This is a genomic window from Rhodococcus sp. NPDC078407 (assembly GCF_044542515.1).
Lineage (GTDB): Bacteria > Actinomycetota > Actinomycetes > Mycobacteriales > Mycobacteriaceae > Rhodococcoides.
In genome coordinates this window covers 112,680-168,683 of the sequence record NZ_JBITUQ010000008.1, presented here as the reverse complement: position 1 = coordinate 168,683, position 56,004 = coordinate 112,680, and the positions used below count along the sequence as shown (strand labels likewise).

Sequence of the window (56,004 nt, the reverse complement as noted above, 5' to 3'; positions counted from 1 at the left end):
GATTGGGTGTACGAGCATCTCGCCGGCCAGTTGCTGCTGTCGATCCTGGTGATGGCAGTCCTCGCGATAATCCTGGCCCTGTGTTCGGAGGCCGACGCGTTCGTCGCCGCAAGCATGTCGATGCTGCCGCTGCTGCCACGTCTGGTCTTCCTCGTGGTCGGACCGGCCGTCGACCTGAAGCTGATGGCGATGCAGGCGGGCAGCTTCGGACGTGGATTCGTCGCCCGCTTCGCGCCGCTGACCTTCGTCGTCGCAATCGTGTGCGGCTCGGTCTGCGGCTACCTCGTGCTGGGTGCGCGATGAAGCGGGAAGTGCAGAACCTGCTGCTGCTGCTCGTCGGCGGGGCGATGGTGAAGATCTCCGCGGACGGCAGCTTTGTGCGATACGTCAAACCCTCCCTCTACCCGTTTCTGCTCGCCGCCGGAGTGTTGATCGTGGCGCTCGCCGTCGCGTCGATCGTCGCCGACATTCGGCGCGGCGGGCCCGACGCCGGCGACGGACACGGTCACGACGCGCGACCGTACTGGTTGCTGCTGGTGCCGGTCGCCGTCATTCTGTTCATCGCACCTCCCGCGCTGGGAGTCTCGTCCGTCGGCGACCGATCGGTCACCTCCGCGGCCGATCGGCAGCAGACCGCATTTCCACCCCTGCCGAGCGAGCCGGTACCCGAGGTCCCGCTGCTCGATGTCGTCCAACGCGCGGTCAGGGATTCCGAACGGAGCCTCGACGGCCGGGAGATTTCTGTCACCGGATTCGCTGTGGCCACAGCGAACGGCGGTTCGCCGCGCGTCGACGGTACGACCGACGGCCTCGACCTCGCCCGCATTCTGATCATCTGCTGCGCGGCCGACGCCAGATCCATCCGAATCCATCTCGACGCAGGTAGCGCCACTCTCGACGATATTGCGGACGGCACCTGGCTACGGATTTCGGGGACCGTCGACGCTACGACCGCGACGGCGGACACCCGATTCACGCCCACGATGACGGTGTCGACGGTGGAACGCATCGAAGCACCGGAGAACACCTACGCGTACTGAGCCCTCCGCACTCGTGGCCACCGCCCAGCGGAATTGGTACATTCGTACAAGTCACTTCCGACAATCGGACGAGGGGCACCGTACCCGCTGGACAAGACGGTGTCAGAGGAGTGATTTCACATGGCATGGCTCATTCTCGTCGTCTCCGGCGTTCTGGAAGCGATCTGGGCAACCGCGCTCGGTAAGTCCGAGGGTTTCACCAAACTCGGACCGTCCGTCGTGTTCGGCGTCGCGGTGGTGCTCAGCATGATCGGTCTCGCGGTCGCGATGCGGTCGTTGCCCACCGGTACCGCCTACGCCGTCTGGGTGGGAATCGGTGCCACCCTCACCGTCGCGTACGCAATGATCACCGGTGAAGAAGCTGCGTCGATTCTCAAAATTGCGCTTCTGGTGGGCATCGTCGGATGCGTCGTGGGACTGAAGGTTCTTCACTGATTTTCCCGGCTACAAGCAGTTACAGTAAAACCATGAACTGGGTGTCAGCGATCACACTTCCCGCGCGCGCCGGAATCGCCATCGCCGAACAGGCGATCGGCGTAGCGGAGGTCGCGTTGGCGACCACGCGAATGGCCCTGGCCACCGGCGCGTCCGGCACTGCTGGAGTGGCCTCGCTCGCCAATCCGCGCGGCGGCACGATGCAGCTGCTCGCCCAGCTCGGTCAGCTCACCTCCGACGACCGCGCTCTCGGGAACGCCCTCAAAGAAGGCGGGCCGTTGGATCGCCTTCTCGCCCAGGGTGGCGTCGTCGATCGGCTCACATCCGAGGACGGCACCCTCGAGCGCTTACTGTCTCCGGGCGGCCCGGTCGAGCGAATCCTCGCTCCCGGCGGCCCCCTGGACCGGTTGCTCGCCGAGGACGGACCGCTCGAACGCCTCCTGGCCGAGGGCGGCCTGCTCGACCGCATCACCGCCACCAACGGTCCGCTCGAACGGCTGACGGCCACGGACGGCCCCCTCGAGGTGCTCACGCGTCAGGACGGCCTCATCGAGAGGGCCATCGCCGAGAACGGCATCCTCGAGACGATGCTGGCCGAGGACGGTGCCGTCGAGCGCCTGACGGCCAAGGGCGGGCCGCTGGACCAGTTGGTGAAACTGTCCGAAACTCTGACGTCCGTGGCTCCCAACATCGAGCGCATGAGCATCTCGATCGACATCCTCCAGGACTCCGTGGAGATCCTCTCGGCGGCGGTGCACCCGCTCGGCGAGCTGGTCGGGCGGTTGCCGAGCCGCTGGCTCAAGAGCGGCAAACAGTCGGTTCACGAACTGCACTGACCCCTTCGACGGGATCGCCCGAGAGGGCCGTCCACTCCCGTGATGTTAGCGCTCACACTGGTCACGGCGGTACCGGAAAGAAAACTTTGACTTTGCCGTTGTTATCGCTCACACTTTCGTTCTGATGTGATGCGAACCACACGGGACCACCCGACGGCCTCCGCTTCACGGTCTACCTCACTACACAGGGAGAAACGATGAAGTTTCGACAGCTATCCATGGCCGCGGCCGCGGTGGCCCTCACCCTCACGCTCGGCGCGTGCGGGTCGAGCACCAAGACCGCAGACGAGGCTCCGGCCGACGGCGGCAGCACTGCAGGCGCTCTGATCGGCGTCACGATGCCGACGAAGTCCTCGGCTCGTTGGATCGCCGACGGCGACAACCTCAAGAGCGCACTCGAGGGTCAGGGCTACAAAGTCGATCTTCAGTATGCCGAGAACGACATTCCCACCCAGGTGAATCAGATCGAGAACCAGATCACCCAGGGCGCAAAGCTTCTCATCGTCGCCTCGGTGGACGGTACTGCCATCACCACCCAGCTGCAGGAAGCCAAGGACAACGGTATCGGCGTCATCGCGTACGACCGCCTCATCCGCAACTCCCCGAACGTCGACTACTACGCGACCTTCGACAACTACAAGGTCGGCGTCGATCAGGCGACGTCACTGTTGGTCGGCCTCGGTCTGAAGAACGAGGACGGTACCGACAAGGCCGACGCCCCCGCAGGTCCGTTGAACATCGAGGTCTTCGGCGGTTCACCCGACGACAACAACGCCACCTTCTTCTTCGACGGTGCCATGGAAACCCTGAAGCCGTACCTGGACAAGGGAACTCTGAAGATCGGCAGTGGCGAGTCCGATTTCGAGACCGCCGCAACATTGCGTTGGGACCCGGCCACCGCCCAGAAGCGCATGGAGGATCTGCTCACCAAGACGTACTCCTCGGGCCAGCAGGTGCAGGGCGTCCTCTCGCCCTACGACGGCATTTCCATCGGCATCCTCTCCGCACTCAAGAGCAACGGCTACGGCACGGCAGGTCAGCCCTACCCGATCGTCACCGGGCAGGACGCCGAGGTGCCGTCGGTGAAGTCGATCATCGCCGACGAGCAGTACTCCACGATCTACAAGGACACCCGCGAACTCGCCGAGGTCACGATCCAAATGGCTCAGGCAATGCTCAACGGTGAGACTCCCGAGACCAACAACACCACCGATTACGACAACGGCGAGAAGGTCGTTCCCGCGTACCTGCTGCAGCCCGCGATCGTCTACAAGGACAACTACCAGGAGCTGCTCGTCGATGGCGGCTACTACACCGAGGATCAGTTGAAGTGAGTTCGGCGATGACGAGCCCGATCTTGGAGATGCGCGGCATCACCAAAAGCTTTCCCGGCGTCAAGGCGCTGCAGGATGTGACTCTGTCGGTCGATCGTGGCGAAATCCACGCGATCTGCGGAGAGAACGGAGCAGGCAAGTCCACGCTCATGAAGGTGTTGTCGGGTGTGTATGCACACGACACCTTCGACGGCGACATCGTGTTCGACGGCAAGGCCTGCGAGTTCTCCGACATCCGGAGCAGCGAGGCCGAGGGCATCGTCATCATCCATCAGGAACTCGCACTGAGTCCGCATCTCTCGATTGCCGAGAACATCTTTCTCGGCAACGAGCGGTCGAAGCGCGGGTTCATCGACTGGAACCGAACCAACTCCGAGGCCGCAGCCCTACTGAAGAGAGTAGGGCTGCGGGAGAACCCCGTCAGCGTCGTCAGCGACCTCGGCGTCGGTAAACAGCAGCTCGTCGAGATCGCCAAGGCACTGTCCAAGGACGTGACCCTGCTCATTCTCGACGAACCCACTGCGGCACTGAACGATTCGGATTCCGCGCATCTGCTCGATCTGTTGCGCGGTCTACGGGACGAGGGCATCACGTGCGTGATCATCTCGCACAAGCTCAACGAGATCGCGGCCATCGCCGACCGCACCACGATCATCCGTGACGGCCGGACCATCAAGACGCTGGACATGCGAGACCCCGACGTCACCGAGGATCGCATCATCTCGCTCATGGTCGGCCGCGATCTCGAGCACCGCTTTCCCCCGCACGAATCCACTGTGGGCGAGGAGGTTCTGCGCATCGAGGACTGGACCGTACACAGTCCCACCCAGCAGGGCCGAACCGTTGTCGACAAGGCGAATCTCACGCTGCGGCGCGGCGAGATCGTCGGCCTCGCCGGGTTGATGGGTGCGGGACGCACCGAATTGGCCATGAGCGTCTTCGGCCGCAGCTACGGCATCGACATCTCGGGTCGTCTGTTCAAGTACGGCAAGGAAATACACGTCAAGTCCGTCAACGATGCCATCCACCATGGGATCGCGTATGCCACCGAGGACCGAAAGCGCTACGGCCTCAATCTGATCGACGACATCAAGCGCAACATATCGACCGCGGCACTCGACAAGTTGGTCACAGGCGGCTTCGTCGACGACAACCAGGAGTTCAAGGTCGCCGAGGGCTTCCGCAAGAGCATGAACATCAAGGCACCGAACGTTTCCGCCGTCGTCGGGAAACTGTCCGGTGGCAATCAACAGAAGGTCGTGCTGAGCAAATGGATCTTCAGCGATCCGGATGTGCTCATCCTCGACGAGCCGACGCGCGGCATCGACGTCGGTGCCAAGTTCGAAATCTATTCGATCATCAACGATCTCGCCGACGCCGGAAAGGCTGTGCTGGTGATCTCGTCCGAGCTCCCGGAACTGCTCGGGCTGTGCGATCGGATCTACGCATTGTCGGCAGGTCGCATCACCGGTGAGGTCACTCGCGCGGACGCGACCCAGGAATCTCTCATGCATCTCATGACCCGTGGAACAGGAGTACTTCGATGAATCAGCTGTCGACAGTCCGGGGGCTGCTCACGCGAAACCTCCGCCAGAGCGGGATTTTCATCGCGTTCGCACTGATCATCGCGCTGTTCACGGTGCTGACCGGCGGTCAGCTGTTGGTGCCGCAGAACATCAGCAACATGGTGGTGCAGAACTCGTACATTCTCATCCTGGCCATCGGCATGGTCGTCATCATCATCGCCGGGCACATCGACCTGTCGGTCGGATCGGTGGTTGCGGCCACCGGAGCCATTGCCGGTGTCCTCATGGTGCAACAGAACGTGCCATGGCCACTCGCGGTGCTGATCACGTTGATTGTCGGCGGCCTCATCGGTGCCTGGCAGGGCTATTGGGTCGCATACTTCGGCATTCCCGCGTTCATCGTCACCCTCGCAGGCATGCTCGTCTTCCGCGCGGTCACTCTCATCGTCCTCGGCAACCAGGGCATCGGGCCGTTCCCCGGACCGGTGCGCACACTGTCCAACGGCTTCCTGCCCGGTTTCATGGGCAACGTGGGCCTCGGACCGTTGGGTGGGGCAGATATCTTCACGTTGCTCGTAGCGATTCTTGCGGTCGCCGGAATCGTGTTCAGCCAGTGGCGTTCTCGAACGGGCCGGCAGAAGTACGGCCAGACCGTGGACGCGATGCCGCTCTTCCTGATCAAGATGACGTTCGCCGCAGCCCTCGTACTGGCCATCGCAGTGCAGCTGGCGCGGTTCAAGAACCTGCCGTACGTCCTGATCCTGCTCGCGGTCTTGGTCATGGGTTACTCGACGCTTGCCGGCAAGACCGTGTTCGGTCGGCACGTGTACGCCATCGGCGGAAACATCCACGCCGCGTCGTTGTCCGGCATCAAGGTCAAGCCGGTCACCTTCTGGATCTTCGTCAACATGGGCGTGCTGTCGGCTCTGGCCGGAATCATCTTCGCCGGTCGCCTCAATCAGGCCGGCCCCACCGCCGGCAACGGCTTCGAGCTCGACGCCATCGCCGCGGCCTTCATCGGCGGCGCAGCAGTGCAGGGCGGCGTGGGCCGCATCGTCGGTGCGCTCACCGGCGGCCTCATCATCGCGGTGATCAACAGCGGCATGTCGCTCATCGGATCACCCAGTGAAAGAGTGCAACTGGTCAAGGGTCTGGTGCTGCTCGCTGCCGTGGCATTCGACATCTGGACCAAGCGCCGAGCCGCGAGCGGAAAGGGCGGGAAGGGAGACGCAGCCAAGTCACCCACCAGCTACCTGGGCGTACCGGTGCCACCCGAGATGTTCTCCCCCGGAGAACCGGGAAAGACCGCACCGCCGACATCCGCCTCGATGACGAAGACGACGTGATCGGCGCAGTTCCCAGCGGTGCGGGACCGGGCATGCTGTGATTGTCCTCCACGACTTCAGAGGGGTTGCGACACGATGACGCCGACACGCGGACCCGCCATGACCGACGTCGCCCGGCTCGCAGGCGTGTCCCACCAGACTGTCTCCCGTGTCATCAACGGCCATCCCAACGTGACCGAAGCAACGAGAACCAAAGTGGATCAGGCGATTTCGGAGCTCGGTTATCGCCCCAACACAGCCGCTCGCGCTCTGGTCACGGGCCGCAGCAGCACCATCGGAATAGTCGGAACCGGCAACGCCCTGTACGGCCCGGTGTCGACGCTCTACAGCGTCGAATCTGCAGCGAGACAAGCCGGCTACTCCGTCGTGGTCGGCGTTCCCACGTCGTTCGACGAGTCGGCGATCATCACCTGCGTTCGCAGGTTGCAGAAGCAAGGCGTGGACGGCGTCATCGTCATCGCACCGCTGCGAACCGAAGCCGGCGACATCGCCGATCTGGCCGGAGAACTCCCGTTGGTTGCCGTCGAAGGCTCTCCCGCAGGCGATCTGGCCGTGGTTTCGGTCGACCAGATCGCCGGCGCACGCGCTGCCACTGCACACCTGCTCGGCCTCGGGCACAGTGCGGTGTGGCACGTTGCGGGACCGCTCGGGTGGTACGAGGCCGCCGACCGCGTGACCGGCTGGCGTCTGGCCCACGAGGAAGCACGCATCGAACCGCCTCCCACCTTGGCGGGCGATTGGAGCGCCCGCTCGGGATTCGCCGCGGGCAGCGAATTGGCCGAGAACAACGATGTGACAGCAATATTCGCCGGTAACGACGCCATGGCGCTCGGCGTACTGCGCGCCCTGGAAGTACAGGGCAAACGAGTGCCGCAGGACGTCAGCGTCATCGGTTTCGACGACATACCCGACGCCGAATTCTTCTCACCACCACTGACCACCATTCGTCAGGAATTCAGCGAGGTCGGCGTGCGCAGCGTCGATATTCTGCTGAAACAGATCGAGACCGGGAACCGAAGCACCCGGCGTTCGAGCATCGAGCCGCGCCTGATCGTCAGGTCCAGCACCGGTCCCCATGTGAGTAGAACCTCGTAGCCTGCTAAGAACTTCTGCTCACCTGGGCCGTTCACAGTCTCAGCTGCATTTCCACCAGAAGACGCGCATCGGAATCGGTGAGATCGACATCCAGGATCTGCTCGACGCGGCGAATGCGGTAGCGCAGGGTATTCGGGTGCACGTGCACGCGCGCGGCCGCAGTCCGAACATCACCGAAGCAGGCCAGGTACGTCTCGAGACTTTCCCGCATTCTGGAGTCGTTGGATGCGTCGTATCGGTCGAGCTCGGCGACGCGCGGGTCTCGCAACTGCGGGTGGTTGCCGATCAGTTCGAGTATTTCTCCCAGCAACACAGAGGTTCTCGACTCCTCGAGCGTGGTGACGCGGACCTCGCCGGTGGTGCCGTCGAGTACCCGGTCCACCTCGAATCTGGCCACGGCCACACCCTCCAGGTCGGCGATCGGGGCTGCCACGGCGGCGCGCAGCGCCAGCGTGGTTCGCCGCTCGATTCGTCCCACGGAATCGGCTGCCCAGCCCGCAATCCACGTGCCCGAGGCCACCCCGGGAAACAGTGCGTAGATTCTCTCACCGATGGTGGTGACCAGGGAATCCCGCCGAAAAGCGCTGGCGTGCAGTCTGATCGCCGGTGCCAGTGCACCGATCTCGAACTCTCCGCACGGAGCGAATCCGACCACAGCCGCAGATCCGGTGGCGGGGATAGACAGCGCGGACGCCAGTGACGGCACGTCCACTCCGCCGCCTCTGGCACCGAGCAGGCGTTGAATCTGCAGGGTCTCGTTGGTCGGGGCGTTCGCGATCCGGGTGATCAGCCGTGCCGCAACGGCCGAAGCGCCCCGGAGCACACCGTCGGCCTCGTCGGCGAGCGGACCGGCACCCTCCTGCACCCAGATCGTCCCGAGAGTTGTCGGACTGCCGGATATGCGGCGGATCCCGACGGCAAGGCGTCGCCTGATCCCGAGGTCGTGATCGGCGGGTACGTCGATGACGTCGTCGGTGCGCCGGAGACGATCGAACACGCCGCGTTCATGGAGCCTTCGCAGGTAGTCGGCCGGGCCTTCGCGTCCGAGAATCGACAGCGTTCTCAGCTCGTCCGCAGCGTCGTCCGACGCCGAGTATGCCAACACGTGTGAGCGCTCGTCTTCGATGCTCACCATGCCCTTCGTCAGCGACGCCACCGTCTGGGCAAGTTCGTACAGGTCGGTGTCGGCTCCCAACGTCCCGTCGACCGAACTCTGCGTACGCCCCTGCTCGAGGACTCCTCGCGTCATCGACAGCAACAGCTCCCAGCGCGTCTGCCGGTGCACGGCGACGAGGGCGATACCGGCTTCGCGCGCACCATGGGTCACGGCGGCCGAGTCGGTCACCTTGGTCAGCACCGCGCGCGGACGGTCCGCCGCGGCGCGCAGAGCGAGATCGTCGAACCACCGCACCACGTCCGTTTCGGTCACCCCCACCAGCAAGGTCAGATCGGCGGACGCCCCCGGCGGCAGACGTAGATCGTCGGCGTCGAGCAGCGCTGCGGACTCGACGGTCACGTCGATGCCCGCAGGCGCGACCACCAGCTCGACGACAGCACTGTGCAGAGACGCCAGTAGCGCACGCAGTGATACGGCATTGGCCATACGGACAAGTCAATCACGGATTTGTTGGCCGATGAGCTGATTGATCGGTCTGTCCATCGGACTTCAATGGGCACCACACAGCGAGACGAGAAGCAGCCAAGACGAGGAGACGCTATGGATGCCGTCACATCAGTTCCCACGCCCACCAACGAGCCGGTCAACAACTACGCCCCGGGGAGCGCCGAACGCGCCCGCCTACGCACCCGACTGACCGAGCTCCGGACTTTACCCGTCGAGATCCATCAGGTCATCGGCGGAGTTCACCGCGTTGCCGACGGCGCTGTCGAGAATGTCGTCGAGCCGCACCGGCATGCGTCGATCATCGGCAGCTACGCCGGTGCCGGCCATCAGGATGTACGCGATGCCATCGATGCCGCGAGTGCGGCCGCTCCCATGTGGCGCGATCTGCCGTTCGACGAGCGCGCCGCCGTCTTCCTGCGAGCGGCGGATCTGCTGTCCGGTCCCTGGCGCGAAAAAATTGCTGCGGCAACGATGCTCGGCCAGTCCAAGTCGGCCTATCAGGCCGAGATCGACGCGCCGTGCGAGCTCATCGACTTCTGGCGATTCAACGTCGCCTTCGCGCGACAGATTCTGGCCGATCAGCCGGTGTCGGCCCCGGGCGTATGGAATCGCGTCGAGTACCGCCCGCTCGAGGGCTTCGTCTACGCGATCACCCCGTTCAACTTCACCGCCATTGCCGGCAACCTGCCCACGGCACCCGCGCTGATGGGCAACACGGTGTTGTGGAAGCCGTCGCCCACCCAGGCCGTCGCCGCGTACCTGACGATGCAACTGCTCGAAGCCGCCGGTCTGCCACCGGGGGTGATCAACCTCGTCCTCGGCGATGGCCCGATGGTCTCCGAGGTAGCACTGGCCGATCCGCGCCTGGCCGGCATCCACTTCACCGGCTCCACCGCGACGTTCCAGACGCTGTGGCGCGAGGTGGGCAACAACATCTCGAACTACAACTCCTACCCCCGCCTCGTCGGCGAGACCGGAGGCAAGGACTTCATCGTCGCGCACAGCTCCGCCGACCCGGATGTGCTGACCACAGCCATGATTCGCGGTGCCTTCGACTTCCAGGGGCAGAAGTGCTCGGCAGCATCGCGGGCATTCGTGCCGAAATCGCTGTGGGCTCGCATGGGTGAGACGTTCATCGAGCAGGTGTCGGCCTTGAAGTACGGCGACGTGACCGATCTGTCGAACTACGGCGGGGCCGTCATCGACCGAAAGGCGTTCGATCGCAACGCTGCTGCTATCGATCGAGCGAAGTCCGTGCCCAGCTTGACGATCGCCGCAGGCGGCACGTACGACGACTCGGAGGGCTACTTCGTCTCCCCCACCGTTCTCCTCGGCGACGACCCCACCGACGAGGCCTTCACCACCGAGTACTTCGGACCGATCCTGGCGGTACACGTCTACGACGACAGCAAGCCCGACGCCTACGCCGAGATCCTGCGTACCGTCGACACCGGATCGAAGTACGCACTGACCGGAGGAGTTATCGCCACCGACCGCAGCGCCGTCGAACAGGCCCATTCGGCACTGCGTTTCGCGGCTGGGAACTTCTACGTCAACGACAAACCGACCGGCGCAGTGGTGGGTCAGCAACCGTTCGGCGGAGCCCGCGCGTCGGGAACCAACGACAAGGCCGGCTCCCCGCAGAATCTGTTGCGCTGGACCTCGGCCCGCACGGTGAAGGAAACGTTCGTCCCGCCGACCACCCACGGCTACCCGCATCAGGAAGGCGAGGGCACGCGATGACCACCGTACTGAGCAATCCGTTGCGGCCGGCACTGCTGGCGGCGGCACGCTCGCCGAGATTGCAGGCCACCGTCACGCGACTGCGTGCCACCCGCTCGCTCGTCGACCGTTTCGTGGCAGGAGACTCGGAGCCCGCGGCCGTCATGGCGGTCGATGCACTCCTGGCGTCGGGCCGATTCGTCTCGGTGGACTACCTGGGCGAGGACACCACCGATCGGGCGCAGGCACGGGCAACCGTGCAGTCGTATCTGTCACTGATCCAACGCTTTTCAACTCGGCACACTGCTGGAACCGCCCTGGAGGTATCACTCAAACTGTCGGCGCTCGGCCAAGGCATCGACCGCACTCTCGCACTGGACAACGCGCGCGAGATTTGTGCCGCAGCCGCTGCTGCGGGAGTGTGGGTGACAGTCGACGCCGAGGACCACACGACCACCGATTCGACGCTGTCGATCGTCCGCGAACTTCGGAAGGACTTCCCGGATCTGGGCACGGTGCTGCAGGCGTACCTGCGGCGCACCGAAGTGGACTGCGTGGAGCTGTCCGGCCCGAGATCACGAATCCGACTGTGCAAGGGTGCGTACAACGAACCGTCGTCGGTGGCGTTTCAGAGCACGCGAGAAGTGTCCGACTCCTATCTCCGGTGCCTGCAGGTTCTGATGAACGGCAGCGGCTACCCGATGGTGGCATCCCACGACCCGGAGATGATCGAGGCGGCCGAGACGTTCGCAGCAGCCGCGGGCAGATCGTCCGATGAATTCGAGTTCCAGATGCTCTACGGCATCCGAGACCAGGAGCAACGACGACTCGTCGACGCCGATCGCCACGTTCGGGTCTACGTTCCCTACGGCGAGCAGTGGTACGGCTACTTCATGCGTAGACTCGCCGAGCGGCCCGCCAACCTGGCGTTCTTCGCTCGGGCGCTGGTTTCGCGTACGTAGTCGGTTCACCGTGGACCCAGATGCCGCCACGGTGGACCCAGATCCCGCCACCACCATGGACCCAGATGCCGCACACGCGCGCGCGTCTGTCAGAGGCGCGCAGAATCTCGTTGTTTCCGGGGCGATTCTGCTCGCGTTCGGCGAACGCGCGCGCGTTCGTGGATCGGCGGGGCCGCGCCACCGTCGATTGGGGTGCGGATCGGCGGGAGCAGTCCTGCATGGATCAGGTTGCGACTGTGGATTAGGTTGCGCGACATCGGGGCATCCCGGCGTCATGGCAAATTACAGAGTTATCGATCCCCACGGAACCGTCGTCGGAACCAAGGACATCTCCAGTTCCGAGGATGCGTACGACTGGTTCAAGGACAGCCGCGCCGACAACGAAGAGTTGGGCTGGCGACTGGAAGTGGAGCACGACGGTGAGTGGTCGTTCTTCAGCGATTCCGAGGGAACCAAGAACTAGTCACACTGCTCCGAACAGGTGCTGGGCGATCCTGCGCTGCGGCCGTGCCGTGGCGGAGGGTCGCCCGTTTTGTCTTCAGGACCGACGACAGTGGGCAGCCCAATACCTGAGCTGCCCACCTCTTGTCGCGGCGACTGTCGCCGGAGTACTGCTAGTCGGTCATGGGACGGGACGTCGGGACCGTGGACTCGAGGTCTGCGACCTCGAGCAAACGAGATACCGAGCGTCCTGCCACGATCGACCAGGTGGCACCGATGCCCGCCGAGTATCCGCGGACTGCATCGAAGACGGTGAGACCTGCGATGCCGAAGAAATCGACATCGGACAGGTCGAGGGTGACGTGCCTTTTACTGGACACGCGACTGCACACGAAATCGGAGAACATCGGCGCGCTGCGCATGTCGATGTCGCCGTGGACGGCGACGACGAGCGAGCCGTCGGGGCCATCGTGCGCGGTGAAGATGGCTCCGGTTGCTGCGACAGAGACGGATTTCTCGGCAACGGTCGCCGACGTGGTTCGAACTTTGTTGCCTGAAGATTCAACACTCATGGCAGATCCCATCGATCGGTCGAACTGAAGGGGAAACCGATTGACGCAGCGGGAGCAAAAATGTTGCCTGACCCGGACGCCTACTTCGCTGCGTTTCCCCGTGACCGGCTGTTAGCTCAACCGCCGCCAACCCTACGGCACTCGCACGCTCGGCGTCCAGCATCGGCTCGAGTAGGCCGCCCACCAGCAGTTCGAACACCGCACCCGGCTGCCTCCACTATGCGCGGCTGTTGTTTCCCAGGTCGGCGTGGTGTTCTCGCATGGCACCGATGAGCGATTCGAACACCCGATGCGCGGCTGCCAAATCGGTGTCGGGAAGCTCTGCCAACGCAGCGCTGGTTCGCATACCGAGGGGACCGAAGAACCCGCGAGCGACCTCCATTCCGTGCTCGTCGTACCGCAGAATCACCTTCCGCCTGTCCGATGCATCGGATTCGCGTCGGATGTGACCCGAGGCGATCATGCGCTCGACGAGGTAGGTCATGGCAGCGGACGAGAGACCCAACATGGTGCCCAGTTCGCCTGCAGTCAGAGGCGAACCCTCGACGTCGGCGACCATCACATGAAGCAAGGCCCGAAAGTCGTTGGGCCGCAAGCTGTGCAGCGCCCCGAACACCTGACCGATCTGCTCGGACACCGAAGACAGCGCTCGGAGATCCGCCGATATCGCGGATTCGAGGTGGTGTCGGTCGGTCATGTCGGCGGAAACTCCTTCGCTGCGGTCATCGTCAGACTACTGCCAGGAACAGATTCAGTTGCTTAATATCTAAGTAAATGAGATTGTTTTGAGCGTGGACAGCACTCGAACCGACAGCAACATCGCCTGGGACCGTATCGCCGCAACCGTGACGCACCGTCGATCATGGGCCATCGCACTCGCGCTCCTCATTCTGTCCATCGCCGTCATAGGGCTTGTCGGAAGCAACGATTCCGCTGGGCAGTCACCGAATTCACTGCCGACGTCAGCCGAGTCGTACCAGGTGGACGAGCTGCTGACCCAGTTTCCGGACTCCGATTCTGCCCCGGTGATCCTGGTCCTGAGCCGGACCGACGGCGCAGACCTCACCCCGGCCGATATCGAGGCCGCCGCCGCTGCGCAGAACCGGCTGCTCGCCGTCGATCGCTCGGTACCCGACGAGCCCGGGCCGCCCCCGATCGTCGCACCCGACGGCAAAGCCGCGATTGCACTGGTCCAGGTCGATTCCGAACTGTCGGGCTTCACGCTGAACGAGTTGATCACCGACCTGCGGTCTGCCGCCACGAGCGATCTCCCTTCCGATCTACGCGCTCAGGTCACCGGCGGACCGGCGTTCGGTGCCGACATCGCGAACTCGTTCTCCGGTGCCAACTTCACGCTTCTCGCCGTCACCGCGCTCGTGGTGGCCGTCCTTCTCATCGTCACCTACCGTTCACCGATTCTGTGGCTGGTGCCGCTGGCGGTCATCGGTTTCGCCGATCGGTTCGCCACTACGGTGGGCACCGCCCTGGCCCAGCTCACCGGCCTGTCGTTCGATGGTTCGACATCGGGAATCACCAGCGTGCTGGTGTTCGGTGCAGGCACCAACTACGCGCTGCTGCTGATCTCGCGCTACCGCGAGGAACTGCGTCGCGAGTCCGATCACCGGCTCGCCCTGCGCCACGCCGTCCGGCAGGCGGGGCCGGCCATCCTGGCCAGCAACGCAACCGTCGTGCTGGCATTGCTGACCCTGCTCCTGGCGATGCTGCCGAGCACCCGCAGCCTGGGGGCGCTGGCTGCGGCCGGTCTCGTCGTCGCCGCGGTCTTCGTCCTGTTCGTCCTGCCGCCGCTGCTGGCGCTGTGCGGCCCGAAACTGTTCTGGCCCTTCGTCCCCAAGCAATCCGACCGTGACACCACCACGGAGGGCGTCTGGCACTCGATCGCCGCAGGTGTCGCCCGACGCCCGGTGGCGACAGCGTCGGTCACCATCGTCGCACTGTTGGCCTGTTGCGCGGCATTGTTCGGCACCCAGATCGGACTCTCGCAGACCGAGCAGTTCCGGGTCACCGCCGAATCGGTCGAAGGCTTCGAGAATCTCTCCCAGCACTTTCCGGCCGGATCTGCCGATCCGATGACGGTTCTCGCTCCCACCGCAGACGTCGACGGAGTCGTCGACACCGTGGAGGGCATCGACGGAGTCGTCTCGGTCGATCGCGTCGCCGACTCCGATACCGGACTCACTCGGCTCTCGGTCGTCACCGATGCGGCACCCGCCTCCGACGAGTCGTTCACCATCGTCGAGAACCTCCGCTCCGCACTGGCCGGGGTGGACGACGCGCGAGTGGGTGGCAGCGACGCGAAGGCTCTGGACACAACCGACGCGGCGGCGCGAGATCGCCTGGTGGTCATTCCTGCGATCCTCGCGGTCGTGCTCGCCGTACTCCTGGTACTGCTGCGTGCCCTCGTCGCACCCGTGATCCTGGTTGCCACAACGGTATTGAGCGCAGTGGCCGCGATCGGAATCGGCAGCTGGGTGAGTCTGCACGTCTTCGGATTCCCAGCCCTCGACGACAACACCCCGTTGTTCGCATTCCTGTTCCTGGTCGCCCTCGGGGTCGACTACACGATCTTCTTGGTCACGCGTACTCGTGAGGAAACACCTCGGCACGGCACCAGATCGGCCATCGTGCGGGCGGTGTCTGCTACCGGCGGGGTCATCACGAGCGCGGGAATCGTGCTGGCGGCAGTATTCTGCGTGCTGGGCGTACTACCGCTGATCACGCTCACTCAGCTGGGCATCATCGTCGGGCTCGGAATTCTGCTCGATACGTTCGTGGTGCGCACCGTCGTCATTCCCGCCCTGTTCACCCTCATCGGCCCGGGGATCTGGTGGCCGAACAGAATCGATTCCAGCAAGACCACAACCAGAGGAGCCACTTCATGAAAATCCGCAACGCAGCCGTCCGCACGGCACTCGCCGGAGCCGTCGTAGCAGGCGCACTGCTCGCCGCCACCCCGGCTCAGGCTCAGCCGGTCGGCCCGCTCGGATCGGTCGGCCTCGAGCCGCTGGCTCCGGTCCCGTCCCTCGATCTGGAGCGATACCTGGGGACCTGGAATCAGGTTGCAGCGGTGCCGCAGCCGTTCAACTTGATCTGCGCCCGCGATACTCAGGCGAACTACCAGATGATCGATGCGTCGAACGTTCGCGTCGAGAACACCTGCACCACCTGGACCGGTGGCGAGAACCGCATCGTCGGCAACGCCCGGGTCAACGACACCGTCACCAACGCGCAGTTGCACGTGAGCTTCCCCGGAGTTCCCACCCAGGAGCGCCTCGACGGGCCGACCAACTACATCGTCGCCTACATCGCCGACGACTACTCGTGGGCGTTCGTCGGAAGCCCCACCCGCACGTCCGGTTTCGTGCTCAAGCGCACACCCGACGTCAGCGTCGAACAATTCCGCGAGATCCGCAGCGTCGCCGAATCGCTGGGCTACGACTCGAACTTCATCACCACGACGCCCACCCCGGGCGGCGCGACGACGATTCAGCAGCTCTCGACGGTGTAGTGCAGCGGAGCCGCAGTGGCGCGGTTACGTGCCGCAGAGGGCACATAACCGCGCCACTGCCGGAGGCACTCAGCTTGCGGACAGGATCGAAATCGCGAAGATCAAGCTGTCGCCCGGTTCGATTCCTGCCTGCGGCTGACCGCTGGGGTAGCCGTCGGCCGAGGTCACCGCAACGGCGACGGTCGAGCCGACGGTCTGACCGGCGATGGCCTTCTGGAAGCCGGCCACCACTCCGTCGAGTGGGAATTCGACCGGCGCGCCGCGTTCGTAGCTGCTGTCGAAGGTGGATCCGTCGCGTCCGTTGACGCCCATGTAGCAGACGGACACCTCGGCGTCGTCCGCGACGACCGGGCCGTCTCCGACCGTCAACGTCTCCACCTGGGTCTCGGCGACGCTGAACGGTGCCTCCACGGTGACCGACGGTGCCGCCGAGTCGGTGGATCCGACGACCGCGATGCTGCCGGTGTCTCCGTCGAGCGTCCACTCCGGTGTCCCCGACGCATCAGGGGCGGACGTCGGGCACGTGCTGGCTGCGGCCGCTTCGGCCGAGCCGGAAGCGGCACCGGCGGTGGAGCCTGCCGGGGTCGTCGATGTCGAGGTGTCCGAATCCGAACTGCACGCACCCGTCAGAAGCACGAGTGATGCGGAGGCTGCCAGGAACAGGGTGCGGGTCTTCGTGTGATTCACCGCGCCCACGCTACAAGTAGCGCGGGCACACCCGTCACAGTGCGGAGCGAAGCACCTCGGCCACCGGAGTGGATGGTCGACCGATCAGGGCCTGCAGATCTCCGGAATCGGTGTCGAGCTCACCGCGAGAGATTCCGGCGTCGGCGCTGGCCAACATCGTTGCCACAAAATCAGGGAGCCCCGCACCCTGCAGAATCGCCGCGTACTCGGACTCCGGAACGTCCTTGTAGACGACCGGCTTACCGGAGACGTCGGCGAGAACCTCGGCGAATTCGGCGTACGTCAGCCGTTCGTCGCCGCCGAGTTCGTAGATCTTCCCGCCCTGATCGTCCGTGATCAGAGCTGCGGCCGCAGCCGCGGCGTAATCCGCGCGCGTAGCTGCGGCGATCTTGCCGTCGCCGCCTGCACCGAGCCACACTCCACTGTCGATCGCCTGACCGAGCGAGCCCAGATAGTTCTCCCAGTACCAACCGTTGCGCAGAAAAACAGCGGGTATCGGAGAGGCCGTCAACCGCTCCTCGGTGGCCTTGTGCTCGGGAGCAAGACTGATGCCCGACGTGTCTGCGGCGAGCACACTGGTGTACGCGATCAGACTCACCCCTGCCGCTTCTGCAGCGTCGATGACGTTGGTGTGCTGCGCGATTCGTTGACCGACTTCCGATCCCGAAATCAGCAGCACCTTGTCCACACCTCCGAATGCAGACGTCAGAGCGGCAGTGTCGCTGTAATCGGCCACCCGAATTTCCACGCCGCGCTCGGCGAGCGAGGCTGCCTTGTCTGCGTTGCGTACGACCGCAACGATCTCTGCGGGTGCGACGCCACGCTCGATGAGTGCCTCGATGACGAGGCCGCCGAGCTGGCCCGTTGCTCCGGTTACCGCTGTGGTCATGATCGAACTCCTGAGGTTGAGGTTTCAAGTCCCCCGTCACTATGCACTTACTTTTCGTGCAGTGCAACTCTTCCAGCTAGTGCTAATTCTTTTACATGCGCTAACATGGCGGCATGTCCGAGCCCACCGAATCTCTCGAAGCGTCCGTCTTCGCTCGGGACTGCGCGTCGAGGCAGACATTGCAGAACGCCACCAGCAGGTGGGGCGTGCTTGCGCTCGCCGCTCTCACCGAGGGCGACTATCGATTCAATGCTCTGCGCCGACGCGTCGACGGCGTCAGTGAACGAATGTTGGCGCAGACGCTGCAGACCCTCGAACGTGACGGCCTCATTGTGCGAACCGTGCAGGGGACCATCCCGCCGAAGGTGGAGTACAGCCTCACTCCCCTGGGCCGTGACGTCGGAACTCGATTGAGCGATCTCATCGAACTCATCGAGGGGTCGATGCCTGCCGTCCTGGAATCACGCGCCGAACACGACGCCCGCTGACCTCCCCGCAGCCCCAAGCCCCAGCCCGGGCGACGTTATCCACGCGTGACTGTACCGAGATGCATTCGTGATTCCGACGATCAATGATGGAGTCGCAACGGGGTAACACTCGCACCACGGGAGTCGGGTCTCGTGCGAAATCGGCCCAGCGACCACCACGCGCGGCGCACCGGTGCCGACGCATCGATCTCGGGAGGCATTCACCATGTTCCACACCAAGAGGATTCTCGGCGGAGCGGCAGCATTCGGTTTCGCCTGTACTTTCGCGGCCCTCGTTCCCGGCACTGCATCGGCCGCGCCGGTCGCCTGCACCACTGCGCCCGGCGGTGCCGACGTCGCTGCGCTGGTCGGAGGATCACAATGTGACAGCTCCGCGGACGGTACGAGCGCAGCCGCAGGATTCGGCATCGAGGGCTGGGGATCTGCAGAGGCCATGAACAACGCGGCGGCCTTGGCGCTCGGCCTGAACGGCGGAACCGCCGTCAGCAACGCCACGTTCGGCGGCGCACCCGCGGCGATCGCCTTCGGCCCCGGTGCGATCGCTCAGAACACTGCCGCCGGCCTCGGCTTGTCCATCGCCGTGGCCGCACCCGGTTCGACGATCACGCTCACCCCGGAGGGCGCGGTGTGCAACGGTGCCGGAATCGCGGGCAGCTTCACCACCTTGCAGGGCTGCATCGGCTGAATGCCTCCCACCGACGAGCGCGAGTAGGCGATACGGATGCCACCGAGGGCCGGGTCATCTACAGTCTCAATGACCTACAAGTCTCGGCACGCGAGTCGGAAACGACCCGCTGAACAAGGAGTTCGACGACAATGATGTCCTACCTGCTGTACGACGTGCTGCTACCCCAGCTCGGCCACGACGTCGCGTCGTACTGGGCACACCTGTTGGTCGTCGCTCCGATCTGAGCATCGGACTCGACGCACGAACGACACATCCCCGATCGGCCGCTCAGGCCGGTCGGGGTTGTCTCGTTCGAGGGACCGAATCCGATCAGACGGGTTGCGGCAACAACCGTGTCAGAACGTCGGACAACGTCACGACGCCGACACTGCGCGCCGGGTCGTCCGCCGCCGCCGAGCCGTCGACCACCAGGGCCAGGTGATGCCGGGTCTCACGCATCGACTGCAGGGCGACGTACACCGGAGTGGTCGCCTCGAGCGTGTACGCCGGACGCGTGATCTCGGCGAGGGTCTGCGGCGCGGTCAACGTATCGCGCACGTGCACCACGCCTTTGACCACGTCGGCATCACTGACGAGGATCCGCAGATGTCCCGATCGACGCGATGCCTCGCGTACGTCGTCGATGGTGGCCGTCGACGGCACCGACGTCGGCTTGCCGAACTGCCGCACCAGGTCGCCGACCGTCAGTTCCTGCAGTTCGAGAGCACTGGAAATCTGCGCCTGATAGCTGGCGTCGAGAGCACCGACATTGACCGAGTGCTCCACCAACTGCCGAAGATCGTCCGCGTTCTGACCCGTACCCACCGTGTCGGCCGGCTCGACGCCGACGCGACGCAGGCACCAGTTCGCCATGTTGTTCAGCGCCGTCAGCACCGGACGCGTCAGAAACATGAACGCGCGCATCGGGATTGCGAGCATCGTGGCCGATTTTTCGGGATGCGCGATGGCCCAGGACTTCGGGGCCATCTCACCGACCACCAAGTGCAGGAAGGTGACGACGATCAGCGCGAGCACGAAGCCGAGGACGTCGGCGAACCAGTACGGCAGGCCACCGCTCTCGAACAGTGGCGTGAGCCAGTAGTGCACAGCCGGTTTGGTGGTCGCACCGAGGCCGAGAGTGCAGACCGTGATGCCGAGCTGCGAGCCGGCGAGCAGAACGGTCAACTCGGACGAGCTACGCAGCGCTGCACGGGCAGACCGTGAATTGGGAGCGGCGTCTTCGAGCCGATGTCGTTTGGCGGCCAACAGCGCGAACTCGACGGCCACGAAGAAGGCACTGGCAGCGATGAGGCCGATCGTGACGGCCAGGAAGACCCAGATGTTGCTCATCGGTGCACACTTTCCTTCGTCTCGGCCGACTCGTCGTCGTGCTCGGGGTCACGCTCGCCGAGCGTCAGGGTCAGCAAAGACGGGACGTGACTGTCGATCTCCTCGATCTCGAGCGTCACGAAGCGAACAGGAGTCACCTCGTCGTTCGCCAGATCGGCGTTGTCCGGTGGTAGGTCCACTTCGATCCGTTCCCCGACGTCAGGGAGAGATCCGTTGTGCGCGATGGCGAAACCGGCGATGGTCTCGTAATCACCCTCGGGCAGATCGATACCGATGGCGCGCTCGACCTCGTCGACGTGCACCTCCCCGGCCATGGTCCAGCTGCCGTCGTCGGCACTGACCGGGCTGGGATCGGACAGGTCGTCGTCGTGCTCGTCGGTGATCTCACCGACCAGTTCCTCGGCCAGGTCCTCGATCGTGATGACACCGGTCAGCCCGCCGTATTCGTCGATGACACAGGCCAATTGGTTCTTCGTCGAGCGCAACTCGCGCATCGCGTCGGGCAGAGTCTGGATCTCCGGGAGGATCAGCGCGTCACGCGTCAGCTCGGAGATCGGGGTGGAACTCGGCACCGTCGCGGACAGGACGTCCGTGAGATGCACGACGCCGACGATGCCGTCGTCCTCGTCGAGCACCGGATACCGTGAGTGCTCCTGCCCCATCAGCGCTGCGACCTCGGCGAGGGTGTCGGTGTCGCGGACCGTCGCCGAGCGGGAACGCGGAATCATCGCGTGTTCGACTGTGCGCGTGGGGAAGTCGAGAATGCGATCGAGCAGGGTCGACAGCTCGTCGGGCAGATCGCCGGTCTCGCGTGAATCCGAGACGATGTGCTCGAGGTCGCGCAGACTGGCCGAATGCTCGACATCGTGCACCGGTTCGATCTTGAGCGCCTTGAGCAGCAGGTTCGACGACTGATCGAAGATGGTGATCAACCAGCCGAAAAGCTTGAGGTAGATGGTGGTCGAGAGAGACAGCCATCTGGCCACCGGCTCCGGACGCGCGATGGCGAAGTTCTTGGGAAACAGCTCACCGAAGAGCATCTGCACGAAGGTCGCGAACGTGATCGCCAGTACCGCACCCAGGCCGACGCCGACTGCCGTCGGAACTCCCACGCCGCCGAGGATCGCACCGAACGATCGGCCGATGAGAGGTTCGGCAACATAGCCGACCAGCAAGCCGGTGACCGTGATACCCAGCTGCGCACCGGACAGCATGAACGAGGTTCGCTTGGTGACGGCCAGTGTTCGAGCTGCAATTGCGTCACCGGCTTCGGCGCGCGCCTTGAGCCGGGACCGGTCGACGGTCATGTACGAAAATTCTTGAGCCACGAAATAACCGGTGGCGACGGTGATGAGGAAAACGACGAGCAGGCCGAGCAGAAGAGTGAGCAGAACGCTCATTCGCCGGACACCGCCTCGCACGTAGTAGCCGTAGTGCGGGAGGCCGTGTCCGGCCCGGGTTTATCGCTGTCCATGATTCCTCAGGGTCGAATGATGTGAAGTTTGTCCGATACTACCGGACTGTCGAACCGTCAGGGTGCCTTGACGACCAGGACCGGAACCGGGCAGTCCAGCAGAACCCGCTGAACCGTACTGCCCATCAGAAACTTTCCGACAGCGGAACGGCGCTTGGAGCCGATGACGACCATGCCTGCGCCGACGTCGGCAACAAGATCCACCAAAGCGCCGGCGGGGTCGCCGCCGTCGGGTTCCACGCGCACGGTCGAAGAAACACCGGGCAGCGTTCGCTCCACCTCGGCCTCCGCGGAGCTGCGGTCGTCGGCGGACACCGAGTCTCGGTCCACCACCGACAACACGATCAACGGTGCCTGACGCAGCTCGGCCTCGGCGGCACCACGTCGCAACGCTTCCTGCCCCTCAGGTGTGTTGCTCATCGCTACCGCCACTGGCTTGCCTGAGGACACGTTTTCTCCCGTTGCTCGAGTTCACCGAAGTTCGCCTTCGATGTTGTGAACTGGACTAATCCGACAAACTGTATCTAACCTGACGCTGTGACACACCACACGAAAGGCTTCTGATGGCGATATCGCCCACACTGCTACGAACGGCCGGAGCCTTGGCGGTGGTGGGAGCGGTGACCGTTGCAGGAATCGATGCCGCCAACAGCGCCAGCGGGTCGGACGCCCGCGCCAAACTCACCATGATCGCGCCGGCCGCTGCGGGCGGCGGCTGGGATCTCGTCGCCCGTGAATCGCAGCAGGCACTGCGCAGCGACGGCATCGTCAACAACGCCCAGGTGGTCAACGTGCCGGGAGCCGGCGGCACCATCGGTCTGAGCCAGCTCGAGAACCTCAGCGGCCAGCCCACCACCGTCATGATCACCGGCACGGTCATGCTCGGCGGCATCGCGATCAACAACTCCGAGACGACACTGGCCGACACCGTTCCGATCGCCAGACTCGCCGAGGACTTCGAGGTGTTCGTCGTCCCGAAGGACTCACCGATCCAGAATCTCGAGGACATGATCGAGGCGTGGCGAGCCAACCCCGGCGGACTGCCGATCGGCGGTGGCTCACTCGGCGGAATCGACCACATTGTCGCGGGTCAGCTTGCACAGGAAGCCGACATCGACCCCGCCGCAATCAATTACATCGCCTACTCCGGGGGCGGCGAGGTATTGACTGCCCTGCTGTCCAACACCGTCGGCGTTGCGGTCAGTGGCTTCAACGACTTCCGCGATCAGATCGAGGCCGGCAACGTGCGAGCGCTCGCCGTGGCCTCACCCGAGCCGCTCGAAGATTTCGACGTGGACACGTTCATCGAACAGGGCTACAACGTCGACCTGGTCAACTGGCGCGGCATCGTTGCCCCGCCCGGCATCTCGGACGAGGACCGACAGACTCTGATCGACATCGTCACCGAGATGGTCGAGACCGAGCAGTGGGCGACGGCCGTCGAACGCAACCGTTGGAAGGAATCGGTTCTGACCGGCGACGAGTTCGGTGAGTTCCTCGAGGTCGAGCAGACACGCATCACTGGACTTCTCGCAGAGCTGGGACTGGTATGACAACGACGACTACCGACACGGACACATCGCGATCGTTCTGGACAGGCCGCAGCGGACTGATAGTACCGGCGCTGCTCGTCGCGCTCGGAGCCTTCTTGGTCTACGGCACCATCACGATGGACGTTCCCTCGACCGCCACATCACCTGGCCCGCAGGTCTTTCCGGCGATCGTTGCGGGCGGCTGCTTCGTCGTTGCCCTGCTGGTCACCATTCAGTTGCTGGTCAAGCCCGACGCCGTCGACCGCGGGGTCGACGACGACGGCAAGCCGCACACCGGCACCGTCAGCAACTGGCGCACGCTGTCGATCACCGTCGGATCGGTGGCCGTGTTCATCGCTCTGCTCGATCCGCTCGGCTGGGTTCTCGCCGGTGCCATCCTGTTCTGGGGCGTCTCGGTCGGATTGGGTGGTCGCCGGTACGTGTTCGACGCGGCCATCGCGCTGCTGGTCTCGAGCGCGATTCAGATTGCATTCTCCGCGGGCCTCGGCCTGACCCTGCCCGGCGGCGTTCTCGCCCAGATCTTCTGACGGAGCTGACTTCACGATGGATTCATTGTCCAATCTGATCGACGGGTTCGGCACCGCGCTGACTCCGATGAACCTGGTCTGGGTGTTCGTCGGTGCGCTGCTCGGCACTGCCGTCGGCGTCCTGCCCGGTCTCGGCTCTGCCATGGCTGTGGCACTGTTGCTGCCCGTCACCTTCACCCTCGACCCCACTGCGGCCCTGATCATGTTCGCCGGTGTGTATTTCGGCGGCCTGTTCGGCGATTCGATCTCCGGCATCCTGATGAACACTCCCGGCAACAGCACCGCAATCGCCGGAACCTTCGAGGGTCACCGAATGGCCAAGAACGGCCGAGCGCCACAGGCTTTGGCGACCTCGGCCATCGGCGCCTTCATCGGCGGAATCGTCGCCACCACCCTGGTGGTGTTCTTCGCACCCACGCTGGCGGACTTGGCGACCAACTTCGGTCCGGCCGAGTACCTGGCACTGGCGGTGTTCGCCTTCATCGCCACCTCGGCCGTGGTGTCCGATTCCGCGCTGAAGGGTTTGACCGCACTGCTGATCGGCCTCACTCTGGCCGTGATCGGTATCGACGGGCCCTCGGGCGCTTCGCGATTCACCTTCGAGGTACCGGCCCTGTTCGACGGCATTCACATCGTCGTCATCACCGTCGCGATGCTCGCGCTCGGTGAAGTGATCCACATCGCGTCGAAGATCGGTCGACCCGAGGATCGCAGTCTCATCAAGTCGCAGGGACGTCCCTGGCTGAGCAAGGCCGAATTCCGCGACGCGCTCCCGGCATGGTTGCGCGGCACGGCATTCGGGGTGCCCTTCGGTGTCATTCCTGCCGGCGGGGCCGAAGTGCCGAGCTTCCTCGCGTACGGCACCGAACGCAGGCTCGACCGCAAGCGCGAGAAGCCGATGTTCGGCAAGGGTGCCATCCGCGGTGTCGCCGGACCGGAAGCGGCCGGAAACTCCACGGCCGGAACGGCAATGGGGGCGCTACTGGCTCTGGGCCTGCCGACCTCGGCGACCGCAGCGATCCTGCTGGCTGCCTTCCAGCAGTACGGTATGCAGCCCGGGCCGTTGCTGTTCGAGCGCAGTGGCGACATCGTGTGGGCCCTGCTGGCCAGCCTGTTCGTGGCGATGGTCGTACTGCTGATCCTCAACCTGCCGTTCGCACCGTTGTGGGCTCAGTTGCTGAAGATCCCGAAGAACTACCTGTACGCCGGCATCTCGGTGTTCGCCGCGCTCGGCGTCTACGCATCGAGTGCCTCGATCGTGGATCTGATCTTCATGCTCGGGCTGGGCATCGTCGGATTCATGATGCGCCGCTACGAGATTCCACTGGCGCCGGTGTTGATCGCGGTGATTCTGGGCCCGCTGGCCGAGGAGTCGCTCCGACGCGCACTGGCCGTCAGCGAGGGTGACCCGTCGATCCTCGTCGGCAGTGCGATCACCATCGTGCTGTACGCGCTGATGATCATCGCCGTGGTGTTCTCGATCGTCAGCAAGGTCCGAGCCCGCAAGACCGCGGACTTCTGAGTGCGCTCCGCGCAGTGGTGCGGTTAGGTGCCCTCAGTGGCACTCAACCGCACCACTGCCGCTAGGCACTCAGCGCCGGGTAATCCGTGTAGCCCTCGGCACCGTCGGTGTAGAAGGTGCTCTGATCCGGCTCGTTCAACGGCAGATCCTCACGCCAGCGGCGGGCGAGGTCCGGGTTCGCGATCGCCGGACGGCCCACGACGACGGCGTCGCCGATACCGTCCTCCATCAGCGACAGCGCCTCGTCGCGGCCGGTGATCTCTCCGAATCCACTGTTGACCAGTGTTGCGCCACCGAAAGCCTGTCGCAGGTCCTGGACGAGCACGCCGGACGGATCCTTGTGCAGCACGCTGAGATACGCCAGACCCAACGGGGCGAGCCGCTGAACGAGGGCACGGTAGGTGGCACGCACGTCCTCGGAATCGGTTTCGAGCGCATCCTGGATGTTGTGCTCGGGGGAGATACGAATTCCCACCTTGCCGGCTCCGAGCGCGGCGGCCACTGCTTCGACCACCTCGGCGACGAACCGCGCCCGGTTCTCGGGTGAGCCGCCGTACGCGTCGTCGCGCTGATTCGAGGCGGGCGAGAGAAACTCGTGCAACAGGTAACCGTTGGCACCGTGCACCTCGACGCCGTCCATTCCGGCCGCGATCGCATTCTTCGACGCCTGCACGAAATCTTCGATGACCGAGGGCAGTTCGTCCGTGCGCAACGCACGAGGGGTGGGGTACGGCTTCTTCCCCTCGTACGTGTGGGTCTCGCCTTCGATGGCGATGGCACTCGGTCCGACCACTTCACGGCCACCCGTCGTCGCCTCGTGGGTCACCCGACCTGCATGCATCACCTGCGCGACAATCACGCCGCCGTCAGCGTGCACTGCGTCGGCGACGTTGCGCCAACCGGCGATCTGCTCGTCGGTGACCAGTCCGGGTTGCCCGGGAAAGCCCTGGCCGGCATGACTCGGGTACGTGCCCTCACTGACGATCAGACCTAGCGACGCGCGCTGCTTGTAGTGCTCGACCACCAACGGGCCCGGCACCCCGTCACGCCCCGAGCGCATCCGCGTGAGCGGAGCCATCACCAACCGGTTGTCCAGCTTCAAGTCTCCGAGCACCAACGGGGTGAACAACTTCATGGATCTCTACTCCTCACGGGCGTGCACAATTTGCGTCACTCACCCGAACCGCAGAGATCCACGAAGCTATTCCGCCTCGAGACATTGCTCACGCAGTCACTACAGGATGTACAGCATTTCCTGGTACGTCGGCAGCGGCCACAGGTCGTCGGCCACCATTGCCTCCAGAGTGTCCGATGCAGCACGTACAGCCGCCATCGCAGGTAGCAACTCGTCCTTGGCGTGCGTGGCCTCGGCCAGCGCGTCGCCGCCCGGGTCGGCCTCCAGCGCGCCCTTCAACGTCGCCAGCCCTGCGCGTAGCTCGGACAACGGAGCCGACACTGCCTGGAGCGCAGACATGTCCACGTCGTCGACGCCTGCGCCCTTGAGTGCGCTGACATTCTGCGCCAGTTCGGTCTGGTATCGCACTGCCGCCGGCAAGATGGACGTCTGACCCATCTCCAACGTCAGACGCGCTTCGACGAACACCGTCAGCGCGTACTGCTCGAGCCCGATCTCGTAGCGCGAGTGCATCTCTCGGTGGTTGAAGACCTTGTACTTCTCGAACAGTTCCATCGCCGAGTCCGAGATCAGCTCCGGGAGCGCGTCGAGCGTGGTACGCAGGTTCGGTAGTCCGCGTGCTTCGGCCTCGATCTGCCAGTTGTCCGAGTAACCATCACCGTTGAACACCACGGCACCGTGTTCGGTGATGATCTCCGTGAGCAGGTTCTGCACGGCGGTGTCGAAATCGGTGCCGTCGGCGACAGCGGTTTCGAGGTTGGTGGCCATGTAATCCAGTGCCTCGGCCATGATCGTGTTGATGGTGACCATCGGGCCGTTGACGGTCTGCATGGAGCCGGGAGCGCGGAACTCGAACCTGTTGCCGGTGAACGCGAACGGACTGGTGCGGTTGCGGTCGCCGGGATCAGTCGGCAGCACGGGCAGGGTGTCGGCACCGATCATCATGGTGCCCTTGCCCTTCGACGACGTGGCCGCGCCCTTGGCGATTTGATCGAACACGTCGGCGAGCTGGTCGCCGAGGAAGATCGAGATGATCGCGGGCGGAGCCTCGTTCGCGCCGAGGCGGTGATCGTTGGTCGCCGACGCCACCGAGGCGCGCAGCAGGCCACCGTACTTGTGTACCGCGCGGATGACGGCGGCGCAGAAGACGAGGAACTGCGCGTTGTCGTGCGGGTTGTCGCCGGGGACCAGCAGTGATCCCAGGTCGGAATTGCCGAGTGAGAAGTTGACGTGTTTGCCGGAGCCGTTGACGCCCTCGAAGGGCTTCTCGTGGAACAGGCACTCCATGCCGTGCTTCTTGGCAATGGTCTTGAACGTCGTCATCAGCAACTGCTGGTGGTCGGCTGCTATGTTGCCGCGCTCGAACATCGGGGCGATCTCGAATTGCCCCGGCGCAACTTCGTTGTGCCGGGTCTTCGCCGGAATGCCGAGCTTGAACAGCTCCCGCTCGGTGTCCATCATGAAGCCGAGCACGCGCTCGGGGATGGCACCGAAGTAGTGGTCGTCGAATTCCTGGCCCTTGGGCGGCTTGGAACCGAACAGGGTGCGGCCGGCGTTCAGCAGGTCGGGGCGGGCGAGAAAGAAGTGTCGATCGACGAGGAAGTACTCCTGCTCCGGGCCACAGAACGAGACGATGTTCTCGATGTTCTCGTGTCCGAAGAGTGTCAGGATGCGCTCGGCATGCCCGCCCATCGCCTGCTGGCTCCGGAGCAACGGCGTCTTGTGGTCGAGGGCTTCACCGGTCATCGAGACGAACACCGTCGGAATGCAGAGGGTGTTGCCGTTCGGGTTCTCGAGCACGTACGCCGGGCTGGTCACGTCCCAGCCGGTGTATCCGCGCGCCTCGAACGTGTTGCGCAGGCCACCGTTGGGGAAACTCGAGGCGTCGGGTTCGCCCTGGATCAGCGTCTTGCCCGCGAATTCAGCGAGCGCGCTGCCGTCACCGACCGGGTCGAAGAAGCTGTCGTGCTTCTCGGCCGTCAATCCGGTGAGGGGATAGAAGACGTGCGCGTAGTGCGTGGCCCCCTTCTCGAGAGCCCAGTCCTTCATCGCCGACGCGACAGCGTCGGCGACCATGGGATCGAGCTTCTTGCCCTTGTCGATCGTCGCCATCACCGACATGAAGACCGACTTGGGCAGACGCTTCTGCATCACGACCTTGCTGAAGACGTTCTCACCGAAGATCTCGCCCGGCCTCTCGTCTCCGACGAAGCTGACCGCCGGCGGTACATACGCCTCGACGTCTTTGATCGCCTGCAGGCGGACGGCATTTCCACTCATGGCTACCCCTTGACACGGTGTTGCTCCGCACCTGGATTGTGCGGAGTCCGACCCGGCGACTGTACGAACGGTTGGTGGCGGTCATGTTTCGTCGCTGTGTCCACTGCAATGCAAAACGGATGACGGGGAGGCAAAACCGACGGGCGGCGTTTCCATCCGCGCAGACGGGGGTAAGTCGGTAGCCGGTGTAAGTAACTGGAAGGCGTGCCCGATGACCGAAGAGTTGACTGTCCGCCGCGTCATCGGCGCACCCCCGGCATCTGTGTTCACCGCGCTGGCCAACCCCGAAGTCCAGGCAGCGGTCGACGGATCGGACATGCTGCGCGGAGCAATCGACCCGACGCCGCTGCGTGCGGTGGGCGATACCTTCGCGATGGACATGTATCAGCCACAGCTCGGCGAGTACGTCATGGAGAACACCGTCTTCGTGTTCGAGCAGGATCGACGTATCGGATGGATCCCCCGCCGTCAGGGCATGGAGCCTCGCGGTACGCGGTGGTCCTGGGAGCTCGAAGCGGTTTCCGAGGATCGCACAGCACTGACTCAGGTCTACGACTGGTCGCGCGTCACCGATCCAGAGTTCAGGAAGATGGCCGGCTTTCCTCTGGTGACCGAGGAGCAGATAGTCGACACCATGCGTCGGCTCGCCGAACACCTCGGCGTCCCGCTCGAAAACTGATCCCCCACAACAGAAAAGAACTCTCATGGTCGACGTCACCCGCTCCTTCACCGCCGCTGTGTCGCAGGACAAGGCAGCCGCGTTCCTTCGCGACTTCTCCAACGCGCCGTCCTGGGATCCCGGAACCCAGAGCTGCACACAGCTTTCCGACGGTCCGGTCGCCGTCGGAACACAATGGCACAACGTTTCGAAGCTGTTCGGCATCACCACGGAACTGACCTACACCTTGGTCACCGACGAACCCGATCACATCGTGCTCGAAGGACGTAACAAGACCGCCACCAGCGTCGACGACATCACGCTGACGGCCGAAGGTGGCGAATCGACGCGGATCGACTACCACGCGCGCGTCGAGTTCAACGGTGCCGCAAAGGTTGCCGGCCCGTTCCTGAAGGCGGGTTTCGAGGCTAAGGTTGCCCCGGACACCGTGGAGAAGATGACCGAGGCGCTCGAGCGGCTGACCTGACGGGCTACTTTCGCGCGACGATCGTGAAGTTGTCGGCCGAACTCGCTATAGCATCGGCTGCCACCACCGAGCCGTCGTCGGCGAAAATTTCCGCGATCGTGAATCCCGCTTCGGTCACCAGCGACCGCACGTCCGACACCGTGGTGAAGTGCATGAACGGCGCGAAATCGTGAGCAGCGAGCGGAGCGACTGCCCAGGTTCCGCGATCGACGACTCGCGAACGCCCGGACCACCAATTGGCAACGCTACGAACGACTCCGGCGGGGTCGAGCAGTCTCCTGGCTATTGCCGTCATGACGGCCCTGGGTGAGAAGACGAACCGTTGGGTCGGCCTGCTCAACTGAAACGGCCTTTCCCCGAACGACGGTCCATTGCGGTTGAGAGTGGAGAACACCAAGGTTCCGGACTTACCGAGAACTCGGTGAAATTCTGCGAGTACTCGAACTCGCTCGTCGTGTGTCACGGTGTCGATTCCGTTGTTGCTGAACACAACCAAACCGAACTCACCGTCGGTGAAGGCCGTGAGATCGCGAGCGTCGGCAACATGCGCCGGCAGGTCCGGGAAGTTCCGACGAAAGCTGTCGATCATGTTCGGTGCGTAGTCGATCGCAACGTAGCGGTCGCTGAGCAGTCGCAGCAGCGCAGTGGTTCGGCCACTGCCGACGCCCACATCGAGGACCGGCGTTCCACGTGCAACCCCGGCGGCCGCGACCAGAGCGGCTGCCTCACCACGGTCGAGAAACCCATCGGTGGGCCCGGCGTACTCCACGTATGCAGCGGCCACCCGCGCACTGTCGAACACTTCCTTGTTGTGGTCCATGAACATGCGTTGACCTCCGGTTCCCGAACCGTTGACACGCGCGTCTCGCCCGTGTGCAGCGAAGCTACCGTCGAACCCTGAGGTGCGCCTGAGGCCGATCACACATCGACTGTGGCCTTCACCACCACTCTGCGTGCATCATCGACACATGACTGATTCTTACGACGGGTGGCCGGAACTGACGATCGAGAACTGGTCGGACACCCGCGACACCGTGCATCTGTGGACCCAGATAGTCGGCAAGACCCGAATGGCACTGTCGCCGGCCCTCAATCATTGGTGGGGCGTGGCGCTGTACGTCGATGCGACCGGACTGACGACGTCGCTGATGCCGCTCGGAGACCGCGGGCTCGAAGTCCGTTTCGACTTTCTCGCCCATCGACTGGTGTTGACCACCACCGACGGTCAGAGCCGGTCCATGAAGCTCGAACCCCGCAGCGTCGCGGACTTCTACACCGAATACACCGACCTGCTCGCCCAACTGGGGGTCGACGCGACGATCCGGGGACGGCCGGTCGAGCTGGCGCACGCGACCCCGTTCGCGGAGGACGTCGAACATGCCTCGTACGACGCGGATGCGATCGAGCGATTCTGGCGTGCCCTCGTCAGCGCACATCGCGTGTTCTCGGAGTTTCGCGCAGACTTCCGCGGTAAATCCAGCCCGGTCCACTTCTTCTGGGGCGCTTTCGATCTCGCCGTCACACGGTTCTCCGGTCGAGCTGCGCCGCTACATCCCGGCGGGGTACCGAACTGTGCGGACTGGGTGATGCACGAGGCATACAGCGACGAGGTCTCCAGCGCCGGATTCTGGCCGGGCGGGGCCACCGAAGGCGTGTTCTATTCGTATGCCTATCCCAATCCTGAGGGGTACGACAGCCATCCGGCCGTCGCCGCACCGGCATATTTCGACCGCGAGCTCGGAGAGTACGTCCTGCCCTACTCCGAGGTGCGGGCATCCGAGAACCCCGATGCCCTGTTGCGGGCGTTCCTCGAACAAGCCCACCGAGCGGCCGTAGAGACCGCGCTCTGGGAGTAGCGCACGACCGGGCAAGACACCGGACACAACGCAGAACCGCGGCCACCCGATAGTCGGGTGGCCGCGGTTCGTGTCAGCTACGAGCAAGCGAGGTTCTAGTCGTCGCCGCGGGGCGGTGGTGCGACGTCGACGCCGCCGGAGTTGTGCTCCGGGCCGGCCGCCGGGTGACCTGCGGGCACACGGCCACGCGTCTTGGCTGCCTCACTGTCGGTGGTGGCACCGTCGGAGAACTTGCGACGCCAGCTCTCCTCGGGACGGTAGGGGCCCGGCTTCGGCCGAACCTTCCCGCCCGGGAAGGCCAACCGTGCGATGGTCCGCTGCACCATGCCCCATTGTTGGAAGAACGGCCCGGTGTTGTATGGCAGTTCGTAGCGCTCGCAGATGTCCTTGATCTTCGGAGCGACGTCCGAGTAGCGAGTGCTGGGCATGTCCGGGTACAGGTGGTGCTCTACCTGGTAGCTCAGGTTGCCGCTCATGAGGTGGAACAGTGGTCCGCCGTCGATGTTGGCTGCACCGACGAGCTGACGGACGTACCAGCCGCCGCGAGTCTCGTTCTCGACCTCTTCCTGGCTGAAGGTGTAGGCCTGGTCCGGGAAGTGACCGCAGAAGATGATGGCATTGGACCAGACGTTACGAATGATGTTGGCAGTGAAGTTCGCCGCCACCGTCGAGAGGAACGTGCTCTCGACACCGCTGAAGCGACTGTCCAACAGGGCCGCGGTCCTGCGGCTCTTGCCGAAACGTGCGGATCCCCGCAGCTTGGACGCGAGCCGCGACCTCTTGCTCTCGGGCAGACGACCACCCGAGGCGAGCTGAGCCAGCGCGAATGCCCCGGCGCTGATCAGCGGCCAGCCCACGTAGTCCTTGACGAACTGCTTACGTGCCTTGACACCGATGCCCTTGAGGTCTTCGACCAGATCCTTCACCGGCTTCTCGCCGCGACGAATCGCCTCGATGTCGAGGTCGTGCAGGGCGACACCCCACTCGAAGAAGGCCATCAGCAGCACGTTGTAGAACGGCTGAGCCAGGTAGACGGGACTCCACTTCTGACGTGGGTCGATACGCATGATCTCGTAACCGAGATCCTTGTCCTTGCCGCGAATGTTCGTGTACGTGTGGTGCACGTAGTTGTGCGAGTGCTTCCACGAGTTGGCGGTGGACGCGGTGTCCCAGTCCCATACGGAGGAGTGGATTTCCGGATCGTTCATCCAGTCCCACTGACCGTGCATGACGTTGTGGCCGATCTCCATGTTCTCGAGGATCTTCGCGATCCCGAGGCATGCGGTGCCGGCCAGCCACGCCGGCTTGCTGGTGGAGCCGAGCAACAGCACGCGGCCGGCGACCAGCAGCTGACGCTGTGCTGCGATCACCGACGTGATGTACTTGCGGTCCTTGTCGCCGAGGCTGGAGTAAACCTCGTCGTGGATGGCGTCGAACTCCTTGGCGAGTTCGGCGATCGTCTCGTCGCTCAGGTGCGCCAGCGGATTCACCGGCTCATCGGTGTCGGTGCCGCGCCTGGTGGTTTCGTCGATAGACATACATTCCCCTGTTCGAATTGAAGATCAGAGTTCGATTTCGATGTCGCCCTCAGCAGTGTTGACACAGATCCGAACCGCTTGCCCCGTAGGTTCGGAGATATCCCCGTTACGTAGGTCACGTAAACGCCCCTTCTTCAGGGTACCTACGCAGGTGTGGCAGATGCCGATTCGGCAGCCGTACGTCAGATCCAGGCCGGCTTCTTCGCCGGCGGCGAGAATCGTTGTGCCGCCGTCGCATTCGACGTCCTTGCCGCTGTTGATGAAGCGAACGGTACCGCCCTCACCAGCGTCGTCTCCGCCACCGATGACCGGCTGGAAACTTTCGTAGTGGAACCGATCCGACTCACCCTGGTCTTTCCAGAACGAGCGCAGATCGTCCAGATGCTCACCCGGACCGGAGCAGAATGCTTCGCGCTCACGCCAATCCGGGACCAGTTCGTCCAGTTCGGACGCCTTCATCCGGCCCTCGTCGCTGGTGATACGCAGCTTGACCGTCAGCCCCTTGTGCTTGGCTTCCAATTTCTTCAGCGTGTCCGCGAACATCAACTGTTCACGGTCGTGCACCGAATGCACCACGACCACGTCTCGCACTTGGTCGTGATGATCGAGGGCGCGCAGCATGCTGATGATCGGCGTGATGCCACTGCCGGCACTGATGAACACCATCTTGTCCGGAACCGGATTCGGAATCGTGAACTCGCCCTCGACCTCGCTGAGCCGCACGATGTCACCGGTTCTGATGGTGCCCACCAGATACGGCGACACCGTCCCGGACGGCACCAGCTTGGGGCTGACGCTGACCAATCCGTCTTCTGGATCGGGATCGGACGTCAACGAGTACGCCCGCCAGTGATAGCGGCCGTCGATGAGCACCCCGAGCCGCACGTACTGTCCCGGCGTGTGACCCTGCCACTCGAAACCGGGACGGATGTACACCGAGACGGCTTCCGAACCCTCGGGAACCACCCGCTCGACCTTCCCCCGAAGTTCGCGCGTGGTCCACAGCGGGTTGATCATCGACAGGTAGTCGTCAGGCCGGAGCGGATTGAACAATAATCGGACTGCGCGCAGCATCGTCCGTCTTACAAAAGAAACCTGGGGCTTGGCCCCCCGTTCAGCCATACTCAACGGTAACTCCGAGAAGCTCGCCGTGCGTACGAATCGCCAAGACTCGAATCAGACTGCTACACAATGTGAACAGAACTGCGAAATACCGACCGTTCAGCGTGTTCTGGAAACCCTGTCACCCAGAGCGGCACTGACTTTCCCGTACCACCCGAGAGGACGAGCCGAGCCCCGCGTGGGTACGTCGGCCAGCAGCGCCTCTGCCGTTTCCTCGGCATCGATCTTGTTGTCGCCGATGCCGCCGCTGGCACCTCGTTTGGCCCATCCGACCACGTAGCAGCCCGGCACCGGAGTGCCGTCGGCAGCAGTGATGCGTCCACGATCGTTGCGGATGGTGCCGGTGATGTCGTCGAACGGAATGCCCGGCGATGGGGTTCCGCGATAGCCGATCGCGAGCAGCACCAGCTCGGTCGGGAGAGTGACCGAGTGTTCGCCGACACCCACCTCGATGGACTCCACCGATCCGCTTCCGTGCACGGCCGAGGGAGCCCGGCCGAATGCAAAGACGATACGGGGGCCGTCTGTGTTTCCGGGTCGTTCCGCGGGCTCCACTCCTGCTGTGTTTCCGGGTCGTTCCGCGGGCTCCACTCCTGCTGTGTTTCCGGGTCGTTCCGCGGGTTCCACTCCTGCCCGAGAGCCGAGATCGACGCGCTGCGCCCCAGCGAGAGCCGACGCGGGAGCAGACAGGGGAAGTCGGTCGATCGCGTCGAGAATTCCGTCCGGCCCTGCCACGACGACATCGACGCCGACGCGATCGACCAGCGCCTTGCACTCCGATCGCGTGAATGCGGCGAACTCCGGTCCCCGCCTGGCCAAGACGACCACTTCACGCACTCGGTTGCGACGGAGCTCGGCCAACGCGTGCGGAGCGATTTCGGTTCCGTCCAGACGATCCGGGTCGGCCGTGAGAATCCGCGCGGCGTCGAGGGCGACGTTGCCGTTGCCGATGATGGTCACTCGCTCGACGCCGGTGAGGTCGATGGCGTCGGCGGGAACGTCGGGATGGCCGGTGTACCAGCCCACCAGGGTGCGCGCACTGACAGATCCATCGAGGTCGATACCGGGAATCTCGAGCGCTCGATCCTTGTCGGCACCGACGGCGTACACCACCGAATCGAACTTTCGGGCCAGTTCGACGTGGTCGACATCCTTGCCGACCTCGACGCCGAGTTTCATCGTCACCCGGGGATGCGCGAAAATCCCACGGAAGTGCTCGCTGATACGTCGGGTACCGAGGTGGTCGGGGGCGACGCCGTAGCGAGCGAGACCGCCCGCGGTAGGCAGCCTGTCGTAGAACGTGATCCTGGTTCCCGGGACCCTGAGCAGCGCTTGCGCGGTGTAGCAGGCGGCCGGCCCGGTCCCGACGATCGCGATATCGATCGGCGGCAGATCGTTGACCGTCGACACCGGGAACCGAGGTGCGCCCCACTCCGCCACCGCGGGCTTGTCCTTGTAGTAATCGGCGTTGATGTCCGCGTAGATCTGTTGATCGGGCGTCAATCGCGACACCCGGGTGATCGCGTCCACCGGGCATGCATCGGCACACGCACCGCAGTCGATGCACGAGCGCGGATCGATGTAGAGCAGTTCGGTCTTACCGAAGTCCGGCTCGTCGGGCGTCGGATGGATGCAGTTGACCGGGCACACCGACAAGCAGGATGCGTCGTTGCAACAGTTCTGCGTGATCGCGAACGGCATGGTTTATCGAATGTCCTTCACGGCCTCGAAAAGTATTTTCTCGAACAGTGTGGTCAGAGCATGTGCAGACGACGGTAGATCATCTCGGCCGGCTTGGTGATCAAACCGCACTCGAGAAGAAATGCCATCAGGTGCTCGCTCGAGGTGCGCATCATCGTGTGGTGATGAGCGTTGTTCTTCGCTTCCTTCACCGCGCGGTCGACGTCGAGGCCCGCTGCTGCGTAGACCTCCTTGTTGACCATGTTGGACACGATCATTCGCGCGGCGATCGCAACGACGAGCGCGCTCGCCTTGCGGCGAGCCGGGCTCTTCTCGGCGATCTCCTCACGCATCTGCGCGCGCGCGAAGGTCATGTGTCGCGATTCTTCGACGACGTGAATCTTGCTGGTGGTGCGCACGAGCGGCAACACGTTCTCGCCGCGCATCCAGTCACGCTGCATGACATCGAGGACCTCTTCGGCCACGAGAATGCCGCCGTAGGCGACCTCGGCGGACGCGAGAGCCTTGAAGCCACGGCCGAGTTCGATGCTCGATCGACGCGGCAGGTATGCCTTGATGCCCATCTTCTGGCAAGCGCGGGCGAACATGATCGAATGACGGCACTCGTCGGCGATCTCGGTGAGCGCGAACTGGAAGTCCGAGTTCGACGAGTCCTTGCAGTACTGATCGCGCAGCACCATCTGCTGCAGAATCATCTCGAACCAGATGCCGGTGCTCATGATCGAGCAGACCTCGTGGCGGGTGAGCGTGATGCGCTGCGCCTCGCTCATCTCGTCCCACAGCTTCGTGCCGTAGAGCGTGCTCCACTCCGGATTGAGGCCGTAGAGGGACGGATCGAGATCGGCATCCCAGTCGACCTCGTCGGCCGGGTCGTACGACAGTTGAGCGGCAGAGTCGAGCAAACGCGCCGAAACATCCTCCGGCTCGAGAACGTCGTTCCTGGAGAGTGTGCTGGTCATCGCCGTAATTCCTTCCGTCGTCGAACAGGAGCAGTTAACTGTTACGGAGATTACCAGGTACTCACGCTCACAGATAGTCTCTCGGGTTAAAAAGGACTGAATTTCTGTCGCCGACACCTACAGTTCGACCGTGCAGAACACGTCAGAACCACCGGTGATCGCCGCTCTCCGATCCGCCTTCACTCGAACTCCTACACGCCTGTACGCGGCGGGCATGGTGTCGGCCAACGCCATCGGGGCAGTCATCGTGTTCGTATTGGCCCGCTTCATCCTCCCGTTGCCGGTCGAATCCGAAGAGATCCTCTCGGACAGGAATTACTTGGCGTTCTTCGTCTATCTGCCGGTCGCGATCGCCATGGGGATAGCACTCGGACTCCGAGTAGCAGCGCCATTGGTGCAGTGGCTGCACACCGGCGGAATCCCCTCGGACGACACCGCGATCGCCATCGTGCGACTGCCGCTGCGTCAGCTCGGCGTCCACGTTCTGCTCTGGGCGCTCGGCGTCGCAGTGTTCGTTGCGGTCAATGCATCGGCCGGAGCAGCGTTGTCCATCATCGTCGCCATCGCCGTCAGCTTCGGCGGCCTGGCGACCTGCTCGCTCGGCTACCTGGTGGCCGAACGCACCCTTCGGCCGTTCACCGCGGCCGTGATGGAGGTCAGCCAGGTCACCGACGCCGCGGCACTGGGCGTCAAACTACGAGTGGTCCTCATCTGGGTCCTCAGTACTGCCATCCCCATCCTGGGTCTCGGCCTCATCGGACTCGGCAGGCTGATCGATACCGTCATCCCGCCCGATGTCGACCTGTCCCCCGCGATGGTGTCGTTGTCTGCGATAGCCCTGACCGTCGGATTCGGCGGCATGTTCCTGGTCGGTCGATCGGTGTCCGATCCTTTGCAGCAAGTCAGCACGGCCATGCAGCGAGTCGAGAGCGGGGCCACGGACATCCGCGTCGACGTATACGACGCCTCCGAGATCGGGCGACTGCAGAACGGATTCAACAAGATGGTGGTCGGCCTCGACGAGCGAGAACGCCTGCGTTCACTCTTCGGTCGACACGTCGGCCACGACGTGGCACAGCGAGCGTTGGCGAGCCTCCCCGCCTCGGCGGCGAGAACCGGACAGTGGCGGTGCTGTTCATCGATCTCGTGGGTTCGACGGCAATGGCCGAGAGAGAGTCCGCCGAGGCGGTTGTCGAACTGCTCAACAAGTTTTTCGCAGTGGTCGTCGAGCACGGCGAACGACACGGCGGCTTCGTCAACAAGTTCGAGGGCGATGCAGCTCTGCTGATCTTCGGCGCTCCGGTCGATCACCCCGATCCCGCCACGGCGGCACTGCGAACCGCACGCACCCTCGCCGCCGCCCTCGCCTCCGACGGCGGCTTCGAGATCGGCATCGGCGTCACGTACGGCCCGGTCATCGCGGGAAACATCGGGGCCGAATCCCGGTTCGAGTACACCGTCATCGGCGACACCGTGAACCAGGCGGCCCGGCTCACCGATCTCGCGAAGGACGACCCGAACACCGACGTCCTCACCGCGTCGAAGGTGCTCGGCCACGCATCGGACGACGAGAGACGGCACTGGGAGACAGGCGCGTCGGTGACGTTGCGAGGACGATCGACACCGACGGTTCTGGCTGCCCCGGTCCACCGCGTCGGACGGGCCGCCGGGCCGTAGGAAATTCGAAGGTTTCCCGTTCGGTACCGATGGGGCATACCCCCCGAACCAACTCCCCCATCGCGCATGCGCGAGACATCGACCGGTCAAGAGTCTCTCGCCCGAAAGGCACCCATGTCCGCAATTCTGTTCGGCTCGATCAGCACCCTCGTCGACACGTCCGAACTGCAACGTCGCTCGTTCAACGAGGCCTTCGCGGCCCACGATCTGAACTGGAACTGGTCTCGTGAGGACTACCGTTCCATGCTCGGGTCGAACGGTGGTGCCGATCGGATCAGCGAATACGCGTCCGATACGGGAACCGAGGTCGACGCCGCGGCGATACACGCCACCAAGTCGGAGATCTTTCAACGCCTGATCGGCGAATCCGACGTGAAGACTCGTCCCGGCGTCGCCGACACGATCGACTCCGCCAAGGCGAACGGCCTCAAGGTGGGCTTCGTGACCACCACGTCCCGCGAGAACATCGACGCGTTGCTGGCCGCCCTGAGTCCGGAACTCACCGCCGACTCGTTCGACGTCATCGTCGACGCCTCCTCGGTGGACGCAGGCAAGCCCGACCCCGCGTCGTACGAGTACGCCTTGAAGACCCTGGGCGAAAACGCATCCGACAGCGTGGCGATCGAGGACAACGCCGGCGGCGCGGCCGCAGCAGCTGCTGCGGGCATCACCTGCGTCGCTTTCCCCAACGAGAACACCGCAGGAACCACGTTCGACTCCGCAGCCGACACCGTCGATGCACTCGATCCCGAGCGCGTCCGCGCTCTGATTTCAGCCTGACCCTTCATCCACCCCAGGAGCAATTGTGAGCAATCTTCAGGCCCAGGTCATCGCCGGGGACAGGTCATTTCGTGTCGAAGGATACGAAAAGATCGAATACGACCTGATCTACGTCGACGGTGTCTTCGCTCTCGAGAACACCGAACTGGCCGACAGCTACCGTCCGTACGGACGCGCTCTGATGGTGGTCGACGAGTCGGTCCACGAAATCTACGGAGAACGAATCCGCGCGTATTTCGATCATCACGAGATCGCTCTGACGGTGGTCCCGGTGCAGATCGCCGAGACCGCGAAGTCCCTCGAGACCTTCGAGCGCATCGTGGGTGAGTTCGACGCCTTCGGTTTGGTCCGCACCGAGCCGGTACTGGTAGTCGGCGGTGGATTGACCACGGATGTAGCGGGTTACGCCTGTGCCAGCTACCGGCGCAACACTCCCTACATCCGCATTCCCACGACGCTCATCGGCCTGATCGACGCAAGCGTGTCCATCAAGGTGGCTGTGAACTACGGCAAGCACAAGAACCGCCTCGGTGCGTACCACGCGTCGCAGAAAGTGCTGCTCGACTTTTCGTTCCTCGGCACTCTGCCCGAGGACCAGGTGCGCAACGGCATGGCGGAACTGATCAAGATCTCCGTCGTCGGCAACCTCGAGATCTTCGAGATGCTCGAGCAATACGGCCCGGAATTGCTGCGCACTCGGTTCGGTCACCTCGACGGTACTGCCGAACTACGTTCGGTCGCAGACAAACTGACGTATTCCGCGATCGCGACGATGCTCGAACTCGAGGCACCCAACCTCCACGAGATCGACCTCGATCGCGTCATCGCCTTCGGTCACACGTGGAGCCCGACGCTCGAGCTGACGCCGCCCGCGCCGTTCTTCCACGGTCACGCCATCAACATCGACATGGCGCTGTCCACCACCGTCGCCGAACAGCGCGGCCATCTGTCCACTGCCGATCGTGATCGGGTGTTGGGCGTCATGAGCAGCATCGGACTGGCACTCGACAGCCCGTTCCTCACACCCGAGTTGCTTTCCGAGGCAACGGCATCGATTCTCAAGACTCGTGACGGCATTCTTCGTGCCGCCGTCCCCGACCCGATCGGTACGTGCCGTTTCCTCAACGATCTCGACGCGAACGAGCTGGCGGATGTGTTGACACTGCACAAGAAGATCTGCCTCGAGTTCCCGCGGGCCGGCGAGGGCCTGGACATGTTCACCGCACCGACGCCGTGACTGCGTCTCCACGACCGGTCACCCCGACCACCATTCTGGCGCGCGAACTCGAAGAACTGGCGGCCCTGCTCGACGCCGACACCGCGGTGTCCGACGAGTTGGTCACCCGCGTCCATCGAGCCCGCGATCTGGCTGCGGGACTCGACCCGTATCTCGACACCTGCACCACCTCCGAATCCGCCGCCTTGTCCACGCTGGCGTCGCGGACCCGTTCGGCGGACTGGAGATCACGTGACGTGGTCTCTGGTTCCGGGCCCCTGGAGATGGAGATGCTCTCCGGTCACGTGGAGGGACGCTTCCTGGCGTTCCTCGTGCGCATGACCCGAGCAACGCGGGTGCTCGAGATCGGCATGTTCACCGGGTATTCGGCATTGGCGATGGCCGAAGCTCTTCCGCCGGGTGGCGAGGTCGTCGCGTGCGAGGTGGATCCGTACGTGGCCGAGTTCGCACAATCCTGCTTCGCGGAATCGGCTGCAGGATCGGCAATCACGGTGGAGGTCGGGCCGGCGCTGGACACCCTTCGTCGACTCGAAGGACCGTTCGACCTGGTCTTCATCGACGCGGACAAGACCGGGTACCGCGCGTATGTGGAGCACTTGCTGGGCAGTGACCTACTTGCGGACGGCGCTGTGATCGCCGTGGACAACACCCTGCTGCAGGGCCAGCCCTATGCGGCCCAACCGAGCGAGAACGGCCGGGCCATCGCCGAATTCAACGAGTACGTCTCGAACGATCCACGCGTGGAGCAGGTTCTGATTCCTCTGCGCGACGGTGTGACCCTCATCAGGCGCACATGATCCGAACCGTCGCCGCGCTCATCGGCCTCGCAGTCACCCTCCCCGTCGATCTTGCGGCGGTGGGGGTGGCGGCGTTGCGCGGTGCCCGGCCTGTCACATCTTCGACCGACTCACCCAGAACGGTTCTGATCAGCGGCGGGAAGATGAGCAAGGCGCTGCAACTCGCCCGATCCTTCCATCTCGCCGGGCATCGAGTGATCTTGGTGGAGTCGGCGAAGTACCGGTGGACGGGCCACCGTTTCTCCCGCGCTGTCGACCGCTTCTTCTGTGTTCCCGATCCCGGTGACCCCGACTACGCGCAGGCCCTGGTGGAGATCGTTCGACGCGAGAACGTCGACGTCTTCGTCCCGGTTGCGAGTCCGGCGGCGAGTATTCACGACGCGGATGCACGCGCACTCCTCGATGCACACTGCGAGGTGATCCACGGCGACGCAGACGTCGTGCGCATGGTGGACGACAAGTCCCGGTTCTCCGAGCACGCTGCATCATTGGGACTTGCTGTTCCCGACTTCCAGCGCATTACCGACCCCGCCCAGATCGAGGAATTCGACTTTCTGCCGGGTCGCGAGTACATCCTCAAGCGGATCTCGTACAACCCTGTCGGCCGAATGGATCTGACCCGCCTGAGCGCGCAGACACCGGAGCGCAACTCCACTTTCGCGCGCAGCCTGCACATCACCGAAGACGACCCGTGGATTCTGCAGGAATTCATCGCCGGTCAGGAGTACTGCACGCACGGTACGGTGCGCGACGGGCGGCTGCAGGTGTACGGCTGCTGCGTCTCGTCGGCGTTCCAGGTCAACTACGAGATGGTCGACAAGCCCGAGATCCTGCGCTGGGTCGAGACTTTCGTCGCTTCCTTGGATGTCACGGGGCAACTCTCGTTCGACTTCATCGAGTCCGCCGCCGACGGCCGGGTCTACGCCATCGAGTGCAATCCGCGCACTCACTCGGCGATCACGATGTTCTACGACCACCCCGACCTTGCTGCCGCGTATCTCGACGACCACTCGGTGATCGTGCCGCGTCCGACGGCCAGGCCGACGTACTGGATCTACCACGAGCTGTGGCGTCTGATCACCGAGGGCGAACGGGGGTCTCGACTCCGCAGCATCGTCGAGGGCACGGACGCCATCCTCACGGGGTGGGATCCGCTGCCGTACCTCCTGGTGCACCATCTGCAGATTCCGTCGCTACTGCTCCGAAATCTGCGCTCGCGCCGCGGGTGGTCTCGTATCGACTTCAACATCGGCAAGCTCGTGGAGAACGGAGGCGACTGATGACACTGTCGGTGCTGGTGCTCGTCGGATCCTCGGTGGACGAATTCCACTGCGATCTGTCTCGGGTGTACGCGCAAGGTTTTCTCGACGTGTTCGGCAGCGATCCCGCGTACGACATCGAGGTGGCATTCGTGTCCCCGGGCGGGCGGTGGAGCTTTCCCGATGCGATCGACTCCGCGAGTGTGGCTGCGGCACCGCAGATGTCCTTGGCTCAGGCGGTGGATGTCATGTCCGCCTGGAACTTCGACGTCATGGTGCCGCAGATGTTCTGCGTGCCCGGAATGACGCTCTACCGCAGCCTGTTCGATCTGATGCAGGTGCCGTACGTGGGCAACACCTCCGACCTCATGGCCATGACGGCGGACAAAGCACTTGCTCGTGCCGTCGTCGCCGCAGCCGGAGTCGCCGTTCCCGCCGGCGTGGTGGTACGCAGCGGGCAAAACGTCGATCACGATGTGCCCGTCGTTCTGCCCGTCGTCGTCAAGCCCGTCGATTCGGACAACTCGATGGGGGTCACTCTCGTCCGCGACCTCGACTCACTCCCGTCGGCGATCCACGGCGCACTGTCGTATTCGACTGCGGCATTGGTGGAGTCGTACATCCCGCTCGGACGCGAAGTCCGGTGCGGCATCATCGCGGTGGACGGGGAATTGGTGTGCCTGCCACTCGAGGAGTACGCCGTCGACTCCGTTCGGACGAGTGCCGACAAGTTGAATCGGACCGCGGACGGGGATCTGTACCTCGTCGCGAAGCAGCAGACCAAGGCGTGGATCGTCGATACCTCGGACCCCATCACCGAGGTGGTATGGGCTGCAGCACGATCGAGCTACCGGGCGCTCGGCTGCCGCCATTACGGGCTGTTCGATTTTCGCATCGATCCGGACGGGAAGCCCTGGTTCCTCGAAGCCGGTCTCTATTGCTCGTACTCGCCCTCGAGCGTGCTCGCGGTGATGGCCGCAGCAGCAGACGTCACGGTCAACCGTCTGTTCGCGCACGCCCTCGAACAACTGTCAGTGAAGGAGCTGTCGTCATGACGTTGGGCAAGGAGATTCGCGGTCTGGATCCGAACTCGGTATCGGTCGACTACTTACGGACGCAGCTGGCCGAACACGGCGTAGTGATCCTGCGCGAGCAGGAGATCGACGATCAGCAATTCCTCGACTTTCTCCGACGGTTCGGCGACCTGATGTTCACCGAGGGTGAGACTCCGGTCCCAGGATTTTCCGACCTGAATGTCGTGAGCAATGTCGGGCGCACCACCCCACCGAAGTCGACCTTCCACGTCGATACGACCTATGTGCCGAATCCTCCCGCCTACACGGCATTACGTGCGGTCTGTGTACCGACAGCGGGCGGCAGCACCCAGTTCAGCGACCAGTACACGGCGTACGAGACGCTGCCCTCGGCGGTGAAGGAGAACCTCGCGGGACGCACGGTGACGCATCGGGTGACCGGAGTGGCGTCGGACACCGATTCGTCTGCCGACCATCCACTGTTCGCGGTACATCCCATCTCCGGCCGTACCGCCCTCGCGCTGTCGGCACCCGCCCGCTGCGTCGCGATCAGCGGGATGGACTCCGCGGAGGCGCACGACACGATCCAATACCTGTTCGAGCACTCCACTCGGGCGGAGAACGTCATGCAGCATGCGTGGGCCCCCGGCGATCTGGTGATGTGGGACAACCGATGTGTGATGCACCGCGCCGATCACAGCGGGGTCGTGGGAAACAGGGTGATGCATCGCGGAATGGTCGCGAATACGAATGCACCGTCGGTTATGTGACCGACCACTCAAAGATTTGCCGGTTCGCCCTGCGTCCGGAGAATCGAAGTATGACTTCCCCCTTGTCGATCGACCGCGAGACGGCCGTCGGTGCAGAAGCCCGATTGTCCTGGATCCTGTCCGGTCTCGCGGGCATGGTGGGCGCAGTGGCATTTCTGCACTCCGCCGGCTACTTCGTGACCTTCATGACCGGCAACACCGAACGGGCAGTAGTGGGCCACTTCGGACACCCGGACGGCAAAGAGGTTGCACCCGGCGCGTCGCCGTGGGCTGCGTTGGCCCTGATGGCGTCGTTTCTTGCGGGCGTGGTGATCTCCTCGATCTGCCGACGACGTTATTGGGCGAACCACCCGCATGGGGCAACCGTGCTGACCACCATCGCACTCGCGGCAGCGGCGCTGATCGACATCGCGATCACCGGTTGGTCGTCGGCCAACGTGAACTTCTACCCGATTCTGTTGGTGGCCTTCGCTCTCGGCGCGCTCAACACCGCGTTCACGAAGAAGGAGGAAACCTACATTCCCCTCAGCTACGTCACCGGAACGTTGGTCAAACTCGGCCAAGGCATCGAGCGGCACCTGTTCGGCGGCGGGACCCGCTACGACTGGCTGAGTTACACAGCACTTCTCGGGTCGTTCGCGCTGGGTGGGATGGTCGGAGCGTTCATCGGCGTCGTCATCACCGGCCCGCAGGTTCTGCTGCTCACGGCGATGCTCAGCTTCGGCGCGTCGATCTTCACGTTCACGCACACCGAGCGGAACTCACTGCTCGGCTGAGGACCCACGCGCAATCAGCCCGTGATCAGGGGCGAGGATTGCACGATCGTGCGCAGCATTTGCTCCACCATCGACCGGGGCAGGCGTGATCCGATGAGGACCTGCCGCTGTATCAGACCTTCGATCATCACGACCAGCGTCTCGGCCTCGGCTTGCGGGTCCTGGGAGTCGAGCGAGGCAACGATCCACTGGGTGTAGGTGACCAATGCACCGCGCTGAGTATCGAACAACTCGCGCACCTCGCGATCGTGCTGCGCCTCGCCGAGCATGATGACCCGGGCAATCACCCGCTTGGCTGCGTCACCGGTCGTCATTGCCTGGATGAAGTCCGCGATGCGGCTCACCACGATGTCCACGGTGAGAGGTTTGATGTCGACCAGGCTGCCGAACGTTGCTCCCGCAATCTCGAAGTCTCGGGCGAACAGTTGCCCCAGGGCCAGGTGCAGCAATCGACTTCGAGTGGGCGCGTGGTAATTCACCGAGCCCGGGCCGAGGCCTGCTGCTTCGTCCACCGCCCGGTGCGTCAGCCCGCGAAAGCCTTTGGTGGCCAGCACCTCGATCGCTGCTGACGCAATCTCGTCGCGCCGCCGCACTCTGGAGGCGTCGTCCTTGGGAGTGGCCGGACTCATGCCGGGCAGTCTACTGCCACGTCGTTGACATACTCCGAGCCCACGACCTAGGCTCAACAGATGTTGAGTTCGAGGCCTTCATGAGTCCGAGGCCGACGCGGCGTCAGGTTGTCGTGGGCGCAGCAGCAGCCGTGGCCGCAACCGTCCTCGGGTCGGCCGCCAGGGCGGCCGCTGCACCGGTGGTCGGGTCTGCCGACCTGTGCGGTGAGCGGTACGCGGGGTATCGGGACACCGATCGGGACCGGCCGTACGCCCACTACATGGCACAGCGAACCGCTCCGGCACCGACAGCAGTGGTCGACGCCTGCTCAGGCCCGCCGATCTCGCCCGACTCGATTCCCGGATTCGACTCGATCACAACCGATCTGGCCCCCGTCGGATATTCCGACGTCGAGACCGGATACGGGCAGAGAGCCGACGGCGTGACGTTCGTGGCGGTCCGTACCGTGATGCCGCGGGTGACGGCGGCGATGTGGGACTGGTGGTTCGGCTGGCATTCCGCCGAAGCCGCCCGCTACAAACTGTGGCACCCCGATGCGCACCTGTACGCCGACCTCGCGGAGGACCGTACGGCACAGCCTGTTCCGAACAGGGCCAAGTACATCGGCAACACGTCCTTCGTGGACGAGTACGTCGGTCCGAAGTTGCAGCAACTGGGCATCGGCTTCCGCGACCCGGTGGCGCACGGATTCGTGGTCCCGGCGGACCAGACGATCGTCTTCGGTCGAGTGGGGAGCTCCATCGCCCCCGTGGACCTCGGCTGGCTGGCCCACCAGGTTCGCCCCGTCGATGGCGGTGCCGAGATGCGCAGCCGCTTTCACCTGAACTCGCGCGGGCTGCACATGCCCGACGTGAAACAGGCTGCATGCGCCGTCCGACGCGGGGCGTCGGTGGACCCGACGGACCTGACACTCGGGCTCGATCTCGCCCGCGATCTTCTGATGCACTGCGGGCAGGAGATGAATCATCTCGCCGGATTCCTGCCGGAACTGTACGCCGAGTTCGGAAGCTAGTGGCCCAGAAACACCTTCGCCAGCACGATGAGCGCCGCAACCACTGCGGTGGCCAGGCCACCCAGAAACGCTCGAAAAGTCAACGCGTTGCCGCGAATTCGCTCGGTGATGATCTGAATCGTTGCGATACGCACCACGATCACGCCGCCGGCCAGCAGTTCCGCCCACTGCGCCGGGAGCACCGACAACCAGCCGAGGGCCAGCATCAGTGCCGGGACGGTGCCGGAACTGAGAATCGGAAGTGCATCGCGTAATTCCTGCAGCGCCTTGAATTTCCGCTGTTCCTGCGTCGCGTCCCCGTGCGCTTCCGGAATCTCGCTTTCGGCGACGAAGTCTGCGAACACGTGAGCCAGAAACGTCGTTCCGGCTGTGGCCAGAACCAGGATGGCGGCGGTTCCGTGCTCGATGGAACCGGGAGTGGACGCGGCGACCGCCGCCAGCACGAGAATGTTTCCGTACACGTAGGCGGAGAGCCTCGTCGCCGCCCGCGCCGGCTCCAGTGGGCCGTCGGCGCGGGTGACCAATCGACGATACAGCCGTGTTCTACGAAGTCGGGGTTCTGCCTGGCTCATGCAGAAGATCGTTGCACGGCCGAGCGGATCACTCGACGGGGACGCCGAGTCGACCGGCTTGATAGTCCTCGAATGCCTGCAGCACTTCGGACTTGGTGTTCATCACGAACGGACCGGCCATCGCGACCGGCTCACGGATCGGCTTTCCACCGAGAACGAACACCTCCAACGACTCCCCCACCGCCGAGGCCGACATCTCGATGGTGTCGCCGCGGCCGAACAACGCGGTCTGCCCCAGCCGGATCGGGCGCTTGTCCGCACCGACGGTGCCCTCGCCGGCGAGAACGTAGACAAGAGCGTTGAAGTCCCTGTTCCACGGTAACGTCAGCGCGGCCCCCGGTGCGATCGTGCTGTGCGAGAGCGCAATTGGCGTGTATGTCGATCCCGGTCCCTGCATGCCCGCGATCTCACCCGCGATGACGCGAACCAGCGCGCCGCCGTCGGGACTCGACGCCAGAGCCACTTTGCTCCCGGTGATGTCCTGGTAGCGCGGGTGCGCCATCTTGTTCTCCCGCGGCAGATTGACCCACAGCTGAACACCGTGGAACAGCCCGCCGGAGAGCACCAGATGCTCCGGCGGAGCCTCGATGTGCAGGATGCCCCCGCCGGCCGTCATCCACTGGGTGTCGCCGCCGCTGATGATGCCGCCACCACCGTGAGAGTCCTCGTGCTCCATGATGCCGTCGATCATGTACGTGACGGTCTCGAATCCGCGGTGCGGATGCCACGGCGTGCCCTTCGGCTCGCCGGGCGCGTAATTCACCTCGCCCATCTGATCCATGTGGATGAACGGGTCGAGGGAGGACATGTCCAATCCGGCGAATGCGCGACGAACCGGGAAGCCCTCGCCCTCGTACCCCGTCGGTGCCGTCGTGACGGACCGGACGGGCCGCGGGACGGCGGTGGCGTCGGGCATGGGTATGCGGGGTAACGCGAGGATGTTGTCGACCGTCACTGCGGGCATGGCTTCCCTTTCGGCAGGGTAGTTGACTCTGCAACTACTACGACGGCTACAACCCGACGGTGGTAGTAGCTATTCCCGCCGTCAGCCCCGTCGGTCCGCCAGCCACTGCCGGATCTCGTCGGTGGGCCGGTCGACGCTGTCCTCGTACTCCGAATGCTTGCCCACGAAGGCCGCGACCAGTTCGCAGATCGGAACGATGCGCTTGCCGTCGGCTCGGGTGGCGTCGAGAGCCTGCTGCACGAGAATGGTGGCCAGCCCTCGTCCGCCGTAAGCCGCGTCCACCTCGGTGTGGAAGAAGATGCGTCGGCCGTCCTCGTCGTCGGCGAACTCGGTGAAGCCGACCTGTGTGCCCTCGACCGAGACCGTGAAACGATCTGCTTGTTGGCTGATCTCGACCTCGGCACCGGTTTTGTCGACCGTCATCTCGCGCTCCTCGTTGCTGGTGGGTGCGTACCGTACTGCCGACGATCACGGTACCGAACTCCTGCGTACGGCAGGTTCGAGATCGACAATCGAAAACAGGGGTGCCGAAGGATCGGAACCACCTCTGTACGGTGGAGCGAAGGACCTCGACCATAGAATGATCTAGGGGAAGGAACTTCATGGCTCGGCCAGACAGGCTGGAGAAGGATCCGAACAAGGGTTTCGTGGCCCTACTGGGGTGGAGTTTGGCCGCGGTGGAAGCACTGGACAAGTTCGATAGGCGCTACGTCGTCGTCGCCCCGGAATGGGCCGAGGCGTACTGCACCGAGCACGACATTCCGTACCTGCCGTGGAACTTCGAGCGACTCAACGATCGCTCGCTGGAGATAGCCGAAACCCTTCAGGCCAAGGGTGTCGATGTCGCGATTCCGTTGTACGAAGAGACAGTGGAGTGGGCCGGTGCCATCAACTCGGTGTTGCTCGGCAACCCACGCCTGTTCGGTCAGGCAATGCTGTTGCGCGACAAGTCCTTGATGAAGCGCCGTGCTCAGCTCGGCGGCATTCGGGTGGGCATCTTCGAGGAAGCCCACGACCGCGAGGACGTCATCCGTTTCCTCAAACGTGTCAATCAGACACTGCTCAAGCTCGACGGCGATCCCAACGACCCGATTCACGTCAAGGCCTTCGACAAGGCCGGTTGCCTCGGCCACCGCGTCATTCGTACCCCTGACGAGGTCGACTCCATTCCCGACGAGGAATTTCCGGCCCTGATGGAATCGCACCTCGACGGCTGGGAGTTCGCTGTCGAAGCATGGATTCACAACGGCAAGATCAAGTTCCTCAACATCTCGGAGTACGTCACCCTCGGATACTCGGTGTTCGTGCCTGCGACACCGGAATTGGAGAAGTACCGCGAGCAGATCACGGTGCAGATCGAGAAGCTGATCAAGACCTTCGACATCGAGTTCGGATTCATTCACCCCGAGTACTTCGTCACCAGCGACGGCGAAATGTACTTCGGTGAAGTTGCTTATCGCCCACCGGGTTTCAAGGTGTTCGAGCTCCTCGAGCGGGCTTACGGGTTCAACGCCTACCAGGGGCTCGCGCTGGCGTTCGACCCGAAGACCACGGAGGAGGAGATCGACGCCTTCTTCCCGAAGGAGGTCGTCGATGCAACCGGTGTAGCCGGGTGTTTCGGTGTCTATCCACGACGCCGTGTCGTCAGCCAACTGCAGATTCCGGAGGAGACGAGCGGGCACGACTACTACGAGACCAACGACCTGTCTGCTCCGGTCGAGGAAACCGTCACCAAGAGAACAGCGTTCGGTACTCACTGGGGACTGCTGTACTTCTTCGGCGAGGATTCGTACGTCATGCGTGATTTGCTGAAGCATCAGGAAGAACTGGACTTCTACGTGTGAAGCAGCAACTCGGGAACGACCACGAACCCACGACGCAGACGATGAGCGAGCCGGCACCGACAAACGCGACTTCTGCAGTGGACAAAGCGTTGGCATCACGGTTGGCGCAACTGGACCACGCGGTGCACGCCTTGTCCGACGCACCCGAGTTCAGCAAGAACACGAAGGTACGTCGGGTACTCGACGCATTGCATCGAGTGCTGTTGCAACCCGGCGGTTGCGGCGCAGTCCGCGAGCGGGCCGACTTGCTGGAGAGTGCCGGGTTGTTCGCCGGTACCGATTGGGCGCAGCCCGACATTCTCGTTCCCGGATTCGTGGGTCCGAGTCTGCGCAGCGGTAACGACGACACCGTAGTGCTCGAGGCGACCAGCGAACTGCGCATGATCGCAATCGTCGCGGGCGAGTACGAGCATCCGGCCGTGTCGGCGGAGGACGCACGGCGATTCCTGTCGCAGGTTCTCGCGTTGAATCTCGAGGTGCTGTTCACTCCGCCGTCGGAGTCGGAGCGAGTTCGCTTGGGCCGCACCGCACATCTCATTCGTGACCTGTTCGGGTACGTCGCCCAGCAGATCGGCTACGACAGTGTGCTCGACGAGTTGCTCGAGGAGATCTGGCGCATATTGCGACAGCGCCCGATCCAGGTGGACACCATCAAGGCGATGGTCACCCGCATCGCGATCTATCGCGACGATCCGACGGTGGATCTCGGCACCTCCGGGCAAGGACTGGATCGATTGATCACGGCCCTCTTCGGCACCACCGATGCATGCCGAGAGGATCCGGGCGTCGAGGTCTACCGGTCTCGACTCGAGGCGATGGACGTCGAGGCCTTGCAATTCGAGGCCCGCGGATTCGCGCGAGCGATGCACGACACCGGACTCGTCTCGCCGTACCACGCCACGCTCACGCAGTACCTCGTCGATCACTACTCGTACGTTCTCCCCGAGGCATTGGGCCTGTCCGACACCGGTCGCACCTGCCTGACGCGTTATCCGGAACTGGTCCATCGCCTCATCGAAGAAACGGTGTTTCCCGAAACGGCGCAGTGCCTCTACGGACTGGCACTGCTGCTCGATCGCGGCATCCTTCATCAGCCGCCGATCGTGCCGTCGTTGTGGCGACAGATATCACTGAAACTCGCACCGGCAGTGCAGGATCGATTGAATACCTCGTTCGGACCCGTACCCGCGCCGCAGTCGCGTCTACTGGGTGGGTTGTTGTCGATGCTCGGGCAACCGCTCGGTATCGGCCAGGGCGACAACCCGACGTGCCAGTCGGCACGCGCGTTGTCGATGTGGGCCTACAACGATCCTGATTATCTGCTGCAGATGGTGGTGTGGGCCGCGCGCGACGAGGAAATCGTCATGCACTTCGAGGGGCAGTCGATTTCGTCCACCGACAGCGTCAGCGGAGTCGCGACCTCCGATCCGGTGGATCTCGACCCGGTTTCGCTGTTGTTGGTTCCGCATCTCGACCGTATCTACGCCGAGATGGTTCGACGCTGCGCGGATCGCCCTGGCGATCCGCACCGGTGGGTCAACCCGGAGTTCCACGGGTGGTGGTCGGCACGCGAGTTCCACATCGACGTCGACGTCGCCACCGGCAACATCGTCGATCTGGACGCATTCCTGCGCCAGTTCTATGCCGCGTACCACCCGGAGTACAACGGGCATCAGCCGCTGATACATCCGCAACCTGCGGGTGTGGCCGTAACCGACAGTGCTGCACGCTATGTGGGCTGGCATGCCATCACGATCCTGCGGGTCAATACCGACCCGGACGGCGTCATGCGGGTCTACTTCTTCAACCCGAACAACGACAGCGGGCAGGACTGGGGCGACGGCGTCGTGGTGGGAACGGCAGGCAACGGCGAGCGCGCAGGCGAAGGTTCGCTGCCCTTCGACCAATTCGCGTCGCGGCTGTACATTTTCCACACCGATCCCCTCGAGAACGGGGAACCGGAGCGCATTCCGGCCGAGGACATCGACCGCATCCGTGGGTACATCGAACGGAGCTGGGGCGCGGAACGTTCGGTGCCGCAGGCCTGATCGGGGTGGCGGCGCTGCATCGGAGGCGCGAACGCGTGCGCGTTTGCCGGACGCGCGCGAAATAGGCCGCGAAATCGCGCGCACCTGACGAATGCGCGCGCGTTCGCGGCCCGTGTCCGTTCAGTCCTTCTTGTCGAGCGACTCCGGCTTGTGTACCGCGTCCTTCCCGGACTTGTCGCTTTCGACTCGGTACTGCGGCTCGTCCTTCGAGGCCTTGACGGTTCGCCCCGCAGCTTCGGTCTCGGAGGTGATCTTCTCCACCACCTCTCCCTCGGTCTTGGTTCCATGGGTGTTCCATTCGACCTTGTCGCCCTTGTGCAGATCGTCTTTCGACATGTACGTCATCCCTTCGTCGGTGTGATCGAGCGTCGGTGTGATCTGGGAGTACCCGCGACAGTCTCGGGCAATCACCTGGTTCCGAGAGCCGGGGCCAACGTGGTGAACCAGGCCTCGCGCAGCTGATCCTCGAACAGCGGCCAGGTGTGTGCGCCTTCGTCGCGCATGGACACCGTCGCCGGCACATCGGCTCGTCGTAGCGCGTCGACGAAGATCAACGTGCAGTAATTCACCATTGCTTCGACCGCCATTCCGCCGAACGGTGGAATCGCTCCTTCCGGGATGCGGTCCACCGGTCCCGGAGCTCCGCGAGACGAGCTGACGTAGACCGCGGTTCCACGCAAGCGTTCGACGTTGAGGGACGGATCGTGGTCGCGCCATCCCTGGCTTCCGGGCAACCCCCACATGTTGAAGGGATTGTTCAGTCCGCCGGCGATCATCGCCGAGATACCCGCAGTGGCAAGCGGATTCGACGGTGACGGACAACCGCTGAACGACGCGGCGGCGTCGAACACATCCGGTGCCTGGATCGCCAGATCCAGTGCCGGGCCACCACTCATCGACAGGCCCGCCACCCCGCGTCGGCCGTTGGATCCGTAGGCGGCGTCGACGGCGGCAGGCAGTTCGCGAGTCAGGTAGGTCTGCCACATGTTCTTACCCAGTATCGGGTCGGGTGTCTGCCAATCGGTATAGAAGCTGAACCGTCCGCCGATGGGTGCTACGACCGTGACGTTCTTGTCCAGAAAGAACTGTTCGACGCCGGAATTGTTGAGCCATCCCACACCGTCCTCGTTACCGAGCGCGCCGTTGAGCAGGATCAGGCTCGGGGCCGGTCCGCCTCCCGGCGAATGCAGGATCTCGTTGGAGATGACGCGATTCATGGACGGGGAGAACACGTTCAGCACTGCGCGGGTGGCCGACACCTGGTGAATCCCGACCGCTCCCACCGCCGCGTCGGCCGATCCCGAATTGCCCGGCAGAGCCTGGGCCGACGTTCCCGTCAGCAGCATCGACCCCACTACGGCGGCCGTCACCACCGCGGCGGATCGAGTTCGCTTCTTGCTCTTGCGTCCCACTGGCAACATCAGCACCATTCGAGGGTCGCACGAATTCCGCTTTCTACCGCTAACGATCAGATTACGAAACCGATCGGTTCGTACGGTTGCTCGACGTCGTCATCCGTTCTCGGATCCGCGCGGCCCGCAGCGTCAGATGGTGCCGCTCGGGGAGCGAGGGAGCCGAATGGGCAGCGCGCGCGTACAGTTCGGCCGCCTGCTCCAGGTCCCCTGCCTTCTCGTGCAGGTGCGCGGCCGCCGCCGTGTGCCGCGGGACGACGGGATCGACCTCGGCCAATGCCGCGAGTCCGGCCGCCGGGCCGTCGGCTTCCCCGACGGCCACCGCACGATTGAGCTGCACGACAGGGCTGCCGGTGAGGGCGAGCAGCTCGTCGTACCATTCGACGATCTGCACCCAGTCGGTCTCCTCGACCCGAGCCGCGTCGGCATGCAGGGCAGCGATAGCCGCCTGCGCTTGAAATTCTCCCAGCCGATCTCGGGCCAGTGCGGTCTGCAGAATCCCCACCCCCTCGGCGATCAGTGTTGTGTCCCACAGAGATCGGTCCTGTTCGGCCAGTGGAATCACCCGACCGTCGGATCCTGTTCGGGCCGAACGACGCGCGTGGTGCAGCACCATCAGCGCCAGGAGACCCGCGGTTTCCTCGTCGTCGGACACCGTCGCCAGCTGTCGTGTCAGCCGGATCGCCTCGGCCGCGAGATCGACGTCGCCGGTGTATCCCTCGTTGAACACCAGATACAGCACGCGTCGTACCGTCCTGAGGTCACCCGGCGCGTCGAACCGCACATCGCGCACCGCACGTTTCGCCCGAGAGATGCGCTGCGCCATGGTTTTCTCCGGCACCAGATACGCCTGCGCGATCTGCCGTGTTGTCAGTCCCCCGACCGCACGCAGGGTCAGAGCCACCGCCGACGCCGACGTCAACACTGGATGGGCGCACAGGAAGAACAACTGCAGTGTGTCGTCGACGCCGCCCACGTTATCCGGTTCCGGTCGAGCGGCCAGTCGCTCTTCTCGATCTCGCCGCGCCTTCTCCGAGCGTTGTGCGTCGAGGAACTTGCGCCAGGCGACGGTGACGAGCCAACCCTTCGGGTCCGTTGTCACGTCACCCGCCCCTGCCCACGTCGAGGCCCACTGCACCAACGCTTCCTGGACCGCGTCCTCGGCCGCCGCAAAGTCTGCTCCGCGGTGGACGAGGACGCCGATCACCGCGGGAGTCAGCTCCCTCAGCAGGTGGGGATCCACGACGACGGTCTCAGTCTTCGATCGAGGGAGGAGCTTCCATGAACGGACGCAGCTCGAGCCACTCACCGATCGGCTTGCCACCGGCACCGGGCGCTGCCGACAGCTGTCCGGCCAGCTCGAGCGCGCGATCGTAGGAGTCGACGTCGATCACCATCCAGCCCGCGATCAAGTCCTTCGTCTCCGCGAAGGGACCGTCGGTGACCGGAGGTTTCCCTTCGCCATCCGAACGCACCCACGTTCCCTCGGGGGCCAGAGCCTGCGCGTCGACGAACTCGCCCGTCTTCTCGAGCTCGTCGGCGAAATCCTGCATGAATTGAATGTGGTCGTGCACTTCGGCCGGGGTCCACTGGTCCATCGGGGTGTTGTTGGTCGGCTGGGGAGCGCCGCGGTAGTGCTTGAGCATGAGGTACTTGGCCATGATGTCTCCTAGCGTTCGATGCGGCCATTCTTTCCGCATTCGACCCTGGGACGGAACCGTCTCGTGGAATTCGACATGCTCCACGACAAATTTCTGTCAGCGCATCGTCCGGCCCGCCGAGCCGAGCATCTGCGTCGCCTCCACCACTCTGGCCGCCATCGCCGTCTCGGCCGGCTTGC

General features: G+C 64.1%; 56 protein-coding genes and 1 pseudogene (2 of these 57 running past the window's edge). 33 read left to right on the top strand and 24 right to left on the bottom strand.

The genetic code is table 11. The features are described 5' to 3' along the window. From ACIGGF_RS11275 to ACIGGF_RS11240, 8 genes are all read left to right on the top strand, one after another. Positions 1–303, top strand: the end of a protein-coding gene (locus ACIGGF_RS11275; protein ID WP_397521405.1) for a permease. It extends 702 nt beyond the left edge of the window; the window shows 303 of its 1,005 coding nt (coding positions 703–1,005); the start codon falls outside the window, past its left edge; the stop codon is at positions 301–303. Beyond that, entirely contained in the window at positions 300–1,040 is a 741-nt protein-coding gene (locus ACIGGF_RS11270; RefSeq protein WP_397521404.1) for a TIGR03943 family putative permease subunit, read from the top strand. The genes ACIGGF_RS11275 and ACIGGF_RS11270 overlap by 4 nt, the downstream gene beginning before the upstream one ends. A 120-nt stretch (positions 1,041–1,160) precedes the next feature. Next, positions 1,161–1,475 carry a DMT family transporter gene (locus tag ACIGGF_RS11265; protein WP_397521403.1) on the top strand — a complete coding sequence of 105 codons (315 nt, stop codon included), beginning with the start codon at positions 1,161–1,163 and terminating at the stop codon, positions 1,473–1,475. Positions 1,476–1,507: 32 nt separating this feature from the next. After that, a complete protein-coding gene (locus tag ACIGGF_RS11260) occupies positions 1,508–2,311 on the top strand; it encodes an ABC transporter (RefSeq protein ID WP_397521402.1) in 804 nt (267 codons plus the stop codon). A gap of 197 nt (positions 2,312–2,508) precedes the next feature. Further along, complete coding sequence (chvE, locus tag ACIGGF_RS11255) at positions 2,509–3,645, top strand: multiple monosaccharide ABC transporter substrate-binding protein (protein ID WP_397521401.1); 1,137 nt, start codon at positions 2,509–2,511, stop codon at positions 3,643–3,645. Positions 3,646–3,653: 8 nt separating this feature from the next. Then, positions 3,654–5,192, top strand: a complete 1,539-nt coding sequence (gene mmsA / locus ACIGGF_RS11250; RefSeq protein WP_397521400.1) for a multiple monosaccharide ABC transporter ATP-binding protein — start codon at positions 3,654–3,656, stop codon at positions 5,190–5,192. Further along, entirely contained in the window at positions 5,189–6,517 is a 1,329-nt protein-coding gene (gene mmsB / locus ACIGGF_RS11245) for a multiple monosaccharide ABC transporter permease (RefSeq protein ID WP_397521399.1), read from the top strand. The genes mmsA and mmsB overlap by 4 nt, the downstream gene beginning before the upstream one ends. Before the next feature lie 75 nt (positions 6,518–6,592). Then, positions 6,593–7,612: a LacI family DNA-binding transcriptional regulator gene (locus ACIGGF_RS11240; RefSeq protein WP_397521398.1), complete on the top strand. Its 1,020-nt coding sequence runs from the start codon at positions 6,593–6,595 to the stop codon at positions 7,610–7,612. Positions 7,613–7,643: 31 nt separating this feature from the next. Here the strand turns inward: ACIGGF_RS11240 and ACIGGF_RS11235 are convergent, their stop codons facing one another. Next, positions 7,644–9,215 carry a PucR family transcriptional regulator gene (locus tag ACIGGF_RS11235; protein ID WP_397521397.1) on the bottom strand — a complete coding sequence of 524 codons (1,572 nt, stop codon included), beginning with the start codon at positions 9,213–9,215 and terminating at the stop codon, positions 7,644–7,646. 114 nt (positions 9,216–9,329) lie between these two features. Here ACIGGF_RS11235 and pruA point away from each other — a divergent pair, with 114 nt between their 5' ends. The 3 genes from pruA (at position 9,330) to ACIGGF_RS11220 (ending at position 12,383) form a co-directional block, all read left to right on the top strand. Continuing rightward, a complete protein-coding gene (gene pruA / locus ACIGGF_RS11230; protein WP_397521396.1) occupies positions 9,330–10,979 on the top strand; it encodes an L-glutamate gamma-semialdehyde dehydrogenase in 1,650 nt (549 codons plus the stop codon). Then, complete coding sequence (locus tag ACIGGF_RS11225) at positions 10,976–11,920, top strand: proline dehydrogenase family protein (protein ID WP_397521395.1); 945 nt, start codon at positions 10,976–10,978, stop codon at positions 11,918–11,920. Before pruA ends, ACIGGF_RS11225 begins: the two co-directional genes overlap by 4 nt. Positions 11,921–12,194: 274 nt before the next feature. Then, positions 12,195–12,383 (top strand): hypothetical protein, encoded by a 189-nt coding sequence (locus ACIGGF_RS11220; RefSeq protein WP_397521394.1) that lies wholly within the window; start codon positions 12,195–12,197, stop codon positions 12,381–12,383. Between the two features lie 151 nt (positions 12,384–12,534). Here ACIGGF_RS11220 and ACIGGF_RS11215 read toward each other — a convergent pair whose 3' ends face one another. Beyond that, a complete protein-coding gene (locus tag ACIGGF_RS11215) occupies positions 12,535–12,933 on the bottom strand; it encodes an STAS domain-containing protein (RefSeq protein WP_397521393.1) in 399 nt (132 codons plus the stop codon). Between the two features lie 217 nt (positions 12,934–13,150). Further along, the gene (locus ACIGGF_RS11210; protein ID WP_397521392.1) at positions 13,151–13,630 is read right to left on the bottom strand and encodes a MarR family winged helix-turn-helix transcriptional regulator; all 480 of its coding nucleotides are present in this window, start codon (positions 13,628–13,630) and stop codon (positions 13,151–13,153) included. 148 nt (positions 13,631–13,778) lie between these two features. On the opposite strand from ACIGGF_RS11210, the gene ACIGGF_RS11205 reads away from it, so the two are divergent. Continuing rightward, positions 13,779–15,833, top strand: coding sequence for an MMPL family transporter (locus ACIGGF_RS11205; protein ID WP_397521424.1), 2,055 nt, complete (start codon positions 13,779–13,781; stop codon positions 15,831–15,833). Beyond that, a complete protein-coding gene (locus ACIGGF_RS11200; RefSeq protein WP_397521391.1) occupies positions 15,830–16,459 on the top strand; it encodes a lipocalin family protein in 630 nt (209 codons plus the stop codon). The genes ACIGGF_RS11205 and ACIGGF_RS11200 overlap by 4 nt, the downstream gene beginning before the upstream one ends. A gap of 69 nt (positions 16,460–16,528) precedes the next feature. Here the strand turns inward: ACIGGF_RS11200 and ACIGGF_RS11195 are convergent, their stop codons facing one another. Then, on the bottom strand, positions 16,529–17,155 hold the full coding sequence (locus ACIGGF_RS11195) for an FKBP-type peptidyl-prolyl cis-trans isomerase (protein WP_397521390.1): 627 nt from the start codon (positions 17,153–17,155) through the stop codon (positions 16,529–16,531). 25 nt (positions 17,156–17,180) lie between these two features. Further along, positions 17,181–18,035, bottom strand: a complete 855-nt coding sequence (locus ACIGGF_RS11190) for an SDR family oxidoreductase (RefSeq protein ID WP_397521389.1) — start codon at positions 18,033–18,035, stop codon at positions 17,181–17,183. Positions 18,036–18,148: 113 nt separating this feature from the next. Between ACIGGF_RS11190 and ACIGGF_RS11185 the strand changes: the two genes are divergently transcribed. Continuing rightward, on the top strand, positions 18,149–18,523 hold the full coding sequence (locus ACIGGF_RS11185) for a winged helix-turn-helix transcriptional regulator (protein WP_397521388.1): 375 nt from the start codon (positions 18,149–18,151) through the stop codon (positions 18,521–18,523). A gap of 205 nt (positions 18,524–18,728) precedes the next feature. Further along, positions 18,729–19,208, top strand: a complete 480-nt coding sequence (locus tag ACIGGF_RS11180; RefSeq protein WP_397521387.1) for a DUF6764 family protein — start codon at positions 18,729–18,731, stop codon at positions 19,206–19,208. Between the two features lie 312 nt (positions 19,209–19,520). On the opposite strand, the gene ACIGGF_RS11175 is transcribed toward ACIGGF_RS11180, so the two are convergent. The 3 genes from ACIGGF_RS11175 to ACIGGF_RS11165 all read right to left on the bottom strand — a co-directional run bounded on the left by ACIGGF_RS11175 (position 19,521) and on the right by ACIGGF_RS11165 (position 22,446). Beyond that, complete coding sequence (locus tag ACIGGF_RS11175) at positions 19,521–20,540, bottom strand: hemolysin family protein (RefSeq protein WP_397521386.1); 1,020 nt, start codon at positions 20,538–20,540, stop codon at positions 19,521–19,523. Then, positions 20,537–21,940 carry a hemolysin family protein gene (locus tag ACIGGF_RS11170; protein ID WP_397521385.1) on the bottom strand — a complete coding sequence of 468 codons (1,404 nt, stop codon included), beginning with the start codon at positions 21,938–21,940 and terminating at the stop codon, positions 20,537–20,539. Before ACIGGF_RS11170 ends, ACIGGF_RS11175 begins: the two co-directional genes overlap by 4 nt. 131 nt (positions 21,941–22,071) lie before the next feature. Then, positions 22,072–22,446: a universal stress protein gene (locus tag ACIGGF_RS11165; protein ID WP_397521423.1), complete on the bottom strand. Its 375-nt coding sequence runs from the start codon at positions 22,444–22,446 to the stop codon at positions 22,072–22,074. A 131-nt stretch (positions 22,447–22,577) separates the two neighbouring features. Here ACIGGF_RS11165 and ACIGGF_RS11160 point away from each other — a divergent pair, with 131 nt between their 5' ends. From ACIGGF_RS11160 to ACIGGF_RS11150, 3 genes are read left to right on the top strand one after another with little or no spacing between them, the layout of a single operon-like run. After that, positions 22,578–23,567, top strand: a complete 990-nt coding sequence (locus ACIGGF_RS11160) for a Bug family tripartite tricarboxylate transporter substrate binding protein (RefSeq protein ID WP_397521384.1) — start codon at positions 22,578–22,580, stop codon at positions 23,565–23,567. Next, a complete protein-coding gene (locus tag ACIGGF_RS11155; RefSeq protein ID WP_397521383.1) occupies positions 23,564–24,094 on the top strand; it encodes a tripartite tricarboxylate transporter TctB family protein in 531 nt (176 codons plus the stop codon). Before ACIGGF_RS11160 ends, ACIGGF_RS11155 begins: the two co-directional genes overlap by 4 nt. Before the next feature lie 16 nt (positions 24,095–24,110). Continuing rightward, positions 24,111–25,616, top strand: a complete 1,506-nt coding sequence (locus ACIGGF_RS11150) for a tripartite tricarboxylate transporter permease (RefSeq protein WP_397521382.1) — start codon at positions 24,111–24,113, stop codon at positions 25,614–25,616. A gap of 61 nt (positions 25,617–25,677) precedes the next feature. On the opposite strand, the gene ACIGGF_RS11145 is transcribed toward ACIGGF_RS11150, so the two are convergent. Then, on the bottom strand, positions 25,678–26,751 hold the full coding sequence (locus tag ACIGGF_RS11145) for an alkene reductase (RefSeq protein ID WP_397521381.1): 1,074 nt from the start codon (positions 26,749–26,751) through the stop codon (positions 25,678–25,680). A gap of 99 nt (positions 26,752–26,850) precedes the next feature. After that, positions 26,851–29,031 (bottom strand): glutamine synthetase III, encoded by a 2,181-nt coding sequence (locus tag ACIGGF_RS11140; RefSeq protein ID WP_397521380.1) that lies wholly within the window; start codon positions 29,029–29,031, stop codon positions 26,851–26,853. A 211-nt stretch (positions 29,032–29,242) separates the two neighbouring features. Between ACIGGF_RS11140 and ACIGGF_RS11135 the strand changes: the two genes are divergently transcribed. Both ACIGGF_RS11135 and ACIGGF_RS11130 read left to right on the top strand, forming a co-directional pair. Beyond that, the gene (locus tag ACIGGF_RS11135) at positions 29,243–29,710 is read left to right on the top strand and encodes a polyketide cyclase (protein WP_397521379.1); all 468 of its coding nucleotides are present in this window, start codon (positions 29,243–29,245) and stop codon (positions 29,708–29,710) included. A 25-nt stretch (positions 29,711–29,735) separates the two neighbouring features. Beyond that, positions 29,736–30,176: an SRPBCC family protein gene (locus ACIGGF_RS11130; protein WP_397521378.1), complete on the top strand. Its 441-nt coding sequence runs from the start codon at positions 29,736–29,738 to the stop codon at positions 30,174–30,176. A 4-nt stretch (positions 30,177–30,180) separates the two neighbouring features. Here ACIGGF_RS11130 and ACIGGF_RS11125 read toward each other — a convergent pair whose 3' ends face one another. Further along, complete coding sequence (locus ACIGGF_RS11125) at positions 30,181–31,098, bottom strand: class I SAM-dependent methyltransferase (protein WP_397521377.1); 918 nt, start codon at positions 31,096–31,098, stop codon at positions 30,181–30,183. Between the two features lie 46 nt (positions 31,099–31,144). Here ACIGGF_RS11125 and ACIGGF_RS11120 point away from each other — a divergent pair, with 46 nt between their 5' ends. Next, the gene (locus ACIGGF_RS11120; RefSeq protein ID WP_397521376.1) at positions 31,145–32,032 is read left to right on the top strand and encodes a DUF5996 family protein; all 888 of its coding nucleotides are present in this window, start codon (positions 31,145–31,147) and stop codon (positions 32,030–32,032) included. Between the two features lie 95 nt (positions 32,033–32,127). Here ACIGGF_RS11120 and ACIGGF_RS11115 read toward each other — a convergent pair whose 3' ends face one another. From ACIGGF_RS11115 to ACIGGF_RS11100, 4 genes are all read right to left on the bottom strand, one after another. Continuing rightward, positions 32,128–33,570, bottom strand: a complete 1,443-nt coding sequence (locus ACIGGF_RS11115) for a fatty acid desaturase family protein (protein ID WP_397521375.1) — start codon at positions 33,568–33,570, stop codon at positions 32,128–32,130. A gap of 24 nt (positions 33,571–33,594) precedes the next feature. After that, positions 33,595–34,692 carry a ferredoxin reductase gene (locus ACIGGF_RS11110; RefSeq protein WP_397521374.1) on the bottom strand — a complete coding sequence of 366 codons (1,098 nt, stop codon included), beginning with the start codon at positions 34,690–34,692 and terminating at the stop codon, positions 33,595–33,597. Positions 34,693–34,791: 99 nt separating this feature from the next. Next, a complete protein-coding gene (locus tag ACIGGF_RS11105) occupies positions 34,792–36,393 on the bottom strand; it encodes an FAD-dependent oxidoreductase (protein ID WP_397521373.1) in 1,602 nt (533 codons plus the stop codon). Positions 36,394–36,446: 53 nt separating this feature from the next. After that, a complete protein-coding gene (locus ACIGGF_RS11100; protein ID WP_397521372.1) occupies positions 36,447–37,352 on the bottom strand; it encodes a diiron oxygenase in 906 nt (301 codons plus the stop codon). A gap of 214 nt (positions 37,353–37,566) precedes the next feature. Here ACIGGF_RS11100 and ACIGGF_RS11095 point away from each other — a divergent pair. The 9 genes and pseudogenes from ACIGGF_RS11095 to ACIGGF_RS11055 form a co-directional block, all read left to right on the top strand. Then, positions 37,567–38,358 (top strand): annotated as a pseudogene (locus ACIGGF_RS11095) (HAMP domain-containing protein); the annotation flags it as partial. Positions 38,359–38,513: 155 nt separating this feature from the next. Next, complete coding sequence (locus tag ACIGGF_RS11090) at positions 38,514–39,029, top strand: adenylate/guanylate cyclase domain-containing protein (RefSeq protein WP_397521371.1); 516 nt, start codon at positions 38,514–38,516, stop codon at positions 39,027–39,029. Positions 39,030–39,143: 114 nt separating this feature from the next. Beyond that, positions 39,144–39,809, top strand: coding sequence for an HAD-IA family hydrolase (locus tag ACIGGF_RS11085; protein ID WP_397521370.1), 666 nt, complete (start codon positions 39,144–39,146; stop codon positions 39,807–39,809). Positions 39,810–39,834: 25 nt separating this feature from the next. Further along, on the top strand, positions 39,835–41,046 hold the full coding sequence (locus ACIGGF_RS11080) for a sedoheptulose 7-phosphate cyclase (RefSeq protein ID WP_397521369.1): 1,212 nt from the start codon (positions 39,835–39,837) through the stop codon (positions 41,044–41,046). Further along, on the top strand, positions 41,043–41,843 hold the full coding sequence (locus ACIGGF_RS11075; protein WP_397521368.1) for an O-methyltransferase: 801 nt from the start codon (positions 41,043–41,045) through the stop codon (positions 41,841–41,843). Before ACIGGF_RS11080 ends, ACIGGF_RS11075 begins: the two co-directional genes overlap by 4 nt. Continuing rightward, complete coding sequence (locus tag ACIGGF_RS11070; protein ID WP_397521367.1) at positions 41,840–43,123, top strand: ATP-grasp enzyme; 1,284 nt, start codon at positions 41,840–41,842, stop codon at positions 43,121–43,123. Before ACIGGF_RS11075 ends, ACIGGF_RS11070 begins: the two co-directional genes overlap by 4 nt. Beyond that, positions 43,123–44,157 carry a D-alanine--D-alanine ligase gene (locus tag ACIGGF_RS11065; RefSeq protein ID WP_397521366.1) on the top strand — a complete coding sequence of 345 codons (1,035 nt, stop codon included), beginning with the start codon at positions 43,123–43,125 and terminating at the stop codon, positions 44,155–44,157. The genes ACIGGF_RS11070 and ACIGGF_RS11065 overlap by 1 nt, the downstream gene beginning before the upstream one ends. Beyond that, positions 44,154–44,906 (top strand): TauD/TfdA dioxygenase family protein, encoded by a 753-nt coding sequence (locus tag ACIGGF_RS11060; protein WP_397521365.1) that lies wholly within the window; start codon positions 44,154–44,156, stop codon positions 44,904–44,906. Before ACIGGF_RS11065 ends, ACIGGF_RS11060 begins: the two co-directional genes overlap by 4 nt. 50 nt (positions 44,907–44,956) lie before the next feature. Then, positions 44,957–45,682 carry a YoaK family protein gene (locus ACIGGF_RS11055; protein WP_397521364.1) on the top strand — a complete coding sequence of 242 codons (726 nt, stop codon included), beginning with the start codon at positions 44,957–44,959 and terminating at the stop codon, positions 45,680–45,682. A gap of 14 nt (positions 45,683–45,696) precedes the next feature. Here ACIGGF_RS11055 and ACIGGF_RS11050 read toward each other — a convergent pair whose 3' ends face one another. Next, entirely contained in the window at positions 45,697–46,311 is a 615-nt protein-coding gene (locus ACIGGF_RS11050) for a TetR/AcrR family transcriptional regulator (RefSeq protein ID WP_397521363.1), read from the bottom strand. Positions 46,312–46,391: 80 nt separating this feature from the next. Here ACIGGF_RS11050 and ACIGGF_RS11045 point away from each other — a divergent pair, with 80 nt between their 5' ends. Then, positions 46,392–47,324: a DAPG hydrolase family protein gene (locus tag ACIGGF_RS11045; RefSeq protein ID WP_397521362.1), complete on the top strand. Its 933-nt coding sequence runs from the start codon at positions 46,392–46,394 to the stop codon at positions 47,322–47,324. Here the strand turns inward: ACIGGF_RS11045 and ACIGGF_RS11040 are convergent. The 3 genes from ACIGGF_RS11040 to ACIGGF_RS11030 all read right to left on the bottom strand — a co-directional run bounded on the left by ACIGGF_RS11040 (position 47,321) and on the right by ACIGGF_RS11030 (position 49,283). After that, on the bottom strand, positions 47,321–47,896 hold the full coding sequence (locus ACIGGF_RS11040; protein ID WP_397521361.1) for a hypothetical protein: 576 nt from the start codon (positions 47,894–47,896) through the stop codon (positions 47,321–47,323). The two genes, ACIGGF_RS11045 and ACIGGF_RS11040, sit on opposite strands and share 4 nt — an antisense overlap. A 28-nt stretch (positions 47,897–47,924) precedes the next feature. Further along, the gene (locus ACIGGF_RS11035; RefSeq protein ID WP_397521360.1) at positions 47,925–48,860 is read right to left on the bottom strand and encodes a pirin family protein; all 936 of its coding nucleotides are present in this window, start codon (positions 48,858–48,860) and stop codon (positions 47,925–47,927) included. Between the two features lie 81 nt (positions 48,861–48,941). After that, on the bottom strand, positions 48,942–49,283 hold the full coding sequence (locus ACIGGF_RS11030) for a GNAT family N-acetyltransferase (protein ID WP_397521359.1): 342 nt from the start codon (positions 49,281–49,283) through the stop codon (positions 48,942–48,944). Between the two features lie 179 nt (positions 49,284–49,462). On the opposite strand from ACIGGF_RS11030, the gene ACIGGF_RS11025 reads away from it, so the two are divergent. Further along, complete coding sequence (locus ACIGGF_RS11025) at positions 49,463–50,704, top strand: acetyl-CoA carboxylase biotin carboxylase subunit family protein (RefSeq protein ID WP_397521358.1); 1,242 nt, start codon at positions 49,463–49,465, stop codon at positions 50,702–50,704. A gap of 41 nt (positions 50,705–50,745) precedes the next feature. Next, the gene (locus tag ACIGGF_RS11020) at positions 50,746–52,752 is read left to right on the top strand and encodes a hypothetical protein (RefSeq protein ID WP_397521422.1); all 2,007 of its coding nucleotides are present in this window, start codon (positions 50,746–50,748) and stop codon (positions 52,750–52,752) included. Positions 52,753–52,872: 120 nt separating this feature from the next. On the opposite strand, the gene ACIGGF_RS11015 is transcribed toward ACIGGF_RS11020, so the two are convergent. The 5 genes from ACIGGF_RS11015 to fbaA all read right to left on the bottom strand — a co-directional run. Next, positions 52,873–53,088 (bottom strand): DUF2945 domain-containing protein, encoded by a 216-nt coding sequence (locus tag ACIGGF_RS11015; RefSeq protein ID WP_397521357.1) that lies wholly within the window; start codon positions 53,086–53,088, stop codon positions 52,873–52,875. 71 nt (positions 53,089–53,159) lie between these two features. Next, positions 53,160–54,173, bottom strand: coding sequence for an alpha/beta hydrolase (locus tag ACIGGF_RS11010; RefSeq protein WP_397521356.1), 1,014 nt, complete (start codon positions 54,171–54,173; stop codon positions 53,160–53,162). A gap of 52 nt (positions 54,174–54,225) precedes the next feature. Further along, positions 54,226–55,407, bottom strand: a complete 1,182-nt coding sequence (locus ACIGGF_RS11005; RefSeq protein ID WP_397521355.1) for an RNA polymerase sigma factor — start codon at positions 55,405–55,407, stop codon at positions 54,226–54,228. A gap of 10 nt (positions 55,408–55,417) precedes the next feature. After that, positions 55,418–55,825, bottom strand: a complete 408-nt coding sequence (locus ACIGGF_RS11000; protein WP_397521354.1) for a YciI family protein — start codon at positions 55,823–55,825, stop codon at positions 55,418–55,420. A gap of 96 nt (positions 55,826–55,921) precedes the next feature. Then, a protein-coding gene (gene fbaA / locus ACIGGF_RS10995; RefSeq protein WP_397521353.1) for a class II fructose-bisphosphate aldolase crosses the window boundary here: on the bottom strand, positions 55,922–56,004 show its 3' portion. The gene runs 940 nt beyond the window's last position; only the last 83 of its 1,023 coding nucleotides appear in the window; its start codon lies off the right edge, out of view; it ends in the stop codon at positions 55,922–55,924.

Coding starts and splice junctions, on each gene's coding strand:
- ACIGGF_RS11000 (WP_397521354.1), bottom strand. CDS start 55,825: ATGGCCAAGTACCTCATGCTCAAGCACTACCGCGGCGCTCCCCAGCCG.
- ACIGGF_RS11210 (WP_397521392.1), bottom strand. CDS start 13,630: ATGACCGACCGACACCACCTCGAATCCGCGATATCGGCGGATCTCCGA.
- ACIGGF_RS11060 (WP_397521365.1), top strand. CDS start 44,154: ATGACGTTGGGCAAGGAGATTCGCGGTCTGGATCCGAACTCGGTATCG.
- ACIGGF_RS11220 (WP_397521394.1), top strand. CDS start 12,195: ATGGCAAATTACAGAGTTATCGATCCCCACGGAACCGTCGTCGGAACC.
- ACIGGF_RS11065 (WP_397521366.1), top strand. CDS start 43,123: ATGACACTGTCGGTGCTGGTGCTCGTCGGATCCTCGGTGGACGAATTC.
- chvE (WP_397521401.1), top strand. CDS start 2,509: ATGAAGTTTCGACAGCTATCCATGGCCGCGGCCGCGGTGGCCCTCACC.
- ACIGGF_RS11155 (WP_397521383.1), top strand. CDS start 23,564: ATGACAACGACGACTACCGACACGGACACATCGCGATCGTTCTGGACA.
- ACIGGF_RS11105 (WP_397521373.1), bottom strand. CDS start 36,393: ATGCCGTTCGCGATCACGCAGAACTGTTGCAACGACGCATCCTGCTTG.
- ACIGGF_RS11145 (WP_397521381.1), bottom strand. CDS start 26,751: ATGAAGTTGTTCACCCCGTTGGTGCTCGGAGACTTGAAGCTGGACAAC.
- ACIGGF_RS11015 (WP_397521357.1), bottom strand. CDS start 53,088: ATGTCGAAAGACGATCTGCACAAGGGCGACAAGGTCGAATGGAACACC.
- ACIGGF_RS11045 (WP_397521362.1), top strand. CDS start 46,392: ATGAGTCCGAGGCCGACGCGGCGTCAGGTTGTCGTGGGCGCAGCAGCA.
- ACIGGF_RS11050 (WP_397521363.1), bottom strand. CDS start 46,311: ATGAGTCCGGCCACTCCCAAGGACGACGCCTCCAGAGTGCGGCGGCGC.
- mmsB (WP_397521399.1), top strand. CDS start 5,189: ATGAATCAGCTGTCGACAGTCCGGGGGCTGCTCACGCGAAACCTCCGC.
- ACIGGF_RS11085 (WP_397521370.1), top strand. CDS start 39,144: ATGTCCGCAATTCTGTTCGGCTCGATCAGCACCCTCGTCGACACGTCC.
- ACIGGF_RS11270 (WP_397521404.1), top strand. CDS start 300: ATGAAGCGGGAAGTGCAGAACCTGCTGCTGCTGCTCGTCGGCGGGGCG.
- ACIGGF_RS11070 (WP_397521367.1), top strand. CDS start 41,840: ATGATCCGAACCGTCGCCGCGCTCATCGGCCTCGCAGTCACCCTCCCC.
- ACIGGF_RS11010 (WP_397521356.1), bottom strand. CDS start 54,173: ATGTTGCCAGTGGGACGCAAGAGCAAGAAGCGAACTCGATCCGCCGCG.
- ACIGGF_RS11110 (WP_397521374.1), bottom strand. CDS start 34,692: ATGGCTGAACGGGGGGCCAAGCCCCAGGTTTCTTTTGTAAGACGGACG.
- ACIGGF_RS11200 (WP_397521391.1), top strand. CDS start 15,830: ATGAAAATCCGCAACGCAGCCGTCCGCACGGCACTCGCCGGAGCCGTC.
- ACIGGF_RS11130 (WP_397521378.1), top strand. CDS start 29,736: ATGGTCGACGTCACCCGCTCCTTCACCGCCGCTGTGTCGCAGGACAAG.
- ACIGGF_RS11240 (WP_397521398.1), top strand. CDS start 6,593: ATGACGCCGACACGCGGACCCGCCATGACCGACGTCGCCCGGCTCGCA.
- ACIGGF_RS11135 (WP_397521379.1), top strand. CDS start 29,243: ATGACCGAAGAGTTGACTGTCCGCCGCGTCATCGGCGCACCCCCGGCA.
- ACIGGF_RS11040 (WP_397521361.1), bottom strand. CDS start 47,896: ATGAGCCAGGCAGAACCCCGACTTCGTAGAACACGGCTGTATCGTCGA.
- ACIGGF_RS11265 (WP_397521403.1), top strand. CDS start 1,161: ATGGCATGGCTCATTCTCGTCGTCTCCGGCGTTCTGGAAGCGATCTGG.
- ACIGGF_RS11140 (WP_397521380.1), bottom strand. CDS start 29,031: ATGAGTGGAAATGCCGTCCGCCTGCAGGCGATCAAAGACGTCGAGGCG.
- ACIGGF_RS11090 (WP_397521371.1), top strand. CDS start 38,514: ATGGCCGAGAGAGAGTCCGCCGAGGCGGTTGTCGAACTGCTCAACAAG.
- ACIGGF_RS11235 (WP_397521397.1), bottom strand. CDS start 9,215: ATGGCCAATGCCGTATCACTGCGTGCGCTACTGGCGTCTCTGCACAGT.
- ACIGGF_RS11160 (WP_397521384.1), top strand. CDS start 22,578: ATGGCGATATCGCCCACACTGCTACGAACGGCCGGAGCCTTGGCGGTG.
- ACIGGF_RS11025 (WP_397521358.1), top strand. CDS start 49,463: ATGGCTCGGCCAGACAGGCTGGAGAAGGATCCGAACAAGGGTTTCGTG.
- ACIGGF_RS11035 (WP_397521360.1), bottom strand. CDS start 48,860: ATGCCCGCAGTGACGGTCGACAACATCCTCGCGTTACCCCGCATACCC.
- ACIGGF_RS11150 (WP_397521382.1), top strand. CDS start 24,111: ATGGATTCATTGTCCAATCTGATCGACGGGTTCGGCACCGCGCTGACT.
- ACIGGF_RS11180 (WP_397521387.1), top strand. CDS start 18,729: ATGTTCCACACCAAGAGGATTCTCGGCGGAGCGGCAGCATTCGGTTTC.
- pruA (WP_397521396.1), top strand. CDS start 9,330: ATGGATGCCGTCACATCAGTTCCCACGCCCACCAACGAGCCGGTCAAC.
- ACIGGF_RS11225 (WP_397521395.1), top strand. CDS start 10,976: ATGACCACCGTACTGAGCAATCCGTTGCGGCCGGCACTGCTGGCGGCG.
- ACIGGF_RS11175 (WP_397521386.1), bottom strand. CDS start 20,540: ATGAGCAACATCTGGGTCTTCCTGGCCGTCACGATCGGCCTCATCGCT.
- ACIGGF_RS11215 (WP_397521393.1), bottom strand. CDS start 12,933: ATGAGTGTTGAATCTTCAGGCAACAAAGTTCGAACCACGTCGGCGACC.
- ACIGGF_RS11120 (WP_397521376.1), top strand. CDS start 31,145: ATGACTGATTCTTACGACGGGTGGCCGGAACTGACGATCGAGAACTGG.
- mmsA (WP_397521400.1), top strand. CDS start 3,654: ATGACGAGCCCGATCTTGGAGATGCGCGGCATCACCAAAAGCTTTCCC.
- ACIGGF_RS11115 (WP_397521375.1), bottom strand. CDS start 33,570: ATGTCTATCGACGAAACCACCAGGCGCGGCACCGACACCGATGAGCCG.
- ACIGGF_RS11030 (WP_397521359.1), bottom strand. CDS start 49,283: ATGACGGTCGACAAAACCGGTGCCGAGGTCGAGATCAGCCAACAAGCA.
- ACIGGF_RS11190 (WP_397521389.1), bottom strand. CDS start 18,035: ATGACCACAGCGGTAACCGGAGCAACGGGCCAGCTCGGCGGCCTCGTC.
- ACIGGF_RS11020 (WP_397521422.1), top strand. CDS start 50,746: ATGAGCGAGCCGGCACCGACAAACGCGACTTCTGCAGTGGACAAAGCG.
- ACIGGF_RS11185 (WP_397521388.1), top strand. CDS start 18,149: ATGTCCGAGCCCACCGAATCTCTCGAAGCGTCCGTCTTCGCTCGGGAC.
- ACIGGF_RS11100 (WP_397521372.1), bottom strand. CDS start 37,352: ATGACCAGCACACTCTCCAGGAACGACGTTCTCGAGCCGGAGGATGTT.
- ACIGGF_RS11170 (WP_397521385.1), bottom strand. CDS start 21,940: ATGAGCGTTCTGCTCACTCTTCTGCTCGGCCTGCTCGTCGTTTTCCTC.
- ACIGGF_RS11055 (WP_397521364.1), top strand. CDS start 44,957: ATGACTTCCCCCTTGTCGATCGACCGCGAGACGGCCGTCGGTGCAGAA.
- ACIGGF_RS11260 (WP_397521402.1), top strand. CDS start 1,508: ATGAACTGGGTGTCAGCGATCACACTTCCCGCGCGCGCCGGAATCGCC.